This window comes from Streptomyces longispororuber, from assembly GCF_014656095.1.
Lineage (GTDB): Bacteria > Actinomycetota > Actinomycetes > Streptomycetales > Streptomycetaceae > Streptomyces > Streptomyces longispororuber.
Map to the genome: position 1 here is coordinate 1 of NZ_BNBT01000013.1, position 54,905 is coordinate 54,905.

Sequence of the window (54,905 nt, forward strand, 5' to 3'; positions counted from 1 at the left end):
CGGGCTGCGCGCGCTCGGCGCGGCCCGGCGCAGCCTGCGCAGCCAGCTCTTCGCCTCCGCCTGCTACGTCGGCGGCGGGCTCGGCGGCGAGGCCCTCGCCGGCACCGCCGGCTCGGCCTGGGGCGTCGCCGCCGCGACCGCCTGCGGCTCCGCCGTGTGGTGGCTGCACCTGCGGTCGGCCCTGCGCGAGCACCACCAGAACACCCTTCCCGAAGTGAGGACGTCATGACTGCCCCCCCGGAGAGATCCACGGCTGAGCATCGGCCTGCCCGTGTACAACGGCGAGGAGTACCTCGCGGAGTCGCTCGACGCCCTGCTCGGCCAGACGTACGAGGACTTCGAGCTGGTCATCACCGACAACGCCTCGACCGACGGCACGCAGGACATCTGCCGCGCGTACGCCGCGCGGGACTCACGCATCCGCTACCTCCGGCTGCCCCGCAACATCGGTGCCGCGCCGAACCACAACTACGTGTTCACCCGGTGCCGCGGCGAGCTGTTCAAGTGGGCCTCGCACGACGACCTGTACGCCAGGGACCTGCTGCGGCGCTGCGTGGAGGCGCTGGACGAACATCCCGACGTGATCCTCGCGCACGCCGACCAGGCGGTCGTCGACGGCGACGGCAAGGTGAAGGTGCCCTACGCGTACACGCTCGCCACCGACTCGCCGCGCGCGCCGGAGCGCTTCCGCAGCCTGCTCTTCGAGCCCGGCGGCGACGACTTCTACGGGGTGATGCGGGCCGACGTGCTGCGCCGGGTGAAGCCGCACGACAGCTACCACCACGCGGACCGTACGTTCGTCGCCGAGATCGCCCTGCACGGGCGCTTCCACCAGGTGCCGGAGCTGCTGTACTTCCGCCGCGACCACCCGACCCGCGCCGAGCGGGCGAACCCCTGCAAGCGGTCCCGGTGCGTCAACCTGGACCCGCGCCGGGCGGGCCCGCTGCACCCGACGCCCCGGCTCCTCGCCGAGTACGTCTGGGGCTTCGTCGCGGCGATCCGGCGGGCGCCGCTGTCCTCGGCCGACCGGCGTGCGTGCTACCGCCACCTGGCCGTGTGGCTGGCCAGCCGGACCAGGCCGGGCGCCGGTGAGCGGGTCGAGGACCGCGCCCCGGTCGACCCGGACCGGCTCACCGTCTCCGTCGACGCGCTCGTGGCCGGGCGCGCGGAGCGGCAGGGGTGACCGCCGCCCGCGTCGGGGTGTTCGGCCTGCTCGGCTCCGGCAACCTCGGCAACGACGGCTCGCTCGAAGCCGTGCTCGGCCATCTGCGCGCCGCGCACCCGGAGGCGGTCGTGGACGCGCTGTGCGGCGGCCCGGAGACCGTCACGGCCCGGTACGGGATCCCCGCGACCCGGCTGCACTGGTACCGCGGGGAGTACCGGACCGCGTCCCGTGCGGGCGCGGTCGCGGGCAAGGGCCTCGGCAAACTCGTCGACGTCGTCCGCACCGCCGCCTGGGTGCGCCGGCACGACGTGGTGATCGTCCCCGGCATGGGCGTCCTGGAGGCCACGCTGCCGCTGCGGCCCTGGGGCTTCCCGTACGCGCTGTTCCTGCTCTGCGCGGGCGGCCGGCTGTTCGGCACCAGGGTCGCGCTGGTCGGCGTCGGCGCGGACACGATCCGCGACCGGCCGACCCGCGCCCTGGTGCGCCGGGCGGCGAAGCTGGCCGCGTACCGGTCCTACCGGGACACCCTGTCCCGCGACGCGATGCGGGCCATGGGCGTGGACACCACGCGCGACGAGGTCTACCCGGACCTCGCCTTCGCCCTGCCGACGCCGCCCGCGGCCCCTGCCCCGGGCACGGTCTGCGTCGGTGTCATGGACTTCCACGGGAGCAACGACGACCGGGGCAGGGCCGACGAGATCCACCGCCGCTACCTCGACGGGACGACCCGGTTCGTGCGGGCGCTGGCCGCGGAGGGCCGGCGGGTCCGGCTGCTGACCGGCGACCGGTGCGACGCGCCGGTGGTCGCCGCGATCCTCGACGCGGTCGGCTCGCCGCTGGTCACCGCCGCCGAGGCCGCCTCGCTGACCGACCTCATGCGGGAGGCGGCGGCCGCCGACGCCGTGGTGGCCACCCGGTACCACAACCTCGTCTGCGCGCTGAAGGCCGGTACGCCGACGCTCGCCCTCAGCTACGCGGCCAAGAGCGACGCGCTCATGGAGCGCATGGGCCTCGGCGCGTACCGCCACCCGGCCCGCGAGGTCGACGCCGACCGGCTGCTGGCCCAGTTCCGCGCCCTGGAGCGGGAGTCGGCGGAGCTGCGGCGGATCCTCGCCGAGCGGAACCGGGCCGCCGCCCGGCGCCTGGAGGAGCAGTTCACCGCCCTGACCACGGCCCTGTTCCCGGGCGCCGACCACACCCACGTCCTGAGGGAGGCCTCATGAAGGCGACCGAGGTCCCGGCGATCGCCGGGGCGTACCTGTTCGAGCCGACGCCCCACGCCGACGAGCGCGGCTTCTTCTGCCGCACCTTCGACGCCGACGTGGTCCGCTCGGTGGGCCTCGACCCGGGCGCCTTCCTCCAGGACAGCGTGTCCCGCTCGGCCCGGGGCGTGGTGCGCGGCCTGCACCTGCGCTCCGGCGCGGGCGAGGCCAAGCTGGTGCGGTGCTCGTACGGCAGGATCTTCGACATCGTCGTGGACCTGCGCCCCAACTCGCCGACCTACCGCGAGCGGGCCTTCTTCGAGCTGTCCGGCGACACCCAGGCGACCGTGTACGTCCCGGCGGGGTGCGCGCACGGCTTCCAGGCGCTGACCGGGTCCGCCGACACCTCGTACCGGATCGACCGCCCGCACGATCCGGCCGAGGACGTGACGATCGCCTTCGACGACCCGGAGCTCGCCATTCCGTGGCCGCTGCCGGTCACCCTCATGTCCCGGCGGGACCGGGAGGCGCCGGGCCTCGCCGAGGTCCTGAAGGTCTTGGAGCACGGCGAGAAGCACGGAGAGAAGTGAGGCCCGCGTGGACACCCACCGCCCCGTACAGACCCACCGCCCCGTAGGCCGGGACCCTCATCACACCGAGCGCGCCGAGGTGAACGCGGGGCCCGCCGAGCCGGAACCGGAGGCGCGGCCCGAGGAGTTCGACCTGCCCCGGTCGCGGCGGGCGAACGAGCGGCTGCACGCGCTGGTCCCCGGGGGCGCGCACACCTACGCCAAGGGCGACGACCAGTACCCCGAGGGCCTGGCCCCGGTCATCAGCCACGGCCGCGGCGCCCACGTGTGGGACGTCGACGGCAACCGCTACGTCGAGTACGGCTCCGGGCTGCGGTCGGTCAGCCTCGGCCACGCCCACCCGCGCGTGACGGAGGCGGTGCGGCGGGAGCTCGACCGCGGCAGCAACTTCGTCCGCCCGTCCGTCCTGGAGGTCGAGGCCGCCGAGCGCTTCCTGGCCACGGTGCCGACCGCCGAGATGGTGAAGTTCGCGAAGAACGGCTCCGACGCCACCACCGCCGCGGTGCGCCTCGCCCGCGCCGCCACCGGGCGGCCGCGGGTGGCCCTCTGCGCGGACCACCCGTTCTTCTCCGTCGACGACTGGTTCATCGGCACCACGCCGATGTCCGCGGGCGTCCCTGCGGCGACCACCGATCTCACCGTGGCCTTTCCCTACGGGGACCTGGCCGCCACGGAGGAGATGCTCGCCCGCCACCGGGACGGGATCGCCTGCCTGATCCTGGAACCCGCCACCCACACCGAGCCCCCGCCCGGCTACCTGGCGGGCCTGCGCGAGCTGGCCGACCGGTACGGCTGCGTCCTGGTCTTCGACGAGATGATCACCGGCTTCCGCTGGTCCGAGGCGGGCGCGCAGGGCCTGTACGGCGTCGTCCCCGACCTCTCCACGTTCGGCAAGGCCCTCGGCAACGGCTTCGCCGTCTCCGCCCTCGCCGGGCGCCGCGCGCTGATGGAGCGGGGCGGGCTTCGCCACTCCGGCGACCGGGTGTTCCTGCTGTCCACCACGCACGGCGCGGAGACGCACTCCCTGGCCGCCGCGATGGCCGTGCAGACCACCTACGTCGAGGAGGGCGTCACCGCCCGTCTGCACGCCCTGGGCGAGCGGTTGGCCGCCGGTGTCCGCGAGGCCGCGGCGAGCGCGGGCGTCGGCGACCACGTCGTCGTCCGGGGCCGGGCCAGCAACCTGGTGTTCGCCACCCTCGACGAGGGCGGGCGGCCGTCGCAGGAGTACCGCACCCTGTTCCTGCGCCGGCTCCTCGCGGGCGGGGTGCTCGCGCCGTCGTTCGTGGTGAGCGCCGCGCTGAGCGACGCCGACATCGCGCACACCGTCGACGTGGTGGCCCAGGCGTGCGCGGTGTACCGCAAGGCGCTGGACGCCGGTGACCCCACGCCCTGGCTGGGCGGGCGACCGGTGCAGCCGGTCTTCCGCCGCCGGGCGTGACGGCACGTCAGCGCGGCGCCCCCCGGCCGGTGCCGGGCGTCCGGGTGGCCGCTCGGTCGACCAGCCACGCGGTCGCCGGTACCACCGCCAGCGCGGCGCACCAGCCGCCGAGGACGTCGGTCGGGTAGTGCGCGCCCAGGGCGACCTGCGCCCACCCCATGGCGACCCCGGCCGCCGATGCCGCGGCGAGCACCAGCGCCGCCCCGGCCGCCCTGCCGACGCCGGGCCGGCCGGCCGCGAGCAGCGCCACCACGAGGGCGAGCGCGGTGAGGAAGGCGGTGTGGCCGCTCGGGTAGGACAGGTTGCCTTCGCCGTGGATGGTGCGCCCCACCAGCGGCTTGAGCAGCGTCACCGCCGCCACGGCCGCGCCGGGGGCGGCCACGGCGAACACCGCCGCGCGGGGCCGCCGCAGCAGCAGGCAGCCCGTCACGGCGGCCACGACCAGCGTCGCCGCTCCGGCGGGCTCGCCCAGGAAGTCCGTGGCCAGGGCGACGCGCCGCCACGGCGGCCGCACGCTGTCGGCCGTCGGGTCGACGAACCACCGGTCCACCGTGCCGGGCTCGCCGTGGCCGGCGTACAGGACACCGATCACGACGACCGCCAGCGCGGCGAGCACCGCCACCAGGCCCAGCCAGGCGCGCAGCGGGGGCGGCAGCACCGCGGCCTCTGACCGGCCGCTCACCGGCCCACCGCGCCCGTCCGCCCCACGTCGGCCCGCCGCGACCGGCGGGCGGCTCCGGCTCTCCGGCCCCGGGCTGTCCGGCTCCTGGCCCTCCGGTCCCTGACTCTCCGGTCCCTCGCTCTCCGGCTCCTGGCTTCGCGGCCCCTGGCTCTCCGGCTGTCGGCTCCCCGGCTCCCGACTTCGCGGGCCCTGACTTCGCCGCCGATCCTGGCTCCGTACGATCCGGTGGGGTCGCGCCCCAGCGGCCGTCCACGCCCCGGTCCCCACACCCAGCCCCCGTCGCCTCCGGCACGGCTCACACGGCCCCGCATCACACGGCCCCACACGCACAACCCGGCCCCCGCGCACGGGCCGGGGCCACCGGGACCGGCCCTCCGCCCGTCACCCTAGCCAACGCCCCGCCGCGGCACACCGCCACCGGGCAACCGCCGTACGCGGGGCGGGCGTTCGCGCGGTCAGGTGGTGGGCAGCTTCACGTGGTCGCCGTACCAGGAGCCCGGGGGCCGTTCCCAGGACCTCAGCGGGGCGTGGAGGCCGCCCTCGGGCTTGCCGAGCAGGGTGAGGAGCGCCGCCACGCCGTCGTTCTCGCCCTTGAAGAGGGCGATGTCCTGGCGGCCGTCCCCGTTGTAGTCGCCGGAGACGGCGTGGCTGTGCCGGAAGGTCCAGGTGCCCTGGGGCGACTTCCACGCCACGGTCGGGACCTCGAAGCCGCCCTGCCCGGTCGGTGCGAAGCGCCACAGGGAGACCGACCCGTCGGGGTAGCCGTAGAGCGCGCCCAGTTCGTCGCGGCCGTCGCCGTCGTAGTCGCCCGCCGTGAGCTTCGTCTGGCTGCCCCACCAGTTGCCCGGCGGGCGGGACCAGGAGGTGACCGGGGCGGAGAAGCCGTCGCCCGCCGTGCCGAGCAGCGTGGAGAACGTCACCGCGCCGTCGCGGGTGCCCTGGAAGAGCAGGACGTCGGACCGGCCGTCGCCGTCGTAGTCGCCCGAGACGAAGTGGCTCTCGTCGAAGTGCCACGTGCCCGGCGGTGCGCTCCACCGGACGGTCGGCGTCCCGAAGCCGCCCTGTGCGGTGGTCTCGAAGCGCCACAGGGACACCGAGCCGTCGGAGTAGCCGTAGAACGCGGCCAGTTCGTCGCGGCCGTCGCCGTCGTAGTCCCCCGCCGTGAGCTTCGTCCGGCTGCCCCACCAGTTGCCCGGCGGGCGTTCCCAGGACTTCACCGGCGCCGCGTACCCGCCGTCCTTCGTGCCCAGGAGGGTGAGCAGCGCGGCGCTGCCGTCCGGGGCGCCCTTGAAGAGCACGGCGTCGCGGTGGCCGTCCCCGTTGAAGTCGCCCGCGGTGAAGCCGCTCTCGTCGGCGTGCCAGGTCCCCGGGGCCGAGCTGTACGGGGTGCTGGGCACCTCGAAGCCGCCGGCCTGGTTCGTCGGGAACCTGAAGAGCACCGTCCCCCGGTCGTCGTACGCGTACAGGGCGCTCAGGTCGTCCCACCGGATCTCGTTGCCGACGCGGTCGGGGCGCTGCTGGAAGGCGATGCCCTTCTGCTGCGCACAGGCGGCCAGGACGATCGGGGCGCCGCTGCGGGTGGCGGAGTTCTCCACTTCCAGACAGGGGGTCGCCGGCGCCAGGGTGGTGCGGATCCAGGCGTACTCCTCCCTGCTGTCGAGCAGGAGGTCGACCCCGGGGTGACCGGCGCAGCCCCACTGCTCGACGCGCGGCCCCGCGGGCCTGCCGGGCACCGTCCGCGTCTCCACCGCCAGGCACTTGCCGCTGTGCGCGTTCACCAGCAGGACCGCGCCCCCGCCCGCGGAGGAGGCGCGCACCAGCCAGCGGGCGCCCGGCTGGCCCGCGCAGTCGGCCTGCCGTACGGGGGCTCCGTCGGCCGTGGAGGAGTCCGCGACCTCCACGCACCGTCCGGTGTGGGCGTTGAGGATGTTGACCGGCGTGTCGACACCCGCGGGACCGGCCGCGAGGACCCTCCCCCGGGGGCCGGCCGCCGTGGCCGGGCCCTTCGTGTCGGCCGCTGTGGCCAGGCCCGCCGTACCGATGGCCGTGATTGGACTCGCCGTACCGACGGCCGTGGCAGGACCCGCCGTACCGGCCGCCGCGCCGGACGGCGACAGGACGGCGAGCACCGGCAGCAAGCACAGGGCCAGCACGGCACACCGGCGCCGGGCGCGACCGGCCCTGAAGTCGGGGCCGGGGCCGGGGCCGGGCGCGAAGCTGCGTCCATGGCCGGGGCCGAAGTCAGGTGCGGAGTCGGAGCCGGGTCCGGAGCCGTTTCCGGAGCGGCCGGTCGTCCGTGTGCCCGCCGCCGTCGGCGTTCTTCGTCCTCCGCCACCCATGCCGCCCGCCCTCTCGCTCCGCTGCGTCCGCGCCCCGGGCGTCCCGGGCGTCCCGGTGCGCCCGCACACCTTGAGGGCCGACCCTGACACCGCTCACTGACGTGCCGCTGATACGACTCCGGCGGCACGGGACCGCGTTGCCCTGGCGGCCCGCCGTCCCGCCGTACGCGGTGCCGCCGGTGTCCGGCGGCGCCGGGTCAGCTCACCACCGTGAGCTCGTGCGGCAGGCGGTGCAGCACCTCGTGGCCGTCCTCCGTCACCACCACCAGGTCCTCGATCATGATGGCTCCGGTGTCGGAGGCGTACGCGGGCGTCTCGACCGCCAGGACCATCCCGGGCCGCAGCGGCCGGTCCTCCTCCGCGCTGAGGTACGGCGGCTCCTCGTGGAAGGTGTCGATGCCGACGGAGTGGCCGTAGTGGCCGCGGGTGAAGGACGGATAGCCGCCGGAGCGGATGTGCCGTTCGGCCGCGTGGAACACCTCCCGCGCCGGCGTACCGGGGCGCACGGCCGCGCACGCCTTCTCGTGCGCGCCGAGGAGGACGTCGTACAGGCGCCGCGCCGCGGGGCGGACGGTGCGGTAGGCGAAGGTCCGGCCGCCGTCGCCGCGGTAGCCGTCCACGGTGACGCCGCAGTCGAATTTGATCAGGCTGCCGTCCGAGAGACCGGCTCCGCCCCCGGTGTCCGGGCCGATCGCGGGCAGGACCCACGCGTCCGTGCAGCCCGCGTAACGCGCGTCGGCCACGGCCGCGTCGAGCACACCCTGCCGGTACCGCAGGCCCATGTCGCCCGCGGTGAGGCCCGGGCGCAGGTCCGCGACGGCGTGCCGCATGCCCGCCTCGGACAGCTCCGTGGCCCGCCGCAGCCGCTCGATCTCGAAGTCGTACTTCACGCTGCGCAGCTCGTAGAGGTCGTCCGTCATGTCCGCCCAGGTCACGTCGGCGGCGAAGGCGGCGACGCGGCGCACGGTGTCGTGCAGGACGTGGCGCAGGTCCGTGCCGATCCGGCCCGCCAGCAGGCCGCGGTCGGCGAGCACGGAGCGCAGGACCGCGTCCTGCTCGGCGGTGTCGTACAGCGCCGGGCGGCCGCCGGGGGCCGCGGGACGGGTGAGGTCGGCCGCGTCGCGCAGCTCGGCCCACCCCCGGAACGCCCTGACGTCCGCGAAGCCCGAGTCCTCGCGGGCCCGCGCCGCTTCGAAGTCGCTGACCACCAGCGCCGGCAACTGCGCGGGGTCGGCCGGCACGACGGCGAGGACGGTGCCCAGCATCCGCCACCACTCCATCAGGAAGAAGCTGGGGAAGCCGGTCACGTAGAAGACGTTCGACGGCGTGTAGGCGAGGTAGGCGTCCAGGCCCCGGTCCCGCAGCCGGGCACGGATGGCGTCGATGATCTGGGTGCGCATGCGTCGTCCTGGGGGTGGCGGTGCGACGGCCGCGCGAGCGGCTGCCGATGGTGCGCCCACCGTGCTGCACCTTGGGCGATATGTCCACTATCGCGGCCTTGTTCCGCTGCCGCCGCTGCCCCGGGCGCGGCGGCAGGGACGGCGTCCCCGCGACCGCCGCGCCCCACCGCCCGGCCCCGGCCCGCGCGTCAACCGGTCGGGCGCGTCAACCGCTCAGGCGGTCGGACGGGTTGCCCGGTCAGGTGCGCCACGACCATACGCATCGCCCGGCGCAGGGCCGGGCGGGTCTCCTCGGGCGCGTCGAGGGTCTCGAAGCCGTGGTGCCCGTTCGGGACGTCGACCAGGTCCAGGCGTGCTCCGCAGTCCTTGGCCGCGGCCACGAACGCCTCGACGGTGGCGGCGATCTCGGGTGTCTCCCGCCCCGCGCGCAGCAGGACCAGGGGCAGGGCGCCCGCCCGCGCGACCGCCCGCACCGGGTTGAACCGGCTGTCGGCCATGCCCCAGTTGGGCAGGGGCTCCAGGATCGGGTAGGAGGCGGCCAGGCAGCGCAGCCAGGGCGGGGGCTCCGCCAGCCAGTGCGCGGCGAGCGGGCCGCCGCCGGAGAAGAACCACAGGGCGACGCGGTCGGCGTCCACCCGCGGGTCGGCCCGCACCCGCTCCACCGCGGCGGCGACGTCGGCGGCGGCGCGCTCGTAGTCCCCGATGTCGTGCAGCCGGTGGTCGAGGGTCGCGCCGACCACGCCCTCGGCGGCCGCCAGCCGGGCGTACCCCACCAGGGTCGGCCACTCGCGCGGCGTCGGCCGGGCCCCGGCGGGCACCGGGCCGCCGTGCACGACGACCACGGCCGGGCGCGGGCCCTCGGCATCGGGCACGTACAGGTCGACGTCTCCCCTGCGGTCCCGGGGCAGGGCGGGGACGTCGAGCGGGAACGGGCGCAGATGGGCGGGCGGCGTCCCGGCGGCTCCGGCCGGGCGCAGGCGGCGCCCCTCGCCGGCCGCGGCCCGCAGCAGGACGTCGGCCAGGTCGGCGGGGCGGGACAGCATCGGCCAGTGCCCGGTGGGCAGTTCGAAGAAGGTGACCCGCGGGTCGGCCAGGGCCGCCGCCATCGGGGCGCCCAGGTCGACAAGCCGCTGCACCAGGTCCACGCCGACGCCGTTGCGGGTGCACAGCACCCCGGTGGTGGGCACCGCGGCGGCCGCTCCGGTGAGCCGCAGCGGCTGGAGCAGGGTGTCCAGCGGCTGCGGTGCGGCCAGGGCCGTGAGCCGGTCGAGCGCCGCGCCGGGGACGTCGGCGGTACTGCCCCAGCGCTGCCACCCGTCCCGGCCCGGCGGCGCCAACGCGCCGCCGCGCTCACCGGCTTCGGCCCGCTCGGCCAGCTCCGCGCGCAGTGCCTGGTCCGGTACGGCCGCCAGGGCCGGGACGCCGTTCTGCGGCATCCCGCAGTCGAGGTACACGACGCGCGCGACGCGCCCCGGCCGCCGGTCGGCGGCGGCGAGCGCCGGGTGGATGCCGTAGTCGTGACCGACGAGCACGATGTCCCGCCCGGACGCCGCCGCACCATCCACCGCATCCTCGGGGCCCACCGGGTCCACCGGGCCCACCGGGCCCACCTGGTCCACCGCGTCGATCACCGCGAGCACGTCCGCGATGTGCGTCTCCAGGCCGACCGGTCCCGACGCGGCGGGCCGGTCAGCGTCGAGCCCGGTGAGCGGGACCGGGCGCGCCTCGGCGCCCGCCGCGGTCAGCCGCTCGGCGGTCTCCCGCCACACATGGGCGCCGGTGAACACGCCCGCCACCATGATGAAAACGGTCATGGCCTTCTCCTCCGGTTCGTCACCCGGCGTCACGCCGGTCGCGTACGCCGTGCTCGGCGGACCGGGGCGTACGCCCGGCCCGCGTGCGCCGGTACCGTAGGAACTCCCCTGGCGGGAGGTTCAAGGGAGGTTCCGCTGTCGTCGCCCGAGGTGCTCTGGAGCATCGGTGAACTCGCCGAACGCGCGGGTGCCACCGTGAAGACCGTCCGCTTCTACTCCGACCGGGGCCTGCTGCCCGCGGCCTCCCGCAGCGGCGGCGGGCACCGCAGGTACGGCCCCGAGGCGCTGGAGCGGCTGCGGCTGATCCGCTCCCTGCGCACCCTCGGCCTGCCGCTGCCCGGGATAGGCCGGGTCCTCGACGACGAGGGCGCGGCGGGCCGGGTCCTCGAGGACGCCGTCGCGGACCGCCTGCGCGAACTGGGCGCCGAGCTGCGGGCGTTGCGCTGGCGCGAGGCGGCGCTGCGGCTGGTGCGGGAGTGCCCGCCCGGGGAGCAGGCGGACCTGTTGCGGCTGATCGGCGCGGTGAGCATCCCGCCGAACACGGCGCCGCTGGCCCGGTTCTGGCGTGCCTGGCTGCCACCGCTGATGCCGGCCCGGGCGCTGTCGGCGTTCCTGGAGTTGGCCGTTCCGCAGCCGCCGGACGAGCCGGAGCCGGCGCAGGTGCTGGCCTTCGCCCGGCTGCACGCCATGACGACGGCCCCCTGCCCGGACGGCCGCCGCCCGCAGCCCGAGGTGCACCGCGCGGCCGGGGCCCGCGAGGTGGCCGCGCTGTACGCGGGCCTCGCCGAGGCGTACGAGCTCGCGGGCCCGCTGCTGCGCCGGGCGCGGGACCCGTACCCGGGCGAGGCGCTGGACGCGTACGTGGCGGCGTACGCGGGCGCGTACGGCAGCCGGGACACCCGCGGGTTCCGCCGCCTGCTGGCCGCGCGGCTCGCGGCCGAGCCCCGCCTGGACCGGTACTGGGAGCTGACGGCCGTGGTGCTCACCCCGCCGGGCGGCAGCCCGGTGCCCACCCCCGGCTCCACGGACGACTGGCTGCGCGCGGCGCTGGAGCGGGACAACGCGGGAGCGGCGTAGACGCCAGGCCGCGCAAACCCCGGAGTGGCGCAGATGCCAGGCCAGGCAACGCCCGAAGCAGCGCAGATGCCGTGCCACGCACCCAAGTTGCGCCGCCTCTTGTCAATTTTCCTCCCCGGCGTTATATAAGAAAGCGAGGTTGACGCATCCCGGCATCCCGATGCGAAGGGAGTGGTGAACGATGCTGATGCGTACGGACCCCTTCCGTGAGCTGGACCGCCTCACCCAGCAGCTCCTGGGCACGCACACCCGGCCGGTGGCCATGCCGCTGGACGCCTTCCGCGACGGCGACACCTTCGTCGTCGAACTGGACCTCCCCGGCGTCGACCCCGAGTCGATCGACCTCGACGTCGCGCGCAACGTGCTGACCGTCAGGGCCGAACGCCGCCCCAGCGTGGGCGAGGGCGTGGACGTCGTGGTGGCCGAGCGGCCCACCGGAACCTTCAGCCGCCAGCTCTTCCTCGGCGAGACCCTGGACACCGAGCGCATCGACGCCTCCTACGACGCCGGCGTGCTGCGCCTGACCGTCCCGGTCGCCGAGCAGGCCAAGCCCCGCAAGATCTCGATCAGCGGCGGGGGCACCCGCAAGCAGATCAGCGGCTGACCGAGAGGTGGCCGGCGGGCGGGGCACGGCGCGCCGCCCGCCGGCCGAACGCCGCCACCGGACCGGAAGGACGCTCATGCGCATGAACTGGGACGCGTTCCTGGCAGCGGTCCGGGAGCGCGGCGAGTACCCCGCACGGGAGGAAGCCGAGCGGGCGGCCCGCGTCGTCCTCGGATTGCTGGGCGCGCACCTGGTGGGAGACGTACGGGCCGAGCTGGCCGCCCGGCTGCCCGACACCTTGGCCCTGGTGCTGCTCAACCCGCTCCAGGCCCACGAACCGCTGTCGCCCGAGCGGTTCGTGCGCGCCACGTCGGCCTGGATCGAAGGCGCCTCCGAACGGACGGCGACGTGGGACGTCGGCGCCGTGCTCAGCGTCGTGTCGGACCTCGCGGGCGAGGAGCTGATGAACCGCATCCTGCTCCAGCTCCCACCCGGCTACGACCTCCTCTTCGGCACCCCGCAGCGCCCCGGATGAGCGGCCCCGCGCCGGTGGCTCCCCCTGCCCGCGAGGCGGAAGCGGCCCCTCACCGCACCGGGAGCGGGCCTTCGCGTCCGGCGTCCGTCCGCGGACCGAAGAGGCGCCGCTCCGCCTCGGAGATCCGGAGGTCGTTGATGCTGGCCTCCCTGCGGCGCATCAGGCCGTCCTCGGCGAACTCCCACAGCTCGTTGCCGTAGGCGCGCCACCACTGTCCGCCCGCGTCGCGGAACTCGTACTGGAACCGTACGGCGATCCGGTCGCCGTGGAAGGCCCAGAGGTCCTTGCGGAGCGCGTAGTCCAGCTCCCGGTCCCACTTGTCGCGGAGGAAGGACACGATCGCGTCCCGGCCCGTGAGGAAGCGGTCGCGGTTGCGCCACACGGAGTCCTCGGTGTAGGCGAGCGCCACGCGTTCGGGGTCGCGGGTGTTCCAGGCGTCCTCGGCCGCCTGGACCTTGCGGAGTGCGGCCTCCTCGTCGAACGGCGGGAACGGGGGACGTGGTGCCATGTCCGGCTCCTTCTCTGGGCGTCGCGACCGGACCGTACGCGAGGGAGAATGATGATTCTCCGTCCGGTGTGCCCACCGTAGAGAATGATGGTTCTCCCCGGTAGGGGAAGTGGTGCGGATCACCCCGCCGGGACGGCGATACGCTGCGCTCGCTCCGCTCTTCGCTCATTCGCTCTTTGCTCTTCGCACCAGGAGGCCCCGGCCGATGGACAGCACGGTCGCCAGGGAACGCGCGCTGGACGCGGCCGAGCGGCTCTTCTACAGCCGCAGCGTGCACGCGGTCGGCATGGCCGACGTCCGCGACGCCTCGGGGGTCTCGCTCAAGCGCCTCTACCAGCTCTTCCCTGCGAAGGAGCAGCTCGTCGAGGCGTACCTGGAGCGGCGCGACAGGCGGTGGCGGCAGCGCCTGGCCGCGTACGCCGACCGGTACGCGGAGCCCGAGCGGCGGGTCGTCGCGGTGTTCGACTGGCTGGGCGAGTGGTTCGCCGAGCCGGAGTTCCACGGCTGCGCGTGGATCAACGCGTACGGGGAGCTGGGCGCCACGTCGGAGCTCGTCGCCCGGCAGGTCCGCCGCCACAAGGCGGCGTTCAAGGAGTACCTCACCGGGCTCGTGCGGGAGGCCGGCCTGGAGCGGGAGCTGGCCGAGGAGCTGTTCCTGCTCGCGGAGGGCGCGATGGTGACCGCGGGCATCACGCGCTCACCGGAACCGGCGGCGCACGCCCGCCGGGCCGCGGTGCGGGCGATCGAGGCCGGGCGGGCGTCGGCGCGGGCCGCGGCGGGCCGGGGGTGACCGGGCGGGCGCCGGGCCCGCCCGGCCGGGGGCGCCGGGGTCACGCGCCCGTGTCGAGCACCCCAATCAGGTGCGTGGCGGTGGTGGCCATGGCCTGGCGGCCCACGGTCAGATAGCTGCGCGTGTCCACCGCCTCCGGGTGGTCGGCGAGGTAGGCCCGGATCGCGTTGGTCATGGCGAGGTTGAGCGCCGTGCCGATGTTGACCTTGGCGATGCCGCCCGCGACGGCCCGGGCCAGTTCGTCGTCCGGGACGCCGGAGGAGCCGTGCAGCACGAGCGGGACCCGCAGCGCCCGGCGGAGGCGGGCGAGCAGGCCGTGGTCGAGACAGGCCGTCCGCGAGGTCATGGCGTGCACGCTGCCGATGGCGACGGCCAGCGCGTCGACGCCGGACTCGGCGGTGAACTCGCACGCCTCCAGCGGCCCGGTGCGCGCGCCGGGCGCGTGCGCGTCCAGCGGCGGCTTGCCGTCCTTCCCGCCGACCTGCCCCAGCTCCGCCTCCACCCAGAGGCCCTGGCTGTGCGCCCAGTCGGCGGCGGCCCGGGTCGCGATGAGGTTCTGCCGGTAGGGCAGGTGCGAGGCGTCGTACATCACGGAGCTGAACCCGGCGTCGGCCGCCTGCCGGAGCAGGGCGTCCTGGGTGACGTGGTCGAGGTGCAGGGCGACCGGCACGGCCGCGGCCTCCGCGAGGGCGACCGCGGCGCGGGCCAGGGGCAGGATGCGCCCGTAGCGGTACTTGACGGCGTTCTCGCTGACCTGGAGCACGACCGGGGAGGCGGCGGCCTCGGCCCCGGCGACCACGGCCTCCGCGTGCTCCAGCGTGATGATGTTGAAGGCCGCGACGGCGCGGCGCTTGGCGGCGGCCTCGGCGACGAGGACGCCGGTCTGTGCCAGCGGCATCAGGTTCCCCCGTCCCGGTCAGCGGGCGTCGAGGATGACGGAGCGGCGCAGATGGCGCGGCCGGTCGGGGTCGAGACCCCGCGCCGCGGCGACCGCGAGCGCCAGGCGCTGGACGCGCACGAGTTCGGCCAGCGGGTCGAGGGCGCCCTCGACCCACAGCGCGCCGGTCGCCCGGACCTCCTCGGCGAGCCCCTCCGGTGCCCGGCCGAACATCCAGGTCGCGGTCGTGTCGGTGGAGACGCTGATGGGCCCGTGCCGGTACTCCATGGCGGGGTACGCCTCGGTCCAGGACAGCGACGCCTCGCGCATCTTCAGCGCGGCCTCCTGGGCGAGCCCGGCGGTCCAGCCGCGGCCCAGGAAGGTGAACTGGGTGCACTCCACGAGCCCCGCGGGCAGCGGCTCGGCGAGCGCGGTCCTCGCGTCGGCGACGGCCTGGTCGGGGTGGAGGCCGAGGTGGGCGCGGAGCAGGGTCAGCGCCGTGGTGGCGAAGCGGGTCTGGACGACCGACTCCTCGTCGGCGAAGTCGAGCACCACGAGGTCGTCCACCACCTCCCGCACGGGGGTGCCCGGGTCCGCCGTGACCGCGGTGGTGCGGACCCGGCCGCGGAGCCCGGCCAGCAGGTCGAGCACCTCGGTCGTGGTGCCGGAGCGGGTGAGGGCGACGACCCGGTCGTAGCGGCGCGCCGGGGGGAACTCCGAGGCGGCGAAGGCGTCGGTCTCCCCGAGGCCCGCGCCCTCGCGGAGCGCGGCGACGGCCTGCGCCATGAAGAAGGAGGTCCCGCAGCCGACCACGGCGACGCGCTCGCCGCGGTCCGGCAGCGCGGCGCCGTGGCGCGCCGCGAGACCGGCGGCGCGGGTCCAGCACGCGGGCTGGCTGCTCAGTTCGTTCCCGGCATGGCTCATGACGGCTCCCACCCTGATGAGTCCTGACAAGTCCTGGCGATTACCGAGGGGTTCTCGGGGTTTCCGGGGTGATGCGGGGGTCCTGGCGGTTCCGGACAGGTTCCGGACAGGTTCCGGGGCACCACGGGGTCCGGTCCGGAGCCCCCGTGGTGCTCATTTCTGCAATATATGGCCGTGTTACGAGCACAATCAAGCACGCACGGGGTGGGCTAGGGTCGTCACGGACAGTGCGTGGGAACCGAGTGGAGGTGCGGATGTCGCGCGACGCCCGCTGGCAGGAGCTGCTCGAACTGCTCGTGGACCGGGGCCGCCTGGACGTCGAGGAGGCGGCGACGGCGCTCGGCGTCTCAACCGCGACCATCCGCCGCGACTTCGACCAGCTCGCCGAGCAGCAGATGCTGGTGCGCACCCGGGGCGGCGCGGTCGTCCACGGCGTCTCCTACGAGCTGCCGCTGCGCTACAAGACCGCTCGGCAGGCCTCCGAGAAGCAGCGGATCGCGAAGGCGGTGGCGGACCTGATCGCCCCGGGCGAGGTGCTCGGCCTGACCGGCGGCACGACCACCACGGAGGTTGCCCGGGCGCTCGCGGTGCGGACCGGACTGGCCGGCGGGTCCCCGGCCCTGACGATCGTCACCAACGCGCTGAACATCGCCAACGAGCTGGCCGTGCGGCCGCAGTTCAAGATCGTGGTCACCGGTGGGGTGGCCCGCCCGCAGTCGTACGAACTCACGGGCCCGCTCGCCGGCGGGGTGCTCGGCCAGATCTCGCTGGACGTGGCGGTGCTCGGGGTCGGCGCCTTCGACGTGGCGTACGGGGCGACCGCCCACGACGAGGACGAGGCGGCCGTCAACCGGCTGCTGTGCGAGCGGGCCACGCGGGTCGTGGTCGCGGCCGACGCGACGAAGCTCGGCCGGCGCGCGTTCGCGCGCATCTGCGCGGCGGAGCAGGTGGACACCCTGGTGACGGACACGGCCGTCACCGAGGAGACGGCCGCGCGGTTCACCGAGGCAGGGGTGTCGGTGCTGGCGGTCTGACGCCTCCGGCCCGACGGCCGGAGGGGTGCGCCGCGTACGGCCTGTCGAGACCCGTCGGGCCGGGGCTGTGCTCCGCGTCGAGCAGGCGCGGTGCGGCGCGTCGGGCCGGGGCGGTGCGCCGCGACCGGGCCGACGAATCGGGGCGGTGCGCCGCGGCCGGGCCGTCGAGCAGGAGCCGTGCGCCGCGTGCGGCCCGTCGGGCCCGGGCAGTGCGCCGCGTTCGGCCCGTCGGGCCGGTGCGACGTGCCGCCGGTGCCGGTTCCCCGAGCAGTTCCGGACTCGGCAGGGAGAACCCGCGTGCACCGTCATGACATCCGCCTCACCGGCTTCTGGCAGGCCCCGCTGCCGCCGGACGCCCTCTACGCGACCCTCGCCGACGTGGAGGCCTATCCGCTGTGGTGGCCCGCGTTCCGCTCCGTCCGGCGCACCGGGGAGCGGGAGTGCGAGGCCGTCATCAGGTCCGCGCTCCCCTACGCGCTGGCGGTCCGGCTGACGGCGGTCGTCGAGGACCCGGACCGGCGCGTCCTGGAGGCGGCGCTGGACGGGGACCTCGCCGGCAGCGTCCGCTGGGCCGTGCGCCCGGACCGGCAGCGCGGCTGCGTCGCCTCCCTCACCCAGTACGTGACCGTCCGCAAGGCGGCACTCAGGCGCTGGATGCCGCTGGCCCGGCCGCTGTTCCGGGTCAATCACGCGCTGGCCCTGCGGAGCGGGGAGCGCGCTCTGCGGGCGGGGGCGGCGCCACGGCGGTGACGCCCGCCCCCGGCGCGGCGCCCTCCAGGCCGCCCGACACCGGCGCCGCGCCGAGTCCGTGCTCTCCGTCGGTGTGGCGCAGCACCCACGCGTCGAGGTCCCGTGCCGCCGCGTGCGGCGCCTCCAGCGCGTGGGCCCGCCACCAGCTCCCCCGGGCCGCGCCGGGGCGGCGCAGTTCGGTCCGCAGGCGGGCCTCTGCCGTCGCGAAGAGGTCGCGCGCGACGTCGCCCGGTACGCCGAGCGCGGCGCCGACCCGCTGCCAGTCGGCGCCGCCCATCCGCTCGTACACGACCGCGGCTTCGAGCAGGCGCCGGGCGGCGGCCAGCACGTCGGCGGCGTCGGCCAGGGTCGCGCCCGGGGAGACGGGGCCCCCGTCGGCGCGCAGTGCGCCGCGGGCGACGGGCACGGCGGCACGCGCGAGTTCGGAGACCTCGTACGCCGCGTGGGCCAGGACCAGCCGGGCACGGGCCGCGTCGGGGTAGGCAGAGGCGTCAGCCTCCCCGGCATCGTCCGGGCACGCGCGATCGCCCGGGCATGCGGGGCCGCCCGGGCACGCGGGGCCGCCCGGGCACGCGGGGCCGCCCGGGCACGCGGGGCCGCACGGGCACGCGGGGCCGTCCGGGCACGCAGGGGCGTCCGTGCGCCCGGGGCCGGTCTCGCTCATGTCGTCCACCTCAGCCCCGCAGGAAGGACAGGGCCGTCATGGTCGCGGCGGTGGTCAGGACGGTCCCGCGCAGCAGCCGGGCGGACAGGCGGCGGGCGAGGTGGGCGCCGGTGAAGCCGCCCGCCACCGCGCCGCAGAGCAGGGCGACGAGGAGCCACGGGGTGTCCAGCGCGTCGGAGGCGACGAGGAACAGCAGGGCGGCGGTGGAGTTGACGGCCACTATCTGGACGGTGCGCAGCGGGTTGCTGACCGCAGGATCGATCCCGAGGCCGCCGCACCACAGGGCCATCATCATGATGCCTACGGCTCCGCCGAAGTATCCGCCGTACAGGGCGAGCAGGAACTGGCCGACGAGGGCGGCCGTGGGGCTGAGGCGCGCCGCGTGCCCGGGGCCGCCGTCCACCGCCCGCGCGAGGCGGCGCCCGCAGGCGAGGACCAGGGTGGCGAAGGCGAGGAGCCACGGGACCGCCGCGTCGAAGGACGCCGCGGGCAGCGCGAGGAGCAGGCCCGCGCCGAGCCCGCCGCCCACCGCGCTGACCGCCGTCAGGGCGGCCGTCGGCACCGGCCCGACCGGCCTGACCTCGCGGCGGTACACCCACGCGCTGACGGCGGCGCCGGGCAGCAGCGCCACGGTGGACGACGCGTTCGCCGTCACCGGCGCCACCCCGGCCGCGACGAGCGCGGGCAGCGCCACGAACGTGCCGCCCCCGCCGAGGGCGTTCAGCACCCCGGCGACGGCACCGGCCGACAGGACCCACAGCAACGCGGACACCCCCCGAGGATCACGCGTGCGGCACCGGCTCCACAATGCGGAATCCGCGCAGCCTGCCTAAGGCTGTGCCATAGGCTCACGGACATGCGGTACGACCTGGACGACCTGCGGCTCTTCCTGGACATCGTGGCGGAGGGCTCGATCACGGCCGGGGCCCGCCGGATGCGTCTCAGCCTGCCGTCGGCGAGCGCCCGGGTGCGCTCGCTGGAGCGGCAGGCAGGCGTGGCGCTGCTCGTCCGGGGGCGGCGAGGGGTGCGGCCCACCCCGGCGGGGACGGCGCTCGCCCGGCACGCGCGCGACGTGCTCGCCCACACCGCCCGGCTGGAGAGCGCGGTGGCGAGCTACACCCGGTCCCCCGGCGCGCCCCTGACGCTGCTGAGCGGCGGGTCCGCGATGCACGAACTGGTGCCGCGGGCCCTGGTGACGTTCCTGCGCGCGCATCCGGACGTCGACGTCACGGTCCGCGAGAGCCGGACCCCCGACACCGTGCGGGCGCTCGCCGACGGCGAGGCGGACCTGGGCGTCGTCGTCGACGCCGAGGCCCGGGACTGCGGCCTGGCCCTGGAGCCCCTCGGCGACGACTCCCTGGTGGTGATCGGCCAGGCGGGTGGGCTCCTCGCCGGGCGGACCGCGCTGGTGTACAGCGAGGTCGCCGAGCATCCGCTCGTGCGGCTCGACGCCGGGTCGTCGCTGCGCCGCTGGATCGAGGAGCACCTCGGCCCGCACGCGCCCGTGGTCCGCCACCGCACCAGCGTCGCGGGGCTGACCACGGTCGTCTCCCTGGTGGCCGCGGGTGTGGGCCTCGCCGTCGTGCCGCGCCGCGCGGTGGGCGCCCACCAGCGGCTGGACGTGTGCGCGCTGCGGGACACCTGGGCGCGCCGCCGGCTCCTGCTGGCGTGGGGGACGGGCGGCGCGGCCTCGGCGCCCGCCGCCTCGGCCCTCGCGGAGCACCTGCGGCGGGAGGCGCTGCCGCCCTCCCCGGCGGAGCCGAGTACCTGACGGCGGGCGTCCGGGCGGCAATCGGCTGACGTTCACCCGATCGGCGCACGCCGAAACGATGCGCCAGGTGAGTCGCGCCGGGCTCCGGCATCCGCCGCGCCGCCCGTGGGGAGCCTCGGGCCGACGACCGGCGACCGGCGGGTCCCGCGTGGCCCCCGGCTCTCCCTACCTCTGACCTAGGAGTTCTGTGGTGCGCATCCGTCGTAAGGTCATCGGCGCCCTCGGTTCGGCCGCGCTCGCGCTGACGTCACTGGGAGCGGTGACCGCCGCCGCGACCCCGGCCGCCGCCTATCCGTGCGGCTTCTACGAGACCCAGTCCGACGCCTACTACAACCACTGCACGTCGGACGGCTCCCGCGTGGTGATCCAGGTGCGGGTCGCGCTGGCGCCCGACTACGAGAAGTGCGTCGGCCCCGGCAGGACCTGGCTGGGCTCCGCCGGCAAGGTCCAGGGCGCCCACTACGTGGGCCGCACCTGCTGAACGGCCGCCGCGCGGCGACGGGCAGGACGCTTCCCTGGGGCGCCCCGCCCGTCGCCCGTGCGCACCACCCGTCGCCGCGCCGGGTCCGGCCCTCACCCCCAGAGCGCCGCGGCGAGGGCCGCGCCGGCGACGGCGGCGCCGAGGCCCGCCAGGACACCGGCCACGACGTTGGCCGCGGCGTGGAAGCGGGCACCGGTTTCCGCCAGCCGCAGCGTTTCGTACGAGAACGTGGAGTACGTGGTCAACGCCCCGCACAGGCCCGTGCCGACGAGGAGCTGCGCGGAGTGGGACGCGGCGCCGTGGACGACCGCCCCGGTCAGGACGCCCAGGACCAGGCAGCCGACGACGTTGACGGTGAAGGTGCCCCACGGGAAGGCACCGTCGTGCCGGGACCGGACGGCGCGGTCGGTCAGGTGGCGCAGCGGTGCGCCGACGGCACCGCCGGCCAGGACGAGCAGCCAGTTCATCGCCGCCCCCGCAGGGCGCGGCGGGTCGTCGCGGCCGCCGTCCACACGGCCGCGAGCGCGGCGAGCGGTGTCAGGGCCAGACAGGCCAGGCCGGTGCCGGCGCGGTCGTCCTCGATCAGGCGCTGGACGTCGACGGCGTACGTGGAGAACGTGGTGAAGCCGCCGAGGACGCCGGTGCCGAAGAACGGCCGCACCAGCCGGTGCGGGGCCCACAGGTCGGTGACGAGCACCATGAACGCGCCCATCACCGCGCAGCCGACCGCGTTCACCAGGAGCGTGGTCCAGGGGAAGGCTCCCGCCGCGGTGGGCCACAGCAGGGCGGCGCCGTACCGGGCGGCGGCGCCCGCCGCCCCGCCCGCCGCCACGGCGGCCACCACCGGCGCCTCCCGGCGGGCGGCGTCCCGGCGCCGGACGGCCGGGGCACCGCCGCCGAACGCCGACGCGCCGCCGCCGGGGCCGGTGTCCGGGCCGCGGTCCGGGTCCAGGCCCAGGTTCGGGTCCCGGTCGACGGGTTCGGTGGTGGCGCGGTCGTCGCGCGGTGCTGTCATCGGATACGTGTCTCCCACTCGTGGCCGCCCGGAGTGTGCGGGCGCACGTCCTGACGAGCAGGGACCGTTGGCGGCGCCGTCGCCGCGGTGCGGTACGGCGGGCCCCACCGCCGTACGACCGCCGCGCGGGCCGCGGCCGTGCCGTCCAGCGTAGCCGCGGGCCACCACTCCGACGAATGAATGATCACATCTTCCGCGCGGTCCCGCCGTTACGCACGGCGTGATCAAGCACACCATCGCCGCCGCCGTCCTGGCCGGCCTCGCGCTGACAGTCCTCGGAGGCACGGCGAACGCCGCGCCCTCTCCCGCCATGCCCCTCACGGCCGCCGCCCCCGCCTCTCCGTCCGTTCGGGGAGGCGAGGACGACCAGGGCGGACGCGACGACGACCGCCGCAAGGCCGGGAAGCGGCAGCAGCACGACGACCGGGCGAACACCGCGAGGCGGTACGAGCGCGACAACGACTAGACGACCGGGCGAACGGACGACCAAGGGAATAGAAGCCTGACGGCAGCGGCCCGCCGACGACAGCGGCGGGCCGCTTTCACGTGGCCGGACCGGGAGGTGAGGTGCCGCGCGGCGTTTCCGCCGGGCTGCCGGGGGCACCCGCGTGCGCACACGGGAAGGATCACGTGCGACCGGGCCGGGGGACGGAAGGGCGGGGTGGTCATGGGCGGCAGGCTACGGGGAGGCGCGCACTTCGGGCGCGGGCCCGCGACCCGCGCCCGAAGCTCCTCGCACCCCGTGGCTTCCCAGCCACCTCCACGGGTCCCCCACCGGGCCCCCGGCAAACCCGCACCCGCCGGACACGTCTCACCCGGGCCCCTCCCCCACCGGCGTACCGGCGCAGCGGAGCACGTACCGCCGTACGGACGCACCACAGCACCGAAGCACCGCAACACCGAAGCGACAGAGCAGAACACTCACCGAAGCACCTACCGAAGCAGTCACCGAAGCACCGAAGAGATGAGGCGTTCCCATGGCCACGGTCGCATCCGCCGTCCTCGTGCTCGACAGCGGCGAGCCCGAGCAACTCGCCCTGTTCTACGGCGCGTTGCTGGGCGGCGAGGTGGAGTACAACCCCAAGGCCGACCGGTTCGAGGTCACGGCGGCGTCGGGGGCGCGGCTGGGGTTCCGCCGCGACACGGGGTTCGCCCCGCCGAGCTGGCCCCGTCCGGACGACTCCCAGCAGACGCATCTGGAACTGCTCGTCCCCGACGGCGACCTGGACGCCGCGGAGCGCGCGGCCGTCACGCACGGCGCCCGGCCGGTGGACACCCAGCACGGCGGCAACCCCGACCTGCGCCTGTACTGCGACCCGGCCGGGCACACCTTCACGCTGCGCGCGGGGTGACGGCGCCCCGGCCGGGGCCCTTCAGTCCTCGGGCACGCCCCACAGGGGGTCCGGCGCCCGCGGCGGCGCGGGGTCCGCGATGTCGAGCGCGACCTTCGTCCAGCCCGGCTCGCGCCGGTCGAGGTTCCCGTACGCCGCGACGGCGTCATCCGTCACGGCCCAGTGGCTGAGGACCGGCGGGGGGTCGAGGGCGCCGGAGGCGACGAGGTCGACCAGGCGCGGCAGATAGCGGCGGTGGTGGCAGGTGCCCATGCGCAGGGTCAGGTTCTTCCGCACGGCCCGGCCGAGCGGGAAGCGGTCCGCGTGCGGCGGGTAGGTGCCGAGGATGCCGACGCTCCCGGCCCTGGCGGCCATCTCGACGGCCCAGCGGACGGCGAGGCCCGGGGCGTCGCCGGGCGTCCAGGTGCCCCGCGCGTCGGGGCTCCGGACGGAGGCCGCGCGGTCGCGCGCGGCGGTGTACGCCTCCTCGTGGCCCGCCCGTTCCCCGGCCGCGGCCACCGCGTCGGCGGCCGGGCCGAGGACGGGCCGCTCGGCGTCGACGCCGACCGCCTCGATGACGCGGTCCACCCCGGCGCCGCCGGTCATCTCGCGCACCTTCTCCACCGGGTCCTCGGAGTTGAAGTCGACCGTCTCGGCGTGCTGGGCGCGGGCGAGGGCGAGCCGGTCGGTGAGCCCGTCGACCACGACGACCCGGCCCGCGCCGTGGTGGCGGGCGGCGGCGACGGCGCACAGGCCGACGGGGCCCGCGCCGAGGATCGCCACGGTGTCGCCGCCGCTCACCCCGGCGAGCCGCGCGCCGAACCAGGCCGCCGGGAGGGCGTCCGCCAGCAGCACGGCCCGCCCGTCGTCGACGGAGTCGGGCAGCGCCACGAGCCCGGTGTGCGCGAACGGCACCCGCGCGTACTCGGCCTGGAGCCCGTCGAGGCCGCCCGCGCCCCCGGGGCCGCCGAGGAGCACCGTCCCGCCGCGGGAACCCGCCGGGTCGGCGTCGTCGCACTGCGCGTACAGGCCCGCCCGGCAGGTGGGGCACGTGCCGCACGCGACCGTGGGGGAGATCACCACGCGGTCGCCGGGCCGGAAGTTGCGGACGCCGGAACCGGTCTCCTCGACCACGCCGACCGCCTCGTGCCCGAGCACTTGCCCCGCCCGCGGACCGGGCAGTGTGCCGCGGACCAGGTGCAGGTCGGTGCCGCTGATCGCGGCCGTGGTGATGCGGACGACGGCGTCGTGGGGGTCTTGGACCTTGGGCTCGGGCACGTCCTCCACCCGGATGTCGCCGACGCCGTGCCGGACGACGGCCTTCACCGGTCCTCCGCCTGGAACATCCAGTGGTGCTTCTCCAGCGCGCCCGTCATGGAGATGAGCAGGTCCTGGGTGACGGGGTCGACCTCCTTCGTGGTGGTGATCCGCTCGCGGAGCCGGTCGATCACCGCGCCCAGCGCCTCGGTGAGCAGCCTTACGGCGTCGCTGTCGCGCAGCCAGCCCTCCTCGACGGCGGGCAGCAGCGCGTTCGCGGCGACGGTCTCGGACCGGCCGTCGGGCGGCACCCCGATGGCGGCGGCGCGCTCGGCGACCGTGTCGGCGTACGCGCGGGCGGTGGCGACGACCTCGTCGAGGTGGAGGTGGACGGTGCGGAACCGGGGGCCCACGACGTTCCAGTGCGCCTGTTTGGCCAGCAGGGACAGGCCGAGCAGGTCCACCAGCGTGTGCTGGAGCGCCTCGCCGGTGGCGTTGCGCGCCAGGTCGGACAGCGTGTTCCGGACGACGGTCATACCGCTTCTCCTCCTTGGGACGGGGTGCGCCGCGGGCGGCGGACTGCCCGGGTGCCCTGGGGCCGCGGACAGGAAACGGCGGACGTCGTTCCGGTGCGGGGCGCGGCGGGGAGCTGCCCGCGGCGCGTGAGGCGCGGGGCGCGGCGGGGAGGTGCCCACGGCGCGTGGGGCGCGGGGCGCGGCGGGGAGGTGCCCACGGCGCGTGGGGCGCGGGGCCGGGCGGGAGGTTTCCGCGGGTGGTACCGCGTGAGGTGCGGAGCGCGGGGTACCCGGCAGCGCATGACTGCATCGAACGGGCTGACCGTAGCTGACGCATCGTCCGACGTATCCGTCCTCGCCGGCTCCGTGCCCCTGGGCGGTCTCGCGCCCTTCCTCATCGGCCTGGTCGTCGCGGTGGCGCTGACGTGGGCCGTGTGGCTCGGCATCCGGGTACGCAGAAGGGAACCGGCCCGCCCCCGCCCCGAGGAGCAGCCGCGGCTGCCGGAAGGGGGGCCGGTCCACGAGGTGCGCGAGCGGCGCGAGCCGGACGAGGTGCCGCGCAGCGACGAGCGCCTGACCCCGCACCAGCTCAAGGGCCAGGGCACCGTGGGCAGCAAGCGCAGTGACGACCAGGAGCCGGACCGCTGGAGCTCCGGTTCCAGCGGCGCCTTCGGCAGCGGCGGCCCCGGCAACCAGACCTGACGGGCCGGTGCCGGGGCAGGCCCCGGCACCGGCCCGGCGCGCCGCCCCGCGGGCTGCCGCGTGCAACCTCCTCGCAACGTCAGGCGGTGTGGACTGGCGCGGCCGCGCCATCACGGCGCGGCACCCGCGAACCCGGAGGAGGCCGACCCGCCATGGCTGACACCCCGCGCGTGGAGCTGACGCCCGCAGCCGCCGACCTGGTGCGGCGGCTGCGGGCGGCCCACGGTCCGCTGATGTTCCACCAGTCCGGCGGCTGCTGCGACGGCAGCGCGCCCATGTGCTACCCCGACGGCGAGTTCCGCACGGGTGACTCCGACGTCCTGCTCGCGTCGCTGGCCGTGGACGGCGTGGCCGAGCCGGTACGGTTCTGGATGTCCAGGAGCCAGTACGCGGTGTGGAGCCACACCCGGCTCATCGTCGACGTCGTCGAGGGACGCGGCAGCGGCTTCTCGCTGGAGGCCCCCGAAGGCGTCCGCTTCCTCATCCGTTCACGGCTCGTGGGGACGTAGGCCACCGTCGTCGTCACCGTCGTCTGGTGGACTCCCTTCCCTGCTGGGACATTTGGACGGACCGGGCGACCCGAGGGGGATCCGTGACACGACACGGGCACGGCGGCAGACGACCCATGGCGACGCGGTGCAGAGCGGTGCGCGGCACCCTCGCCGCGCTCACGGCACTCGGCACCCTGGCCGGTGCCGCCCTCCTGGGGGCGGCACCGGCCAGCGGCGTTTCCGGGGCCGCGCGGGCGGCCGTCGAGATCGCGCCGGGCGTGGAGTACCGGCAGTACGACATCCCGGCCGCGCGGGGCACCGCGCACGCGCACGTCCTGGACGTGGACCTGCGCGAACCCGGCGTCGGCGTGGGCCTGCTGTACCCGGGCGCGGTCGGCGCGCGCGAGGCCGTGTCGGCGATGGCCGGACGGGAGGGCGCGGTCGCCGGGGTCAACGGGGACTTCTTCAACATCACGGAGACGCAGCACCCCGGGGTGGAGGCGACCGGCGCCCCCGTCGGCCCGGCCATCGCCGCCGGGCACCCCCTCAAGGCGGCCGTGCCGAACGGCCAGCGCTTCGGCCCCGCCCTGCCGCCCGGCACCACCACCGAGGACGTCATCGGCGTGGGCACCGACCGCCGGGCCCGCCTGGACCGCCTGCGGCTCGACGGCGGCGTGCGCACCCCGGAAGGCCGGGTGCCGCTCGGCGGGCTCAACCAGTACGCGCTGCCGGAGGGTTCGGTGGGCGCGTTCACCAGCGACTGGGGAGTCACCTCCCGGGTGCGCGCCACCTGCGGCACCGACACCGACCGGGGCGCGCCGTGCAGCACGGACACGTACGAGGTGACGGTGCGGCGCGGGCAGGTGGTCGAGGTGGCCGAGGCACCGGGCCGGGGCGCCATCGCCCCGGGCACGACGGTCCTCGTGGGCCGGGAGGCGGGCGCGCGGCAGTTGCGCGAGCTGGCGCCGGGCGACGCGGTGCGGGTCCACCACCGGCTGGTGCCCTCGGTGTCGCGCGTGCCCTACCGCTTCGCCGTCGGCGGGTACCCGCTGCTGCGCGGCGGTGCGCCGCTGCCGGGCCTGGACGACCGGGCCTCGGCGGTGCGCACCGCCGCCGGCATCGGTGACGGCGGGAGGCGCCTCGTGCTGCTCGCGCTCGACGGCGCCCCCGAGTTCCGCACCGGGCTGACCATCGCCGAAGTCGCCGCCGCGCTGCGGGAACTGGGCGTGGAGGACGGCTTCAGCCTGGACGGCGGGGGGTCGAGCACCCTGGCCGCGCGGGCACCGGACGCCGCCGAGGTGACGGTGCGCAACCACCCGAGCGGCGGCGCGGAACGCCCGATGCCGAACGGGATCGGCGTCTTCTCGCGCGGCTAGGGCCCGGTCGCGGGCGGGGTGTCGCGCACGGCGACGAGCCCGTTGAAGACGCCCACGTAGGCGGTGCCGTCGGGGCCGAGGGTCACCGGCGCCCAGTTGTTGTCGTAGGCGGGCCCGGTCCCGGCGAGCCGCTTGAAGCGGGTCCGCCCGGTGTGGAAGTCGACGGCCGTGAGGTACCAGGCGTCGACGCCGAGGCGGTTCGGCTCCTTGGTGTACAGGTAGAGGAGACCGTTCGCGGTGGACAGCTTGGGCACGGTGGACGGGGAGCGCTCCCGGCTCTCCCAGACGGTGTCGCAGCCGCTGCCGTCCGGGCGGACGTCGATCCGCGTGACACCGCCGACGACGCTGCGGCCGAGGGTCAGGGAGGTGACGTTCTCGTAGCCGTAGTTGTTCTCCACGACGAGGCTGTTGCCGTAGCTGACCAGGGAGTTGTCGGTGGTGGACGCGCCCTCGCCGAAGACGGGGACCGCGCAGACCAGGCGGCGGTCGTCGGGGACGCCGGGGTCGCGCCGGTACACGAGGACGTTCATCCGGCCGTCGGCGTTGTCGGTGATGGCGACGTACTTCTCGTCCGTGCCGAACAGGTCGGGCGTGGTGCCGGAACCCTGGTTCACGGAGCCGGGTTTGGTGCCCGTGCCCCGGTCGTAGGGCTGCCGCCACAGGACCTTGGGGGTGCCGTCGGCGGCGGCCTCGAAGGCGTACAGGGCGTGGTCGGAGACGAGGGAGACGCCGTCCTCGGCGACGGAGAACGAGTTCTGGATCTCCTCGCCGCGCAGCCGCAGGGACCGTACGGCGCCGGTGTCCGGGTCGACGGTGCCGACGCGGCCCTGCCGGGTCACCCACCACAGGCGGCCGTCCCAGTCCGGCATGACGGAGGTGACCGGGTCGCACGCGCCGCTCGGGAAGAGGTTCGTCCAACTCACGCAGTCGTGCGGGACGTGCGCCGTCAGGTCCCAGTCGGCGTCGACGACGAACCGCCGGCCACCGTCCGCGGTGCGTTCGTGCGCGAGGCGGACGATGTGCTGGCGGGAGTCGGCGAGCACGAGCCGGTCCTCGTGGTCGAGGAAGGAGTAGGCGCCGCCGGACGTGTCCTTGAAGATCTTGGAGAAGTCGAGCCGGGTGATCGCCTCGACGGTGGAGGGGCGCTGCGGCAGCTTGTACGTGGCCAGGGTGCGCAGGGTCCGCGGCGCGAGCAGCTTGACCTCGAAGCCGGAGAACGTGCCGCACACGGTGACGAGGCGCCCGGCGCGGTCGAAGGTGACGGTGGCGCACTCCCCGCCGAGCGCCGCCATCTTCGCGCTGGTGACCTCCGGCGCGTGGCCGAGGGGGCCGGACCACGGGTACGTGCCGCTGCCCGCGGCGTCGGCGTGCATGCCGCTGCGGCCGTTGGGCGCGAGGTGGGGGTGCTGGGGCGGCGGGTCGCCGGGGACGGGGCGGGGCGTGGCGGGCGCCCCGGTGTAGGGGGCGACGAGCCGGTGGCCGGGCGCGTTCGGGATCTCGTCGGCGACCGCGGCCGGGGCGGGGGCCGAGGCGGCGAGGGCCAGGGCGAGGACGGGGGCGAGCACCGGGGCGAGGGGCGCGAGCGTACGGGGCAGACGCGGCATGCGCCGACGCTAGGACCGCACCCGTGAAGTGTCCATGCACATCCGGGTGTTGTTCACACGGCCGTGACGGCTGCGGCGGCCGCGGCGGCCGTCCGGCGGGGAGCGCCGGGCCGCGCGGCGGCGGTCACGGGCGCCCGGCGGCGACGGCCGCCGCCGGGGCGCGGTGAGGGCCGCCGCCGGGACGGGTGTCAGGGCCGGATGCCGCTGACGATGTCGGCCGTCGCCGTCAGGCCGTCGTGAATGGTGGGGGCCACGCTCGTCCCCGCCAGGTAGAAGCCGAGCAGGCAGCACACAAGGGCGTGCGAGACCTTCAACCGGCCGGTACGCAGCAGGACCGCCGCGAGAATCAGGAGCAGCAGCCCCATGGAAATCGAAATGGCCATCACGGACCTCCTCCGCCACGTCCGCCGCGGCTTTCGGCGGCAAGTGTCGCGTAGCGGAGGTTTTGTCCGGGTGACCGGCGTGTCCGCCGGACGAGTGGTCCTGCCCGCGTCGGGCGCGCCGGGCCGGCCGGAGGGGGCGGCTACCGGCCGCGCGCGTCGAGGTAGGCCTGGAGGCCCGCCAGGTCATCGGTGTTGAGGTGATCGACACCGGCGGCGAGCAGCTCGTCCCACACCGCCTCGCGGGCCGGTCCCGGCGCGTCGGGGGTGGCCCAGAAGCGGACGCGCTGCCCGCGCCGGTGCGCGGCGGAGACGATGCCGCGCAGCTTGTCGCGCTCGGCGGGCGGGATGGGGCCGACGCCGCGCCAGGTGAAGTGCAGCGACCAGTTGTCGCTGACGAGCGGCATGAAGGAGGCGCGCGCCGGACCGCCGAGGTCGGCGAGGCGGCCGTCGTAGAAGGCGCGCCGCACCTTCTGGGCCTCGAGCACGGGGCGGGCCGCTCGGTCGCCGGATATCACGGCGGTGACGGCGGAGCGGACGACCTTGCCGTACGCGTACGTGGTGAACAGGCGGCGGTAGGGGCGCAGTCGGCGGTCCAGTTCGCGGTAGGTGGCGGCGCCCTCGGTCTTGAGGTCGATCAGGAGCTGGAACTGACCGTGCCAGCGCCGGTACACCGAGCCGTGGTGGGCGCGGACGCGGGCCGCGAGCGGGTCGAGGTAGAGCGCCTCCAGGGTGCGGGCGGGGTCGAGGTCCTCGGGGTCGTGGGCCACGAGGAGCTGCCCGTTCACGAGGAACACGTCGGCCTCGACGCTGGTGAAGCGGTGGTCCAGGGCGTCGAGGAGGGGGCGGGCGTGCTCGTAGTCGTTGTGCGCGTGGGCCCGCGCGAGGGGGCGGAGGCGGCGGCCCGCAGCGCGCACGGCCCCCGCTGCGCCTGCGGGGGCCGTGCTCGGGGCGGGGACGTCGGCCGCGTGGGCGAGGCCGGGGGCGGCGACGGCGGTGGCGACCGCGGCGCCGAGGGTCGTCAGGGCTCTGCGGCGGGTGACGAGGGCCATGGGGTACCTCCCAGGAGGGGCGGGGACGGGGAACGGCCGAAGCCTCAGTGAGTATGAGCCTCCGGCGTGGCCGGAAAACCAGCGTGGCCTGGGAGTTGGCGCGACCGACGCCTCGCGTTCACCGCGCGGCGCGGCCCCCCGGGCGGCGGGTCACCTCCGGGTTGGCGCAGTGGGCCGGTGGTGCGCCGCGCAGGTGGCGGCCGACGTCCGCCCCGACGATGCGCGCGGCTTTGCTCCCGGGGGTAGAGGTCGAGCCCGGCGCCCGCCGGGGTGGCCGCTGTCCAGGGCGTCGCAGAGCGCGTCGTAGCCGAGGAGCGCGCCACGGGCGCAGTGGACGAGGACGGAGCCGCACGGCATGCGCGCGAGTGCGGCCGCGCCGATCATGCCGGTGGTCTCCTCGGTCACCCGCGCGTGCGGGGAGACGACGAGCGAGCGGGACAGGAGGGCGGGGCGCGGCCACCGACAACACCGGCTTCAGCTCCAGTGCCCATGTGGTGCTGATCGGGCTGCTGGTGGCTGCTGCTCGTGATCATCGGCGAAGCCGCCCGCCCCGTGTCCCCCGTGGGCGGACGGCTCGCGTCCGGTGTCCAGAGATCGAAGTCGGTGCAGGCGACATGGTGCTCTACCCCTGAGCTACGCCGGCCGAAGCCGGCGACGGGACTCGAACCCGCGACCGCCCGTATCTGAAACGAAGTAGCCCGCTCCTGCGCACCTGGACGCCTCCACCGTAGCGGGCACCGCTCGCGGCGGCACGCGGTTTTTCTCGCGCGGCCTCAGGTCGTGCGGTCCGCGGCGGCGTCCCCGCTCAGCTCGTCCCAGTGCACCGTCCGGTCGCACCACCGCTCCAGGAGCACCTTGTCGTGGCCCACGGCGAGGAGGCCGGCGCCGGTGCGGGCGCGGTAGCCCTCGACGGCGGCGACCAGCGCGGCCGTCGTGGACGCGTCCAGCATCGCCGTCATCTCGTCGCAGATCAGCCAGCGCGGGTCCAGGACCAGCGCGCGGGCGAGGCAGGCGCGTTGGAGCTGGCCGTCGCTGACCTCGTGCGGGCGGCGGGCGAGGAGGTCGTCGCCCAGGCCGACGGTGCGGGCGAGGTCCGCCACGCGGCCCGGCACCTCGGCGGCGCGGCCGGTGGCCCGCAGGGGCTCCGCGATGAGCTGGGTGAGGGTCAGGCGCGGGTCGGCGGAGAGCCTGGGCTGCTGGAAGACCACGCCGAATGCGGTGCGCTGGGCGCGCGGCGCGCGGTGGCGCCAGCCGCGGGCGACTTCGCCGTCGATGACGACCTGGCCCCGGTCGGGCCGGTGCAGCAGCGCCGCGACGCGCGCGAGCGTCGACTTGCCGCAGCCGCTGGGGCCGAGCAGGCCGACGGCCTCGCCGGGCGCGACGGTGAGGTGTACGTCGCGGACGACGGGGTCGCGGCGGTCGTATCCGGCGGTCACGGAGCGCAGTTCAAGCACGGGGGGCCTCCAGCGCGACGGTGCGCGGATGGGTGTGCGGGTGGTGGCAGGCGACGCCCTGGCTCTCCACACGCCCGTCGTCCACACGCCTGTCCTCCACGCCCCGGTCCCCCGCACCGTCGGGCCCAGCGCCATCGCGCCCGGCGCCATCGGGCCCAGCGCCATCGCGCCCGGCGCCGTCGCGCCCCGCACCCCCGCCCCCGCCCGCCAGTACGGGCAGCGCCGTGCACGCCTCGTCCGCCCGGACGCAGCGCGGGGCGAACGCGCACCCGTCCGGCAGGGCCGACAGCTCGGGCGGCATGCCGGGGATGGGGGTGAACTCCCGCTCGGGCAGGGCGTTGAGGAGGCCGCGGGCGTACGGGTGGCGGGGGCCCGGGTCGCCGAAGAAGGACTCGGCGTCGGCGATCTCGACGATGCGGCTCGCGTACATCACGGCGACGCGGTCCGCGACGCGCCGGGCCGCGGCCAGGTCGTGGGTGATCAGCAGCAGCGCGCGGTCGTCGCCGACGTGGCGGCGCAGCTCGTCGACGGTGCGGTCGACGAGTTCGCGGTCGAGGCCGGTGGTGGGTTCGTCGGCCAGGAGCAGCGGCGCGTCGCCGACGAGGGCGAGCGCGGTGGCGGCGCGCTGGGCGAGGCCGCCGGACAGCTCGTGCGGGTGGCGGTCGAGGTGGCCGCGGGGGAAGGAGGCCCGGTCGGCCGCCGCCTCCGCGGCCTCGCGCAGCTCGGGGCGGCGGACGCCGGTGAGCTCCCGGAGGGTCTCCTCCAGTTGGGAGCGGACGGTGCGTACGGGGGTGAGGTGCGCGGCCGGGCTCTGCGGCACCAGGCCGACGCGCCGTCCGCGCACGGTGCGGGCGAGGGTGCGCTCGTCGGCGGTGAGCAGGTCGAGGTCGCCGAGGAGCGCGGACCCGGCGGTCTCGGCGTTCGCCGGGAGCAGGCCGAGCAGGGCGGAGGCGAGCACGGACTTGCCGCAGCCGCTCTCGCCGACGAGGGCGAGGCACTCCCCCGCCGCGAGGTCGAAGCGGGCGTCGGTCACGGCGGACACGTACGCGCCGCCGCGCATGCGGAAGCGTACGGACAGGCCCTGGACCGACAGGACGGGTGCGGGCGCGGGTGCGGGCGCGGTCACAGCATCAGCTCCGATCGGCGGCGCGGGTTGATGCGCTCGCGCCAGGCGCCCGCGAGGCCCGCGATCGCCAGGGTGGGCACGATGATGAACAGGCCGGGGAACAGCGTCGGCCACCAGTCGCCCGCGAGCAGCGAGCTGCGGGCGCCCTGCACGAGGGTGCCGAGGCTCGCCTGGTGCGTGGGCAGGCCGAGGCCGAGGAAGGACAGCGCCGACTCGTGCCAGATGGCGTGCGGCACCATCAGGACGGCGGCGAGGCCCGCTTGGGGCAGCACGCCGGGCAGCAGGTGGCGCACGGTCACGCGCCAGCGGGAGGCGCCGCCGGAGATGGCGGCGTCGACGTACGGCCGGGAGCGCAGGGACAGGACCTCGGCGCGGACGATGCGGGCCGTGGACAGCCAGTGCGTGAGCCCGACGGAGATCACCACGGGCCAGACGCCGGGCCGGAACATCGCCACGATGAAGATGCCGAGCAGCAGGTGCGGGACCGAGGCGAAGACGTCGACGAGGCGCATCACGATCCGGTCGACCCAGCCGCCGCAGGCGGCGGCGAGGGCGCCCACGGCGGTGCCGACGACGGTGGCGACCACGGCGGCGACGATGCCGACGAGCAGCGAGACGCGCAGCCCGTACACGCAGCGGACGAGCAGGTCGCGGCCCACGTCGTCGGTGCCGAAGGGGTGCTCCCACGACGGCGGCAGGAGCTTGTCGGCGAGGTGGACGGCCTGTTCGTCGAGGTTGACGACCGGCGGCACGACGAGGACGGCGAGCACGACGGCGGTGACGATCGCGGCGGAGCTCCACACCCGCCACGCGCGCGTGGTGGCCGTCGCCCCGCCCGCGCCGCGGGCCGAGGCCGGTCGCCAGGTGGTCTCAGCCATCGAATCCCACCCTCGGGTCGGCGAGCCCGTACAGCAGGTCCGCGAGCAGGTTGCCGAGCAGGACGGCGGCCGTCGCGAGCGCGGTGAGCGCGGCGAGCAGCGGGAAGTCCACGGAGGTGGCGGCGCCCACGGTGGCGGCGGCGATGCCGGGCCAACTGAAGACGGTCTCCACGAGGAGCGCGCCGGTGATCAGTTCGGGCACGCGGGAGCCGATGAGCGTGAGCACGGGCAGCATGCCGGAGCGGAAGGCGTGGTGCAGCAGCACGGTGCGTTCGGCGAGGCCGCGGGCGCGGGCGCCGCGCACGGGGTCGTCGCCGAGCGCGTCGCCGACGCCCTGGCGGACGTACAGGACGAACCACGGGAGCTGGGAGACGGCGAGGACGGCGGCGGGCAGCGCCAGGTGGCTGGTGACCTGGCCGAACGTCACGGTCGTGCTGGCGGTGTCGGTGAGGCCGCCGGCGGGCAGCACGTCGAGCTTGAGGGCGAACAGCCACATGGCGAGCAGCCCGAGCCAGAACGGCGGGGCGGCTTCGAGGGTGTAGGCGAGCGAGGTGACGCACCGGTCGAGCCAGCCGCCGGGGCGGCGCGCGGCGAGCACGCCGAGGGCGCTGCCCAGCAGGATCGCGACGACGAACGCGGTGGCGGCGAGCAGCACCGACCAGCCGACGCGCTCGCCGATGGCGTCGGCGACGGGCTGGCGCAGCGTGCTGGAGTCGCCGAGGTCGCCCTGGAGGGCGGAGGTGAGCCAGTCCCACCAGCGGCCGACGAGGGGCTTGTCGACGCCGAGGTTGGCGCGCAGTTGGTCGAGGTTCTCCTGGGACGCGGTGAGCCCGGCCGTGCCCGCGTAGGCCTTGACCGGGTCGAAGGGCGAGGCGTCGGCGACGGCGAAGACGCCGAAGGTCACCAGGAGCAGCACCGGGACGGCGAACACGGCCCGCCGTCCCACGAGCCGGGCCATGGGCCCCCAGGGGACCCGGCGGGTCCCCTGGGGGCGCCGTGTGTCGGGCGCGGACGTCACTTCTTCGGCTGCCAGTCCTCGACGTTCCACCACGGGCCGGAGGCCAGGCCGTGGTCGTGCGGCTCGACCTGGGTGGACAGGTCGCCGAAGGCCTTGTCGACGACGTACAGGTGGTCGATGTGGGTGAGGAAGGTGTAGCCGGGGTTCTTCACCAGCTCGCGCTGGATGGTGTCGTACGCGGCCTGGCGCTTCGCGTGGTCGCCGCTCTTGCGGGCGTCCTCCAGGGCCTTGTCGACCGTGGGGTTGTCGTAGTGCGCCATGTTGTTGAAGCCGTCCCCGGCGAGGGAGGACTTCAGGAGCGTGTACTGGTCGAAGTCGGGGTCGGCCGGGGAGCCGCCGCCCGCGAGGACGGCGTCCTTGGGCATGCGCGGCTCGATGACCTCCCAGGTGCCGGACTGCACCTCGATCTTGATGCCGAGCTTCTTGGCGTCGGAGGCGTAGGCGAGGGCGTGCTCCTGGCGGAGCTTGTCGCCGGTGAGGTACCAGAGCGGGAAGGACGCCTTGACGCCGTCCTTCTCGCGGATGCCGTCCTTGCCGGGCTTCCAGCCCGCGTCGTCGAGGATCTTCTTCGCCTTGGCGGCGTCGAAGGTGCGCTCGGTGCCCTGGGTGAACCAGGGGCTGTCCGTCGGGACGGGGCCGTAGGCCTCCTTGCCCGCGCCTTCGAGGATCGAGTCGACCATGGTCTTGCGGTCGACGCCGATGTCGAGGGCGCGCCGGACGGCGGTGTCGCCCGCGACCTTGTTGCCGGTCGGCAGCGTCACGACGCGGTAGTCGAAGGTCTTGGCGGCGTACGTCCTCTTGTCGCCGTCGCCCTTGAAGGTCTTGGCGAGGTTGGGCGGCAGGATGGCGCCGTCGAGGTCGCCGGTGCGCAGCCGGGTGGCGCGCACGTCGTCGTCCTTGATGATCGCCATGGTGAAGTTCTTGATCTTCGGCGCGCCGCCCCAGTAGTCGGGGTTGGCCTTGAAGACGAGCTTCTCGCCCTTGGACCACTTCACCAGCTCGTACGGGCCGGTGCCGATCGGCTTGGTGGAGAAGTCGCCCTTGTTCACGTCCTGCTCGCCCGCGACGTGCTCGGGCGCGATGGGCAGGACGGTGCGCTCGGCGAACGGCGCGTAGGGGTACTTGAGGTGGAAGACGACGGTGTCGTCGCCCTTGGCCTCGACGCTCTTGAGGGCGTCCAGCTCGGTCTTGGAGGCGTTGTTCGTCTTCTTGTCGAGGATGGTCTCGTACGTGAAGACGACGTCCTTGGCGGTGAACGGCTTGCCGTCGCTGAACTTCACGCCCTTGCGCAGTTCATAGGTGTAGGTCCTGCCGCCGTCGCCGACCTTCGGCAGCTCCGCGGCGAGCGCGGGCTTCAGCTTCATGTCCGCGTCGTGCGTGAGCAGCCCGTCGAAGATCTTGGAGTTGCCGTCCTTGCCGTAGCCGAGGAGCGGGCTGAGGGTCTCCGGCTCGTAGGCGATGCCGACGACGGCCGAATCCTTGGCGCCGTCGGCACCCTTGCCGTCGTCCGGCGCCGAACAGGCCGACGCGGCGACCGCCAGGGCGGCGGACGCCGCGACCGCGCCCGTGGTCCGTATGGATCGGGCCCTCATGCTCCACACCCCTACTGAAGATCAATCCTTCTTGCGAACGACTCGCAATTATGCCTCACGGTCGGGGGGTGTCAGCCTCGGGTCCCGTACGGTGACCGGTTCCGGCCCAGGTCAGGGCGCAACCGGAGCGGGAAGGTCCACAAAGGCGGCCAGGGCCTCGCGGTGCCGGCCCGCGGTACCGAAGGCGATCGCGTCCGCCTTGGCCCGCTTCAGGTACAGATGGACGGGGTGCTCCCAGGTCATGCCGATGCCGCCGTGCAACTGGAGCGCCTCCTCGGCGGCGCGGACGGCCACGGGCCCGGCGTAGGCCTGGGCGAGCGCGGCCGCGAGGTCCGGCTCGTCCCCGCCGGCGGCGAGCGCGGCCGCGGCGTGCCGGGCCGCGGCACGGGTGTGGACGACGTCGAGCCAGAGCCGCGCGAGGCGGTGCTTGAGCGCCTGGAAGGAGCCGACGGGCCGGTTGAACTGGTGCCGCTCCGTGGTGTACCGGACGGTTTCCGCCAGGCACCACTCGGCGAGGCCGAGCTGCTCGGAGGTGAGGAGCCCGGCGCCGGAGCGCAGGCCGCTGCGGACGGCCGCCGCCGCTGCCCCGGCGTCCTCGGCAAGGGGCCGCGCGACGGCCCCGCGGAGGGTGACCGCGGCGAGCGGGCGGGTGCGGTCGAGGGAGGTCTGCGGGGTCACCGTGACACCGTCCTGGGCGGCCTCGACGGCGTACAGGCCCCCGTCGGCGGGGACCAGCAGCACGTCGGCGGCTTCCGCGTCGGCGACGCCCGTCACCGTGCCGTGCAGGGCGCCGCCCTCGTGGCGTACGGGGTTGCCGTGCGGCGCCTCGTCGCGGGGGCTCACGGGGGCGTCGCGTGCCGCCTCGTCACGGGGGCACGCGGGAACATCGTGCGCCGCCTCGGCCCGGCGGTGTACGGGAGCCGCGTCCGGGGCCGTGGCCAGACCCACCGCGAGGACGCCGATCGTGCGGCCCGACGCCAAGGCGGCGAGGAGTTCGGCCGCCGTGTCGCCCGCGCAGGCGAGGAGCGTCTCGGTGGCGACCACGGCGCTCGTCACATAGGGCACCGGCGCCACCGCGCGGCCCAGCTCCTCCAGGATCACGGCGGCCTCGCGGTGGGTGGCGCCCTGGCCGCCGCGCCCCTCGGGGACGAGCAGGCCCGCGAGGCCCATGCCCTCGGTCAGGGCCTTCCACAGCTCGCGGTCGTGCGGCTGGGGGGACTCGGTGCGGGCGAGGACGGCGGCGGCGTCGCACCGGTCGGCGAGCAGGCCGCGGACGGCCGCGCGCAGCGCCTCCTCGTCCTCGGTGTACAGCAGGTCTCCGGTGTACAGCAGGTCGCTCGGCGCGTTCATCGGCTCAGGTCCTTCCAGGCGACGTCCTTGTCGGTGCGCGGCTCCGGCGGCAGGCCGAGGACGCGCTCGGCGACGATGTTCAGCAGGACCTCGCTCGTCCCGCCCTCGATGCTGTTGCCCTTGGCGCGCAGATAGCGGTAGCCCGCCTCGCGCCCGGTGAAGTCGACGTGCTCCGGGCGCCGCAGGGTCCAGTCGTCGTACAGCAGCCCCTCCTCGCCGAGGAGTTCCACCTCCAGGCCGCTGATCTCCTGGTTGAGGCGGGCGAAGGTGAGCTTCATGCCGGAGCCCTCGGGTCCGGGCTGGCCCGCGACGAGCTGCTGGCGCAGGCGTTCGCCGGTGAGCCGGGCGACCTCGGCCTCGACCCAGAGGGTGAGCAGGCGCTGGTGCAGGTCGTGGGTGCGCAGCTCGGGGCGCTCGCGCCAGGCCCGGGCGACGGGCTCGATCATGCCGCCCTCGCGCGGCAGGCGCAGGCCGCCGATGGCGACGCGCTCGTTCATGAGGGTGGTCTGCGCGACGCGCCAGCCGTCGCCGACCTCCCCGAGCCGGTGGGCGTCGGGGACGCGCACGTCGGTGAGGAACACCTCGTTGAACTCCGCCTCGCCGGTGATCTGCCGCAGCGGCCGCACCTCGACGCCCGGGTCGGTCATGTCGCAGACGAAGTACGTGATGCCGCGGTGCTTGGGCAGGTCCGGGTCGGTGCGGGCGATGAGGATGGCCCAGCGGGCGAGGTGGGCGCTGGAGGTCCACACCTTCTGCCCGTTGACCACCCAGCCGTCGCCGTCGCGCACGGCGCGGGTGCCGAGCGCGGCGAGGTCGGAGCCCGCGCCGGGCTCGCTGAAGAGCTGGCACCAGACCTCCTCGCCGACCCACAGGGGCTTGAGGAAGCGCCGCTTCTGCTCGTCGGTGCCGAACTGGAGGATCGTCGGCGCGGCCATGCCGAGGCCGATGCCGATGCGGCGGGGGTCGTTGTCGGGGGCGCCCGCGGCCTGGAGTTCGTCGTCCACGACGGCCTGGAGGGAGCGGGGCGCGCCGAGGCCGCCGAGGCCTTCGGGGTAGTGCACCCAGGCGAGCCCGGCGTCGAACCGGGCGCCGAGGAAGTCCGCCCGGCCGGTGGTCGCGGGCGGGTGGGCGGCGAGGAACTCCTGGGTGCGGCGGCGGAGTTCGGCGGCGTCGGGTGCGGTGGGGGTCACGCGGCGGCTCCCTCGGTGCGCGGGGGCAGGACGACCACCCGGCCGGTGGTGAGGCCGTCGGCGACGCGCTGTACGGCGGCGGCCGCGCCGGCGAGCGGCACCCGCTCGCTGACCAGCGGCTTGACGGCGCCCTTGGCGGCCAGGTCGGTGAGGTGGCGGTGGCAGTCGAGGATCGCGCGCGGGTCCTTGGCCGCGTACAGGCCCCAGTGCAGGCCGAGGATCGCGTAGTTCTTCACCAGGGCGTGATTGAGGGCGGGTGTCGGGACGGTGCCGCTCGCGAAGCCGACGACGAGGATGCGGCCCTCGAAGGCCACGCACTTCGCGGACTGGGCGTACGCCGCGCCGCCGACGGGGTCGTAGACGACGTCGGCGCCGCGGCCGCCGGTGGCGTCCTTCACCGCCTCGACGACGTCGTCCGCGCGCCGGTCCACGACCAGGTCGCAGCCGAGCTCGCGGGCGGTCCGCGCCTTGTCCGGGCCGCCGACGACGCCGATGACGCGGGCGCCCGCGGCCTTGCCGAGCTGGACGGCCGCGCTGCCGACGCCGCCCGCGGCCGCGTGCACGAGCAGCGTCTCGCCCGCCTGGAGCCGGGCCCGCCGGTGCAGGCCGAACCAGCCGGTCTGGTAGCCGATGTGCAGGGCGGCGGCCTCGGCGTCGTCGAGGGCGTCCGGCGCGGGCAGCAGGGCGGCGGCGTCCGCGAGCGCGTACTCGGCGAAGCCGCCGTGCGGCAGGGCGGGGTTGGCGATGACGCGCCGCCCGTCGGGGGTCTCGCCGCAGATCTCCACGCCGGGCGTGAACGGCAGCTGCGGGGTGATCTGGTACTGCCCCCGGCAGAGCAGCGCGTCGGGGAAGTTGACGTTCGCGGCGCGGACCTTGAGCAGCACCTGGCCGTCGCCGGGCACCGGGATGTCCGCCTCGGCCAGCCGCATCACCTCGCCCGGCTCGCCGTTACGGGGTACGTGCCATGCGTGCATGCGGGGCCTCCACGGGGCGGTAGCGGACCGTACCCGCGCATACTAAGCGGTCGCTTGCCTCAGCGGAACAGGGTCAGCCGTCAGCCGCTCCCCCGGACCGGGCCTTGGGCTTGGCCCGGACGTGCATGCGTTCGCCCTGCGGCCCGAACAGGCTCAGGAACTCGGCCGGGCCCTCGCCGGTGGCGCCGAACCAGTGCGGCACCCGGGTGTCGAACTCGGCCGCCTCCCCCGCGGTCAGCACCACGTCGTGCTCGCCGAGGATCAGGCGCAGCCGCCCGGACAGCACGTACAGCCACTCGTACCCCTCGTGCGTCTTCGGGTCGGGCTCCACGGTCCGGGCGGGTTCGATGACCTTGTACGCCTGGAGCCCGCCGGGCTGGCGGGTCAGGGGCACCATCGTGCGGCCGTGGCGGACGATGGGCTTGGCCCGGACGCGGGGGTCGCCGACGGGCGGGGCGCCGACGAGTTCGTCCAGCGGGACCTGGTGGGCGCGGGCGATGGGCAGCAGCAGCTCCAGGCTCGGCCTGCGCCCGCCCGACTCCAGGCGCGAGAGCGTGCTGACGGAGATGCCGGTGGCGGCGGACAGCTCCGCGAGCGTCGCGCCGCGCTCCTTGCGGATCCTGCGCAGGCGCGGCCCGACGGCGGTGAGGACCTTGTCGGTCTCACCGCCGTCACCCTCGTGCGCCTGACCGCCCGGCACCTGACCGCCCTGCGTCTGGCTGCCCTGCGTCTGACTGCCCGGTGCCGGACTCGCGGACGCCTGACCGCCCTGCGCCCGGCTCGTGGGCGGCTGGCCGCTCCGCCCCTGACCCTCGTGCGTGTGTCTCTCTGCGGATCCCATGCGCTCATTGCAGAATCAGCAACGCGGTATGTCAAACCCGCATCAGCGGTACGTCAGACCCGCGTCACCGGGCGAAGACCTCGAAGGCCACCGCGGGGACCCCGCCGAAGCGCGGCGCGAGCTGCTCGGCGAAGCCCGCGAGGACCGAGCGGCAGTACGCCTCCGGGTCCTCGTCCGTGAGGGCCTCCAGATAGGCGCGGTGCTCCAGCAGGGACCGGACGGAACGCTCCAGGCCCGGCCGGGCGTCCACCGCGTGCGTCGGCCGGTCCGTGCCGGCCACGGCGACCCAGCGCACCCCGTTCCACGGCTCCAGGCCCTGCTCGGCGAGGTCGGGGAAGATCCAGCGGTTGCCCGCGTCGGCGACCGCGTCCATGGTGGCGCGGCCGACGGCGACGTGGTCCGGGGTGTTCCAGGCGGCGCCGCCGCCCCAGGTGTCCTGGTGGTTGAGCGTGACGACCAGCTCGGGCCGGTGCCTGCGGATCGCGGCGGCGATGTCGCGGCGCAGCGCCGTGCCGTACTCGATCACGCCGTCGGCGTGGTCGAGGAACTCGACGGTGTCCACGCCGACGACGGCCGCGCTCGCGCGCTGCTCCCGCTCGCGCAGCGGCCCGGCCTCGGCGGGCGCCAGGGTGTCGATGCCCGCCTCGCCCCGGGTCGCGAGGAGGTACGCCACCTCGCGCCCGGCGTCCGTCCAGGAGGCGATCGCCCCGGAGCAGCCGTACTCCAGGTCGTCGGGGTGGGCGACGACGGCGAGGGCCCGCCGCCAGTCCTCGGGCATGGGGGCCAACTGGCCAGGGGCGGGTGCGCTGTCGGTCTGCGGCTCGGTCATGAGCGCAGCCTATCCAGCGGCCGCGCGCGTCCGGCCGGGGTCAGATCTCGCCCCGGACGAGGCCGAGGAGCCGGTCGAGGACCCGGGGGCCGCTCACGCGCAGTCCGTCGTGCTCGTACTCGTCCGTGACCCAGGTGCGCAGGCCGCGGATCGCCCGCGCGGTGCGCAGGGAGTCGGCGGTGTCGACGTACAGGTCGTCGTGGTAGACGGCGGCGGCCGCCGGCACCTCGTTGGCGGCCAGGCGTTCGGCGTCGTACAGCGGGGCCCAGTCGGTGCGCGCGGCGAGCAGCTCGGCGGTCTCGCGCAGCGGCCGCAGCGCCGGGTCGCAGTCGAACATCCAGCGCTGGACGGCCTCCCCGGTGAACAGGACGGGTTCGCCGCCCGCGAGGCTCTTGGCCGCGTCGAACCGGGGGAACTCGGCCCGCACCCGCTCGGCGGACCAGGCGGTGGGCCGCCCGCCCTGGGCGTAGCAGGCCTCGTGCAGGACGGCGTACAAGGGGTGCGCCGCGTACGACAGGAGGGCCTGGACCTGCTCCTGGAAGGCGTCCGAGAGGGCGGGTCCCGCGCTGGTGCGGACGAAGGCGTCCTCCAGGAGGTAGTGCAGGCGGTGGCTGCCGTCGCCGGTGCCGAGCAGGATGCCGAGGGACTGGAAGGCCTCGGCGGTGAGGCGGTAGCCGCCGTTGAGGACCGGCTCGTGCTCGGCGGCGTACTCGGCGATCCGCCGGGCGCGCTCGACGTCGCCCGGGTAACGGGCGTAGTGGGCCAGGGACTTGCGCTCCATGCGCGGGTAGGCGGCGCGGTAGACGTCGTCCGCGTGGCCGTCCAGCGTCGGCAGGCCGCCGGTGATCAGCGCGGCGTCCAGGCCCTCGGGCGCGGCGGAGAGGTAGTGGACGGCGCAGAAGCCGCCGAAGCTCTGGCCGAGGACGGTCCAGGGGGCGCCGCCGGTGACCTCGCGGCGGATCGCCTCGCAGTCCCGCACGATCGCGTCGGCGCGGAAGTGCCGCAGGTAGTCGGCCTGTTCGCGGGGGCCGCCGCGCAGCGGCAGCGTCTGGCGGTTGGCGGGCGCCGAGGCGCCGGTGCCGCGCTGGTCGAGGAGCAGCACGCGGTAGTCGCGCAGGGCCCGCCCGAGCCAGGCCTGGGCGCCCGCGAACCGGTGCGCGCCGAAGCCGGGGCCGCCCTGGAGGTACACCAGCCAGGGCAGCCGCGCGTCCTGCCGGGAGGCGGCCACGCACTCCCGGGCGAACAGCTCGATCCGCTCCCCCGCCGGGTCGCCGTGGTCGAGCGGCACCTGGAAGCGGCGGTCGGTGAGCACGACCCCGGGCTGGCGGTACTGACGGTACGTCACGGTCAAGGCGACTCCTACGGCACGGCTGCGGCACGGCTGCGGCGGGGCCGCAGCAGGTCATGGGCCGCCCGGGTGCGCGGGCGGGCCGGTCGGGCGAGAGGCTCCCCCAGGGCGCCCCCGCCAGATTACGCTGCCCATACATCCGATGATCGACGAGGAGGCACGCGCCATGCGTATCGCTCTCTTCCTGACCTGCGTCAACGACACGCTGTACCCGAACACCGGCCGTGCCACCGTGAAGCTCCTGACCAGGCTGGGCGTCGACGTGGACTTCCCGGAGGCGCAGACCTGCTGCGGCCAGGCGCACTACAACACCGGCTACCGCCATCAGGCCGAGCCGCTCGCCCGGCACTTCTCCGATGTCTTCCGGGGCTACGAGGCGATCGTGACGCCCTCCGGATCGTGCGGCGCGATGGTGCGCGAGCTCTACCCGCGCCTCGGTGAGCGGGCCCGGGCCGAAGGCCGCGGCGGCGGGCTCGCGGCGGCCCTGGCGCCCGTGGTGCCGCGGACGTACGAGCTGACCGAGTTCCTCGTGGACGTCCTCGGCGTCACCGACGTCGGCGCGTACTACCCGCACACGGTGACGTACCACCCGACCTGCCACGGCCTGCGCTCGCTCGGCCTCGGCGAGCGGCCCCTGCGGCTGCTGCGGGCCGTGCGCGGTCTCGAACTCGTGGAGCTGCCGGGCGCCGAGGAGTGCTGCGGCTTCGGCGGCACCTTCGCGGTGAAGAACCCGGACGTCTCGGCGGCGATGGGCGCCGACAAGGTACGCCACGCCCAGTCCACCGGCGCCGAGGTGCTGTGCGCGGCGGACAACTCCTGCCTGATGCACCTCGGCGGCACGATGGCGCGGCTGCGGACGGACATGCGGCCGGTGCACATCGCGGAGATCCTGGCCGGCACGGAGGAGGAGGTCCTGGCATGAGCGGCACCTTCCTGGGCATGCCGGCGTTCCCGGAGGCCGCCCGCGCCGCCGTGCGCGACGCCACCCTGCGCGCCAACCTCCGCCACGCCACGCACACCATCCGCGACAAGCGCGCCCGCGCCGTCGCCGAGCTGGACGACTGGGCGGAGCTGCGCGAGGCGGGCAAGCGCATCAAGGACCACACGCTGCGCCACCTGGACCACTATCTGCTGCGTCTGGAGGAGGCGGTCACGGCGGCGGGCGGCACCGTGCACTGGGCGGCCGACGCCGACGAGGCCAACCGCGTGGTGACCCGCCTGGTCCAGGAGACCGGCGAGCGGGAGGTCGTCAAGGTCAAGTCCATGGCCACGCAGGAGATCGGCCTCAACGAAGCCCTGGAGGCCGCGGGCATCCGCGCCTACGAGACCGACCTCGCCGAGCTGATCGTGCAGCTCGGCCGGGACCGGCCCTCGCACATCCTGGTGCCCGCCATCCACCGCAACCGCGGCGAGATCCGGGACGTCTTCCGCACCGAGATGGGGCGCTGGGGCCGCCCCGCCCCGGACGGGCTCACCGACAGCCCCGCCGAACTCGCCGAGGCCGCGCGGCTGCACCTGCGGGAGAAGTTCCTGCGCGCCAAGGTCGGCATCTCGGGCGCCAACTTCATGGTCGCCGAGACCGGCACGCTCGTCGTCGTCGAGTCCGAGGGCAACGGCCGCATGTGCCTGACGCTGCCGGAGACCCTCATCTCCGTCGTCGGCATCGAGAAGGTCGTGCCCACGTGGCGGGACCTGGAGGTGTTCCTCCAGACCCTCCCCCGCTCCGCCACGGCCGAGCGCATGAACCCGTACACGTCGATGTGGACCGGTACGAGCGGCGGCCCGCGCGGGGAGGGCGACGGGCCGCGCGCCTTCCACCTGGTGCTGCTCGACAACGGCCGCACCGACACCCTCGCCGACGACGTCGGCCGCCAGGTGCTGCGCTGCATCCGCTGCTCGGCGTGCCTCAACGTGTGCCCGGTGTACGAGCGGGCGGGCGGGCACGCCTACGGCTCGGTGTACCCGGGGCCCATCGGCGCCGTCCTCGGCCCGCAGCTCCGCGGCACACAGAGCGCGCTGGACGCCTCGCTGCCCTACGCGTCCTCGCTGTGCGGCGCGTGCTACGACGTGTGCCCGGTCGCCATCGACATCCCGGAAGTGCTGGTGCACCTGCGGGAGCGGGTCGTCGAGGGCGGCGAGGTGACCCGGCGGGGCGTACGGGTCCGGCTGAGGCCCGCCCGGGGGCACGCGGCCGAGCGGGCGGCGATGCGGGCCGCGCGGTGGGTGTTCGGGCGCCCGGGGGCGCTGCGCGCGGGCCAGCGCCTGGCGTCCCGCACCCGGGGCGTCCATCCGCGCGCCCTGCCCGGGCCCGGCAGGGCGTGGAGCGCGAGCCGGGACCTGCCGGAGGTGCCCGCCGAGCCGTTCCGGGACTGGTGGCGCCGTACGCGTACGGAGGCCGCGCGGACGGGGACTGCGCCCACGGAGGCAGGAAAGGCGGTGCGCGGTGAGTGACAGGGACGTGGTCCTCGGGCGGATCGGGCGGGCCCTCGGGCCACGCCCGCGGGACCCGGACGTGACGTACGAGGACGCCGTCGCCCGTGCCTACCGGCGCGGCCCCGGCGACGGTGCGCGGGAGCGGGACTCCGGCGTGCTCGACCTGCTCGCCGAGAACCTGGCCGACTACCGGGCCGTCGTGCACCGCGCGGACGGCGACGGCCTCGCGGACCTGCTGGCCCGGCTGCTCGCCGCGCGCGGCGCGCGCAGGGTGCTCGTGCCGCCGGGCCTGCCGCCCACCTGGCTGGCCGAAGCCGCCGTCGAGCAGGTCCCCGACCGGGCGGCCGACACCGCGTACGACCTCGACCGCGTCGACAGCGTGGTGACGGGCTGCGCGGTCGCGATCGCCGGTACGGGCACGCTCGTCCTGGACGGCTCGCCCGACCAGGGCCGCCGCCGGGTCACCCTGGTCCCCGATCACCACGTGTGCGTCGTCCGGGTCCCGGACCAGGTCGTCGCGTCCGTGCCCGAGGCGCTCGGGCGGCTCGACCCGCGCCGCCCGCTGACCTGGATCTCCGGGCCGTCCGCGACCAGTGACATCGAACTGGACCGGGTCGAGGGCGTGCACGGGCCCCGCACCCTGGAGGTGGTGCTGGTGAGCGGGGTGTGACGGGCGCGGTTAGCGTGAGGGAATGATCCGGTTCGAGCACGTGACCAAGCGCTACCCGGACGGGACGACGGCCGTGGACGACCTCTCCTTCGAGGTCGCCGAGGGCGAGCTGGTCACGCTCGTGGGCCCGTCCGGCTGCGGCAAGACGACCACGATGATGATGGTCAACCGGCTCGTCGAGCCCACGTCGGGCCGCGTCCTCGTGGACGGCGCGGACGTCGCCGGCGTCGACCCCGTGCGGCTGCGCCGCCGCATCGGCTACGTCATCCAGCAGGTCGGCCTCTTCCCGCACCGCACGGTCCTGGACAACGCGGCGACGGTGCCCGCGCTGGTCGGCTGGAAGCGGGCCAGGGCGCGGGCCCGCGCCGCCGAGCTCCTGGACCTGGTGGGCCTCGACCCGAAGACGTACGGCTCGCGCTACCCGGAGCAGCTCTCCGGCGGGCAGCGCCAGCGCGTCGGCGTGGCCCGGGCGCTGGCCGCCGACCCGCCGGTGCTGCTGATGGACGAGCCGTTCGGCGCCGTCGACCCGGTGGTGCGGGAGCGGCTGCAGAACGAGTTCCTGCGGCTCCAGCGGACCGTGCGCAAGACCGTCCTGATGGTCACGCACGACATCGAGGAGGCCGTGCGGCTAGGGGACCGGGTCGCGGTGTACGGGCAGGGCCGCATCGAGCAGTTCGACACGCCGGGCGCGGTCCTCGGGGCGCCCGCGACCCCCTACGTCGCCGAGTTCGTGGGCGCCGACCGGGGCCTGAAGCGGCTGTCGGTGACCGCGATCGAGGCGGACGACCTGGAGCAGCCGCCGCTGGCCCGCCTGGACGAGCCCGCCGGCCGGGCGGCGGCCCGGCTGCGGGCCGAGGGCGCGCGCTGGGCGGTGGTCCTGGACGCGGGCGGCGATCTGCACGGCTGGGTCGGCGTCGACGAGGTGACGCCCGCCGGGGAGGGCGCCACGGTCGGCGACCTGGCCCACCGCATGAACGCCTGGCTGCCCGTGGGGGCCTCCCTGAAGCAGGCGTTCGGCGTGATGCTCCAGCACGACGCGGGGTGGGTCGCCGTGGTGGACGGGGCCCGCTTCGTGGGGGTCCTGACCCCGGCGAAGTTGCACGAGGCGCTGCGGCGGTCGGTGGACGCGGAGGCCCAAGGGGTGGGCAGGGACGAGGTGGAGTTCTCCTCCGTCTCCGACGCGTAGCGCTGCGCCGGCTGAGCGGGGGTGGGGCGGGGGTGTCCCCCCGGCCCTTTCCCCCCTTTTTGGTGGGTGCCCCTTGCTGCCCGTTTTTGTTCTGTGTGTTTGTTGTGGCTGGGCGCGCAGTTCCCCGCGCCCCTTTGGGGGCGCTTTCAGAGGCGGCGGGTTAGGAGGTAGGAGCGGGGGGTGGGGGCCTCTTGGGGGTGGGGGGGTCGTTCCAGGCGGGCTTCCAGGGTGAAGCCCGCTTCCGTCAGGAGGTCGGCCACGGCGTCGGTGGACAGGAAGTGGAAGTCGAGGTTCACGTCGTGGCCCCACCAGTCGTCCAGGTGGCGGATCTCGGTGCCCCGGTGGAAGGAGACGAGCAGCAGGCCGGAGGGGCGCAGGACGCGGTGGGCCTCGGTGAAGGCGGGCAGCAGTTCGTCGGGGGCGAGGTGGATGATCGTGTAGAGGGCGACGGCCGCGGCGAACTCGCCGTCCTCGGCGGGCAGGTCGAGCAGGTCGCCCTGGCGGAACTCCACCGCCGGGTGGCGGCGGCGGGCCTCGGCGACCATGCCCGGGGACAGGTCGACGCCGACGGTCCGGGCGCCCAGGGCGGTGAGGTGGGCGGCCACGTGGCCGGGGCCGCAGCCGAGGTCGGCGATCGGGCCGTCCAGGCCGGTCTGCTCCACCAGGGCGGCAAGGAGCGCACGGTCGAGGGGCTTGGCGTCGAGTTCGTCGTGCAGCCGGGTCGCGTACTCCTCGGCGACGGTGTCGTAGCTGCGCCGGACGGCGTCGTGGTTCCGGTGATCGGCCATGCGGGTCAGCATGGCAGTTGCGGCGGCGGGCTCCTACAGCAGCCCCTTGTCCTTGAGGTATGCCTTCGCCACGTCCTCCGGGAGGCGCCGCCAACTGTCGACCCGGCGGTTCATGTCCGCCAAGTCCCCCGTGGTGAGCACGGTGTTGAGGCGGCCGAGGGCACGGGCGACGCGGTCGCCGCCCGCACGGGAGCGGTTGACCACGGGCACCACGGCGTCGGCGTTCTGCAGGCGCTTGTCGTCGGCGAGCAGCACGAGGCCGAACGCGTCGAGGGTGGCGTCCGTGGACGTGGTGAGGACCATCTGGTCCCGGCCGCTCTGCACCGCCTTCTTGGCCTGGGTGGTGCCGACGCCCTTCGGGTCGACGGCGGTCACGTCGATGCCGTACACCTTCTTGAGCCCGGGGGCGCAGTACGGCCGCCGTACGCACTCGTCGCCCGCGGCGAGCCGCACCTTCAGGCCCGAGGCGCCCAGGTCGGTGAGGGTCTTCAGACGGTGTTCGCGCGCGTACGAGGCGGCGACCGCGAACGCGTTCTGGTCGACGGCCCTGCCGGGGTCGAGGACGGCCAGGCCGCGCGGCGCGGCGAGCGCGCGCAGGGCCCGCATGGTCCTGCCGAGGTCGGGGGAGCCGACGGGCTCGGCGTCCGCGCCGTGGGCCTTGGCGTTCAGCCAGTCGGCGAACGTCGCCGCGTACTCGGGCACGACGTCGATCTGCCCGGCCTCCAGGGCGGGTTCGTACAGCTCCCGGTTGGCGACGGACAGGAACTCCGTGTCGTACCCGGCGTCCTCCAGGAGCAGCGCGTACATGTGCGCGAGCAGGTCGCTCTCGGTGAAGCCCGCCGAGCCGACGACGAGGTGGTCGCTGTCGCCCGGCGGCCCGGTGACGTCACCGCGGTCCTCCAGGGCGGGGCCCGTGGCGCACCCGGCGGTGAGCAGGGCGGCCAGGGCGAGGGCGGCGCCGGCCAGGCGGGGGCGCCACGTCATCGCGCCCTGCCCCGGCGCCGGGCCCGGCCGGGCGCGAGCCGCTCGGCCGCCTCGAAGAGGCCCTCGACGACGAGGGCGAACGCGGCGACGAGCACCGCCCCGGCGACGACCTGCGGGGTGCTGGCGAGGTTGAAGCCCGCGGTGATGATCCGGCCGAGGCCGCCGCCGCCCGCGAGGGCCGCGAGGGTGGCGGTGGCGACGAGCTGGACGGCGGCGACGCGCACCCCGCTCATGATCAGCGGCAGCGCGAGCGGCGCCTCGACCCGCCACAGGAGCTGCCACCCGGTCATGCCCATGCCGCGGGCGGCCTGGACGACGCCGCGGTCGACCCCGCGCATGCCGACGTAGGCGTTGGTCAGCAGCGGCGGCACGGCGAAGAGGACCAGGGCGACGACGGTGGGCCCCTGCTCCCAGCGGCCGACCGGCGTGAGCAGCAGCAGGACGAGGACCGCGAAGGTCGGCACGGCCCGCCCGGCGTTGGAGAGGTTGACGGCGAGGGCCCCGCCCTTGCCGAGGTGGCCGAGGACGAGCGCGACGGGCAGCGCGACCAGGCAGCTCAGCAGCAGGCACACCACGGTCAGCACGAGGTGCTGGGCGAGCCGGTGCCCGATGCCGTCCTCACCCGCCCAGTGCGCGGGGTCGCCGAGCCAGGCCCAGGCGTCGCCGAGGGTCGTCACGCGCGCGCCGCCCTCGTCCAGGGCGTGAGCAGCCGCTGGACGCCGAGCAGCAGCACGTCGGCGGCCACGGCGATGACCACGCACAGCACGGAGGCGGTGAGGACCTGCGCCTTGAAGTAGGTGTTCATGCCCGCGTAGATGAGGTTGCCGAGGCCCCCGAAGCCGACGATCGCGCCGACGGTGACGAGCGAGACGGCGGAGACGGTGGCGATGCGCAGGCCCGCCATGGCGGCGGGCAGCGCGAGCGGCAGTTCGACGGCCAGGAGCAGCCGGAAAGGCCCGTAGCCCATGCCGCGGGCGGCCTGGCGGGTCTCCTCGGGCACGGCGCGCAGCCCGGCGAGGATGTTGCGCACGAGCAGGGTGAGGGAGTAGAGCACGAGCCCGGCGACGACGAGCGACGCGGACAGGCCGTACACGGGCAGCAGCAGCGAGAACATCGCGAGGGACGGGATCGTGTACAGGACGGTGGTCAGGCCGAGGACGGGTCCCGCCGCGAGCCGCCAGCGGCGGGCCACGAGGGCCAGCGGCAGCGCGACGGCCAGCGCGGTCAGGACGGAGACGGCGGTGAGCTCCAGGTGCTGGAGGACGGCGTCGAGCAGGATGTGGCGGCGGGTGCTCAGGTACGTGCCGCAGATCCACTCGTTGCGGGCCAGGCAGTCGTCCGGGGGCGTCACCCGTCCATTCCACCGGCGGGCGGACGGGACGGCGCGTGGTGTTGGCCCGTACGGGGGCCGCCACGGGGGCGCCCGCCCGGGGTGGACGGGTTCTGCCAGGTGGGGCGGGGAGGCCCGGCGGGGCCGTGGGGGCAGACGGACGGCCGGGGGGCCGCGCCCCCCCACTCCGCCAGGCCGGAGGCGCTGGGCCGGGCGCCCGCAGCCCCTCCCCGCTCCGGCAGGCCGGGCGTCCGCGGCCCCATCCCACTCCGCTCGGGCGGAGGCGCTGGGCCGGGCGTCGGCAACTCCGCTCGGGCGGAGGCGCTGGGCCGGGCGTCGGCAACTCCGCCCCACCCCGGCAGGCCGGGCACCCGCGGCCGCCCCACCCCGGCAGGCCAGGCGTCCACCGCACCCTCCCGCCCCGGCCGACCGGCCGCTCGGCACCCGCCCCCACCAGCGCCGATCCCCGCGGCCAGGTGGCTCGCCGACCGGGCCCCGGCGCCCTCGGCGGCACCGCCTTCGGCGGGACGTGCTCCGCCGCCCGGGGGAGTACGCGTACGCCGCGGCGCGCCGAGGCGGTGGACGCCCGGGGGTGCCGGAGGGCGCAAGTCACCTCTCGGCCAGGGCAATTAAGGCCATACCGACGCAACGGGACTCCTTGACACCCCGGATTGGTATAGGCCAACATCCGGCTCGGTCGCCCGCTTCGCCGCGGTCCACCGATGCCGACCGCACTGCCCGCCGCGCGCCCCTGTGGAGGTCCCCATGGCAAGCACCAGTCACCCGCACCTCACCCGTCTTGCCAACGCCGTCCTCCAGCCCGGTTTCGTGGGCACGACCGCGCCGGACTGGGTGCGGCGCAGGATCGCCGACGGGCTGGCCTCCGTGGTGTTGTTCGGGCGCAACATCGAGAGCCCGGAGCAGGTCGCCGCGCTCACCGCCGCGCTGCGCGCCGAGAACCCCGACCTGATCGTGGCCATCGACGAGGAGGCGGGCGACGTGACCCGCATCGCCGCGCGCACCGGCGCCTCCTGGCCGGGCAACCTCGCCCTCGGCGCCATCGACGACGTTGAGCTGACCGAGCGCGTGGCCCGCGACATCGGCCGCAGACTGCGCGAGATCGGGGTGTCGCTGGACTTCGCGCCGAGCGCGGACGTGAACTCCAATCCGATGAACCCCGTCATCGGCGTCCGGTCCTTCGGCGCCGGCACGGACGTCGTCTCCCGGCACACCGCCGCCTGGATCCGCGGCCTGCAGTCCGCCGGGGTCGCGGCCTGCGCCAAGCACTTCCCCGGCCACGGCGACACCAACGTCGACTCCCACCACGGCCTGCCGCGGTTCACCGCCGACGCGGACGACATCGCCCGCACGGCGCTGCCCCCGTTCACCGCCGCGATGGAGGCGGGCGTCCGCGCCGTCATGACCGCGCACATGCTCGTGCCCGCGTACGACACCGAGCTGCCCGCGACGCTGAGCCCGGCGATCCTCGGCGGCGTGCTGCGCGGGCAGCTCGGCTTCGGGGGCCTGGTCGTCACCGACGGCATCGAGATGGGCGCCGTGTCCGGCCCGTACGGCATCGCGGGGGCCACCGTCCGGGCGGTCGCCGCGGGCGTGGACGCGGTGTGCGTGGGCGGCGAGAACGCCGAGCAGGCCACGGCGGACGAGCTGCGGGACGCCCTCGTGCGGGCGGTGCTCGACGGCACCCTGCCCGAGGAGCGGCTGACCGAGGCGGCGGAGCGGGTACGGGAGTTCGCCGCCTGGTCGGCCGGGCTCGGCCGGGACGCGGCCCCCGCGCCGGACGCCTCCGACATCGGCCTGGTCGCCGCGCGCCGCGCGGTCCGCGTGCACAGCGGGTCCGGCGCCAAGCTGCCCCTGACCGCCGACCCGCACGTCGTCGAGCTGTCCCCGACGATGAGCCTCGCCGTCGACGGCGCCACGCCGTGGGGCGTGGCCGAGCCGCTGCGCGCGCTGCGCCCCGGCACCACCTCCGTGCGCGTCTGCGAAGCCGAACTCGCCGGCGAGGCGGACCTCCTGGACCGGGTCGCCCTCGCGCCCGCGACCGGGCGGGAGCTGGTCGTCGTCGTCCGGGACGCGGCCCGCCACCCCTGGATGTCCCGCGCGCTCACGGGCCTGGTGTCCCGCCGCCCCGACGCCCTCGTCGTCGAGATGGGCGTGCCCGCGGGCGACCGGGTCGGCGCCGTCCACCTGACGACGTACGGCGCCACCCGCGTGTCCGGCATCGCGGTGGCGGAGGTGCTGGCGGGGGCCGCCTGACCCCCAGCTCGCCCGTGACGGAGAGACCCGCGCCGCGGGCGGAGTACGGTCGAGCGGTCAGGTCCGACGGGCCGACACGGCGAAGGCCGTCCGGGAGGCCGAACGGCCCCGTCGCCCCGCCGTGCGGCGGTCTTCAGCCACCGCGTCGCCCCCCTCCGCGACGCGACGGCCGGCGGGGCGTGGCCTGCTGCGCACATGGACGGACACCGTCACGGCGCGTGCGGCAGGCCTCAGCGGACGGTGCCCGCCGGGGCCGCGGGCGGAGCCCGACACTCACCTCCGCACGCCGCTCACCAGGGGTTATGCTCCTTTCGGGCAGCGTACGCGGGCCTGCGGGCACGCCAACACTCCTCGTGGGGACGGGGCTTGACTCCGCCGTTGGCCTGGTCCATCTTTGTAGCAACCCGAGACTGGTCTAGTCCTTTTTGCGGCCACCCGTGAGGGCCGCCGCCCCGCACCAGCCACCACCGTGTGGCCCGAACCCACCCCGGGGGCGCGTCGCGCCCGGCCTCTCCTCGCGGTCCGGTGAACGCCGCAGTTCCCGGCCCGCGCCGGCGGCAGCGCCTCCGCCGTTCCCGACCCGCCTCCGCCCCGAGGCTCCCCCCCACGCGCGGAACCGCGGCGCCGCGGTCGCTCCTGCCCATGTCACCCGCACCCACGTCCAGGAGTACGAGCATGCCCGCATCCGACGCCTACCTCCACCGCGCCGCCTCCGCGACCCCGTACTTCAGCGCCGACGGCGAGACCTACCTCGCCCCGACACCGCTCAAGGACATCCGCAAGTCCCTCCCGCTGCGGGTGCTCTCCGAGGAGGACCACACCTTCTGGCAGACGTACGGCTACGTGGTGGTGAAGGAGGCGATACCCGCCGACGCCGCGCGGCGGCTGCTCGACTTCACCTGGGAGTTCCAGGGCCTCGACCGCGAGCGGCCCGAAACCTGGTACGAGGAGCGGGAGTTCCGCACCGACCTGGAGCGGGACCTGTACGTCTACGGCTTCGTGGAGGCGTACCACCACCAGCTCATCTGGGACAGCCGGCAGACCCAGCGCGTCTACGACGCGTTCGTGGACGTGTGGGACTGCGAGGAGCTGTGGGTCACCCTCGACCGGCTCAACCTCAACCCGCCCAACGTCAGGAACCGCTCCCGCTCGCTCATCGAGCCCACCGACACGGGCTTCGACATCGAGCTGCACTGGGACGTCGACTCCACGCTCAGCGTGCTGCCGCAGCGCGTCCAGGGCATCATCGCGCTGCACGACACCCGTCCCGAGCTCGGCGGCTTCCAGTGCTCGCCGGAGCTGTTCCGCCAGTTCGACCGGTGGAGGCTCGACCAGCCCGCCGACCGCGACCCGGTGCGGCCCGGCGCCGACCGGGAGCGGTTCCCCGTGGTCCGGCCCGAACTCTCGGCGGGCGACCTGCTGATCTGGAACGGCATGCTCGCGCACGGCGTGGCGCCCAACACCTCGGCGGACGGCGTCCGGGCGGTGCAGTACCTGTCGATGATGCCCGCCCTGGAGGAGCACCACGCCCTGCGCAAGTCCCGGATCGAGTCCTGGCGGCACCTGTCCACGCCGGACTGGAACGTCACGCTGGTCGGCGACGCCCGCAAGCACGAGTCCGAGCGCTACGGCACCGCCACGCTCAACGAACTGGGCGAGAGGCTGCTCGGCCTGACGTCCTGGTACGCCGACGACGCCCGGTGAAGCGGAGAGCCGCCATGCGCAAGATCTGCCTCACCCTGCCCACGAACCGGGCGTGCGCCCCGATGGTCACGGCCCTGGGCGCGGAAGCCGCCTACGCCGCCGCGCACTTCGACGTCGAGGTGCACCTGCTGGTCCTCGACTCCTCCACCCCGGACGCCTTCGCCGCCCACGCCCGCGCCGCGCGGGCCCTAACGGAGGTGCCGGGCGTCGTCGTCCACCACCTCGACGAGGCCGCCCAGCGCGCCTTCCTGCGCCAGGTCGTCGAGCGCTCCGGCCTGACCGGGGCCGAGCGGCTCCTCGACCTGATGCTGCCCGCCGGCCTGTCGTACGGCGCGTGCACCAACCGCGCCTTCCTCATCGCGGCCGCCCTCGGCTGCGCGTCCGTGCACCGCCGGGACTCCGACAGCAGCTACCAGGTCCTGGACGGCGAGAGCGTCTTCCCCGTCCACCACGAGCTGACGTCGCTCGGCAGGCGGGCGGGCGACGCGGCCCCCGGCGTGACCGAGACGGCGCTCGACCCGGCGCACGCGGACAAGCCGGTGGTCCTCGTGGGCAGCTCCTTCATCGGCGAACTCTCCGTCGACATCGGCGAGATCCTCGCCCTGGACCCCGCCGTGTACCACGACGT

General features: G+C 75.5%; 56 protein-coding genes and 1 pseudogene (1 of these 57 running past the window's edge). 25 read left to right on the plus strand and 32 right to left on the minus strand.

The window, feature by feature from the left end; translation table 11 throughout:
* From IE330_RS06815 to IE330_RS06835, 5 genes and pseudogenes are all read left to right on the plus strand, one after another.
* A pseudogene (locus tag IE330_RS06815) lies at nucleotides 1–229 on the plus strand (hypothetical protein); the annotation flags it as partial.
* Nucleotides 230–1,183: a glycosyltransferase family 2 protein gene (locus IE330_RS06820; RefSeq protein WP_190135034.1), complete on the plus strand. Its 954-nt coding sequence runs from the start codon at nucleotides 230–232 to the stop codon at nucleotides 1,181–1,183. It begins immediately after the preceding pseudogene.
* Nucleotides 1,180–2,388, plus strand: coding sequence for a polysaccharide pyruvyl transferase family protein (locus IE330_RS06825; protein WP_190134951.1), 1,209 nt, complete (start codon nucleotides 1,180–1,182; stop codon nucleotides 2,386–2,388). Before IE330_RS06820 ends, IE330_RS06825 begins: the two co-directional genes overlap by 4 nt.
* Nucleotides 2,385–2,957, plus strand: a complete 573-nt coding sequence (locus tag IE330_RS06830) for a dTDP-4-dehydrorhamnose 3,5-epimerase family protein (protein WP_190134952.1) — start codon at nucleotides 2,385–2,387, stop codon at nucleotides 2,955–2,957. The genes IE330_RS06825 and IE330_RS06830 overlap by 4 nt, the downstream gene beginning before the upstream one ends.
* A 79-nt stretch (nucleotides 2,958–3,036) precedes the next feature.
* Complete coding sequence (locus IE330_RS06835) at nucleotides 3,037–4,395, plus strand: glutamate-1-semialdehyde 2,1-aminomutase (protein WP_190135035.1); 1,359 nt, start codon at nucleotides 3,037–3,039, stop codon at nucleotides 4,393–4,395.
* A 7-nt stretch (nucleotides 4,396–4,402) separates the two neighbouring features.
* Here IE330_RS06835 and IE330_RS06840 read toward each other — a convergent pair whose 3' ends face one another.
* The 4 genes from IE330_RS06840 to IE330_RS06855 form a co-directional block, all read right to left on the minus strand.
* A complete protein-coding gene (locus IE330_RS06840) occupies nucleotides 4,403–5,077 on the minus strand; it encodes a phosphatase PAP2 family protein (protein ID WP_190134953.1) in 675 nt (224 codons plus the stop codon).
* Nucleotides 5,078–5,532: 455 nt separating this feature from the next.
* Nucleotides 5,533–7,230: an FG-GAP-like repeat-containing protein gene (locus tag IE330_RS06845; protein WP_190134954.1), complete on the minus strand. Its 1,698-nt coding sequence runs from the start codon at nucleotides 7,228–7,230 to the stop codon at nucleotides 5,533–5,535.
* A gap of 383 nt (nucleotides 7,231–7,613) precedes the next feature.
* A complete protein-coding gene (locus IE330_RS06850) occupies nucleotides 7,614–8,816 on the minus strand; it encodes a M24 family metallopeptidase (RefSeq protein ID WP_190134955.1) in 1,203 nt (400 codons plus the stop codon).
* A gap of 188 nt (nucleotides 8,817–9,004) precedes the next feature.
* Entirely contained in the window at nucleotides 9,005–10,630 is a 1,626-nt protein-coding gene (locus IE330_RS06855) for an alpha/beta hydrolase (RefSeq protein ID WP_190134956.1), read from the minus strand.
* Between the two features lie 150 nt (nucleotides 10,631–10,780).
* Here IE330_RS06855 and IE330_RS06860 point away from each other — a divergent pair, with 150 nt between their 5' ends.
* From IE330_RS06860 to IE330_RS06870, 3 genes are all read left to right on the plus strand, one after another.
* The gene (locus IE330_RS06860) at nucleotides 10,781–11,707 is read left to right on the plus strand and encodes a helix-turn-helix domain-containing protein (protein WP_229925446.1); all 927 of its coding nucleotides are present in this window, start codon (nucleotides 10,781–10,783) and stop codon (nucleotides 11,705–11,707) included.
* 181 nt (nucleotides 11,708–11,888) lie between these two features.
* Nucleotides 11,889–12,311 carry an Hsp20/alpha crystallin family protein gene (locus IE330_RS06865; protein WP_190134958.1) on the plus strand — a complete coding sequence of 141 codons (423 nt, stop codon included), beginning with the start codon at nucleotides 11,889–11,891 and terminating at the stop codon, nucleotides 12,309–12,311.
* Nucleotides 12,312–12,387: 76 nt separating this feature from the next.
* Entirely contained in the window at nucleotides 12,388–12,786 is a 399-nt protein-coding gene (locus IE330_RS06870) for a DUF2267 domain-containing protein (protein ID WP_190134959.1), read from the plus strand.
* 49 nt (nucleotides 12,787–12,835) lie between these two features.
* Here IE330_RS06870 and IE330_RS06875 read toward each other — a convergent pair whose 3' ends face one another.
* A complete protein-coding gene (locus IE330_RS06875) occupies nucleotides 12,836–13,294 on the minus strand; it encodes a nuclear transport factor 2 family protein (RefSeq protein WP_190134960.1) in 459 nt (152 codons plus the stop codon).
* Between the two features lie 205 nt (nucleotides 13,295–13,499).
* Here IE330_RS06875 and IE330_RS06880 point away from each other — a divergent pair, with 205 nt between their 5' ends.
* Nucleotides 13,500–14,084: a TetR/AcrR family transcriptional regulator gene (locus IE330_RS06880; RefSeq protein ID WP_190134961.1), complete on the plus strand. Its 585-nt coding sequence runs from the start codon at nucleotides 13,500–13,502 to the stop codon at nucleotides 14,082–14,084.
* A 40-nt stretch (nucleotides 14,085–14,124) separates the two neighbouring features.
* Here IE330_RS06880 and IE330_RS06885 read toward each other — a convergent pair whose 3' ends face one another.
* Entirely contained in the window at nucleotides 14,125–14,982 is an 858-nt protein-coding gene (locus tag IE330_RS06885) for a ketose-bisphosphate aldolase (RefSeq protein WP_190134962.1), read from the minus strand.
* An 18-nt stretch (nucleotides 14,983–15,000) separates the two neighbouring features.
* Nucleotides 15,001–15,885: an SIS domain-containing protein gene (locus tag IE330_RS06890; RefSeq protein WP_190134963.1), complete on the minus strand. Its 885-nt coding sequence runs from the start codon at nucleotides 15,883–15,885 to the stop codon at nucleotides 15,001–15,003.
* A gap of 254 nt (nucleotides 15,886–16,139) precedes the next feature.
* Here IE330_RS06890 and IE330_RS06895 point away from each other — a divergent pair, with 254 nt between their 5' ends.
* Complete coding sequence (locus IE330_RS06895) at nucleotides 16,140–16,919, plus strand: DeoR/GlpR family DNA-binding transcription regulator (RefSeq protein WP_190134964.1); 780 nt, start codon at nucleotides 16,140–16,142, stop codon at nucleotides 16,917–16,919.
* A 297-nt stretch (nucleotides 16,920–17,216) separates the two neighbouring features.
* Nucleotides 17,217–17,669 (plus strand): SRPBCC family protein, encoded by a 453-nt coding sequence (locus tag IE330_RS06900; protein WP_190134965.1) that lies wholly within the window; start codon nucleotides 17,217–17,219, stop codon nucleotides 17,667–17,669.
* Here the strand turns inward: IE330_RS06900 and IE330_RS06905 are convergent.
* Both IE330_RS06905 and IE330_RS06910 read right to left on the minus strand, forming a co-directional pair.
* Entirely contained in the window at nucleotides 17,602–18,333 is a 732-nt protein-coding gene (locus IE330_RS06905) for a hypothetical protein (protein WP_190134966.1), read from the minus strand. The genes IE330_RS06900 and IE330_RS06905 overlap by 68 nt on opposite strands.
* 10 nt (nucleotides 18,334–18,343) lie before the next feature.
* Entirely contained in the window at nucleotides 18,344–19,105 is a 762-nt protein-coding gene (locus IE330_RS06910) for a sulfite exporter TauE/SafE family protein (RefSeq protein ID WP_190134967.1), read from the minus strand.
* Between the two features lie 84 nt (nucleotides 19,106–19,189).
* Between IE330_RS06910 and IE330_RS06915 the strand changes: the two genes are divergently transcribed.
* Both IE330_RS06915 and IE330_RS06920 read left to right on the plus strand, forming a co-directional pair.
* Complete coding sequence (locus IE330_RS06915; protein WP_190134968.1) at nucleotides 19,190–20,104, plus strand: LysR family transcriptional regulator; 915 nt, start codon at nucleotides 19,190–19,192, stop codon at nucleotides 20,102–20,104.
* A 190-nt stretch (nucleotides 20,105–20,294) separates the two neighbouring features.
* Nucleotides 20,295–20,585: a DUF6355 family natural product biosynthesis protein gene (locus IE330_RS06920; protein ID WP_190134969.1), complete on the plus strand. Its 291-nt coding sequence runs from the start codon at nucleotides 20,295–20,297 to the stop codon at nucleotides 20,583–20,585.
* Nucleotides 20,586–20,677: 92 nt separating this feature from the next.
* Here the strand turns inward: IE330_RS06920 and crcB are convergent, their stop codons facing one another.
* The gene (crcB, locus tag IE330_RS06925) at nucleotides 20,678–21,052 is read right to left on the minus strand and encodes a fluoride efflux transporter CrcB (protein WP_190134970.1); all 375 of its coding nucleotides are present in this window, start codon (nucleotides 21,050–21,052) and stop codon (nucleotides 20,678–20,680) included.
* Nucleotides 21,049–21,600: a fluoride efflux transporter FluC gene (locus IE330_RS06930; protein WP_190134971.1), complete on the minus strand. Its 552-nt coding sequence runs from the start codon at nucleotides 21,598–21,600 to the stop codon at nucleotides 21,049–21,051. The genes crcB and IE330_RS06930 overlap by 4 nt, the downstream gene beginning before the upstream one ends.
* A 220-nt stretch (nucleotides 21,601–21,820) precedes the next feature.
* On the opposite strand from IE330_RS06930, the gene IE330_RS06935 reads away from it, so the two are divergent.
* Nucleotides 21,821–22,066, plus strand: coding sequence for a hypothetical protein (locus IE330_RS06935; RefSeq protein WP_190134972.1), 246 nt, complete (start codon nucleotides 21,821–21,823; stop codon nucleotides 22,064–22,066).
* A 511-nt stretch (nucleotides 22,067–22,577) separates the two neighbouring features.
* Nucleotides 22,578–22,952, plus strand: a complete 375-nt coding sequence (locus IE330_RS06940; protein ID WP_190134973.1) for a VOC family protein — start codon at nucleotides 22,578–22,580, stop codon at nucleotides 22,950–22,952.
* 21 nt (nucleotides 22,953–22,973) lie between these two features.
* Here IE330_RS06940 and IE330_RS06945 read toward each other — a convergent pair whose 3' ends face one another.
* Both IE330_RS06945 and IE330_RS06950 read right to left on the minus strand, forming a co-directional pair.
* Nucleotides 22,974–24,257 carry an alcohol dehydrogenase catalytic domain-containing protein gene (locus IE330_RS06945; RefSeq protein ID WP_190134974.1) on the minus strand — a complete coding sequence of 428 codons (1,284 nt, stop codon included), beginning with the start codon at nucleotides 24,255–24,257 and terminating at the stop codon, nucleotides 22,974–22,976.
* A complete protein-coding gene (locus tag IE330_RS06950) occupies nucleotides 24,254–24,724 on the minus strand; it encodes a Dps family protein (protein WP_190134975.1) in 471 nt (156 codons plus the stop codon). The genes IE330_RS06945 and IE330_RS06950 overlap by 4 nt, the downstream gene beginning before the upstream one ends.
* Nucleotides 24,725–25,003: 279 nt before the next feature.
* Between IE330_RS06950 and IE330_RS06955 the strand changes: the two genes are divergently transcribed.
* The 3 genes from IE330_RS06955 (at nucleotide 25,004) to IE330_RS06965 (ending at nucleotide 27,272) form a co-directional block, all read left to right on the plus strand.
* On the plus strand, nucleotides 25,004–25,405 hold the full coding sequence (locus IE330_RS06955; RefSeq protein ID WP_229925447.1) for a DUF6479 family protein: 402 nt from the start codon (nucleotides 25,004–25,006) through the stop codon (nucleotides 25,403–25,405).
* Nucleotides 25,406–25,557: 152 nt separating this feature from the next.
* Nucleotides 25,558–25,914 carry a DUF779 domain-containing protein gene (locus IE330_RS06960; protein ID WP_190134976.1) on the plus strand — a complete coding sequence of 119 codons (357 nt, stop codon included), beginning with the start codon at nucleotides 25,558–25,560 and terminating at the stop codon, nucleotides 25,912–25,914.
* Nucleotides 25,915–26,030: 116 nt separating this feature from the next.
* A complete protein-coding gene (locus tag IE330_RS06965; protein ID WP_190134977.1) occupies nucleotides 26,031–27,272 on the plus strand; it encodes a phosphodiester glycosidase family protein in 1,242 nt (413 codons plus the stop codon).
* Here IE330_RS06965 and IE330_RS06970 read toward each other — a convergent pair.
* The 15 genes from IE330_RS06970 to IE330_RS07040 all read right to left on the minus strand — a co-directional run bounded on the left by IE330_RS06970 (nucleotide 27,269) and on the right by IE330_RS07040 (nucleotide 42,905).
* The gene (locus IE330_RS06970; RefSeq protein WP_190134978.1) at nucleotides 27,269–28,876 is read right to left on the minus strand and encodes a hypothetical protein; all 1,608 of its coding nucleotides are present in this window, start codon (nucleotides 28,874–28,876) and stop codon (nucleotides 27,269–27,271) included. The two genes, IE330_RS06965 and IE330_RS06970, sit on opposite strands and share 4 nt — an antisense overlap.
* 188 nt (nucleotides 28,877–29,064) lie before the next feature.
* Entirely contained in the window at nucleotides 29,065–29,259 is a 195-nt protein-coding gene (locus tag IE330_RS06975) for a hypothetical protein (RefSeq protein WP_190134979.1), read from the minus strand.
* Nucleotides 29,260–29,399: 140 nt separating this feature from the next.
* Nucleotides 29,400–30,308 (minus strand): phosphatidylinositol-specific phospholipase C/glycerophosphodiester phosphodiesterase family protein, encoded by a 909-nt coding sequence (locus IE330_RS06980; RefSeq protein WP_190134980.1) that lies wholly within the window; start codon nucleotides 30,306–30,308, stop codon nucleotides 29,400–29,402.
* 150 nt (nucleotides 30,309–30,458) lie between these two features.
* Nucleotides 30,459–30,713, minus strand: coding sequence for an NAD(P)-dependent oxidoreductase (locus IE330_RS06985; protein WP_229925449.1), 255 nt, complete (start codon nucleotides 30,711–30,713; stop codon nucleotides 30,459–30,461).
* 368 nt (nucleotides 30,714–31,081) lie between these two features.
* Nucleotides 31,082–31,762 carry an ABC transporter ATP-binding protein gene (locus IE330_RS06990; protein ID WP_190134981.1) on the minus strand — a complete coding sequence of 227 codons (681 nt, stop codon included), beginning with the start codon at nucleotides 31,760–31,762 and terminating at the stop codon, nucleotides 31,082–31,084.
* A complete protein-coding gene (locus tag IE330_RS06995; RefSeq protein ID WP_373314584.1) occupies nucleotides 31,755–32,888 on the minus strand; it encodes an ABC transporter ATP-binding protein in 1,134 nt (377 codons plus the stop codon). The genes IE330_RS06990 and IE330_RS06995 overlap by 8 nt, the downstream gene beginning before the upstream one ends.
* The gene (locus tag IE330_RS07000; protein ID WP_190134982.1) at nucleotides 32,885–33,766 is read right to left on the minus strand and encodes an ABC transporter permease; all 882 of its coding nucleotides are present in this window, start codon (nucleotides 33,764–33,766) and stop codon (nucleotides 32,885–32,887) included. Before IE330_RS07000 ends, IE330_RS06995 begins: the two co-directional genes overlap by 4 nt.
* Entirely contained in the window at nucleotides 33,759–34,724 is a 966-nt protein-coding gene (locus tag IE330_RS07005; RefSeq protein ID WP_190134983.1) for an ABC transporter permease, read from the minus strand. Before IE330_RS07005 ends, IE330_RS07000 begins: the two co-directional genes overlap by 8 nt.
* Before the next feature lie 56 nt (nucleotides 34,725–34,780).
* Complete coding sequence (locus tag IE330_RS07010) at nucleotides 34,781–36,376, minus strand: ABC transporter substrate-binding protein (RefSeq protein WP_190134984.1); 1,596 nt, start codon at nucleotides 36,374–36,376, stop codon at nucleotides 34,781–34,783.
* A gap of 111 nt (nucleotides 36,377–36,487) precedes the next feature.
* Nucleotides 36,488–37,726, minus strand: coding sequence for an acyl-CoA dehydrogenase family protein (locus IE330_RS07015; protein ID WP_190134985.1), 1,239 nt, complete (start codon nucleotides 37,724–37,726; stop codon nucleotides 36,488–36,490).
* Complete coding sequence (locus tag IE330_RS07020) at nucleotides 37,723–38,916, minus strand: acyl-CoA dehydrogenase family protein (RefSeq protein WP_190134986.1); 1,194 nt, start codon at nucleotides 38,914–38,916, stop codon at nucleotides 37,723–37,725. The genes IE330_RS07015 and IE330_RS07020 overlap by 4 nt, the downstream gene beginning before the upstream one ends.
* A complete protein-coding gene (locus IE330_RS07025; protein WP_190134987.1) occupies nucleotides 38,913–39,890 on the minus strand; it encodes an NADPH:quinone oxidoreductase family protein in 978 nt (325 codons plus the stop codon). The genes IE330_RS07020 and IE330_RS07025 overlap by 4 nt, the downstream gene beginning before the upstream one ends.
* A 73-nt stretch (nucleotides 39,891–39,963) precedes the next feature.
* Entirely contained in the window at nucleotides 39,964–40,590 is a 627-nt protein-coding gene (locus IE330_RS07030) for a helix-turn-helix domain-containing protein (protein ID WP_190134988.1), read from the minus strand.
* A gap of 205 nt (nucleotides 40,591–40,795) precedes the next feature.
* Nucleotides 40,796–41,560: a PIG-L deacetylase family protein gene (locus IE330_RS07035; RefSeq protein WP_190134989.1), complete on the minus strand. Its 765-nt coding sequence runs from the start codon at nucleotides 41,558–41,560 to the stop codon at nucleotides 40,796–40,798.
* Between the two features lie 40 nt (nucleotides 41,561–41,600).
* A complete protein-coding gene (locus IE330_RS07040; protein ID WP_373314585.1) occupies nucleotides 41,601–42,905 on the minus strand; it encodes an alpha/beta fold hydrolase in 1,305 nt (434 codons plus the stop codon).
* Nucleotides 42,906–43,074: 169 nt separating this feature from the next.
* Here IE330_RS07040 and IE330_RS07045 point away from each other — a divergent pair, with 169 nt between their 5' ends.
* From IE330_RS07045 to IE330_RS07060, 4 genes are read left to right on the plus strand one after another with little or no spacing between them, the layout of a single operon-like run.
* Nucleotides 43,075–43,830: a (Fe-S)-binding protein gene (locus IE330_RS07045; protein WP_190134991.1), complete on the plus strand. Its 756-nt coding sequence runs from the start codon at nucleotides 43,075–43,077 to the stop codon at nucleotides 43,828–43,830.
* The gene (locus IE330_RS07050; protein ID WP_190134992.1) at nucleotides 43,827–45,359 is read left to right on the plus strand and encodes a LutB/LldF family L-lactate oxidation iron-sulfur protein; all 1,533 of its coding nucleotides are present in this window, start codon (nucleotides 43,827–43,829) and stop codon (nucleotides 45,357–45,359) included. The genes IE330_RS07045 and IE330_RS07050 overlap by 4 nt, the downstream gene beginning before the upstream one ends.
* The gene (locus IE330_RS07055) at nucleotides 45,352–46,011 is read left to right on the plus strand and encodes a LutC/YkgG family protein (protein ID WP_190134993.1); all 660 of its coding nucleotides are present in this window, start codon (nucleotides 45,352–45,354) and stop codon (nucleotides 46,009–46,011) included. The genes IE330_RS07050 and IE330_RS07055 overlap by 8 nt, the downstream gene beginning before the upstream one ends.
* A gap of 22 nt (nucleotides 46,012–46,033) precedes the next feature.
* Nucleotides 46,034–47,197: a betaine/proline/choline family ABC transporter ATP-binding protein gene (locus tag IE330_RS07060; protein ID WP_190134994.1), complete on the plus strand. Its 1,164-nt coding sequence runs from the start codon at nucleotides 46,034–46,036 to the stop codon at nucleotides 47,195–47,197.
* A 146-nt stretch (nucleotides 47,198–47,343) separates the two neighbouring features.
* Here IE330_RS07060 and IE330_RS07065 read toward each other — a convergent pair whose 3' ends face one another.
* From IE330_RS07065 to IE330_RS07080, 4 genes are read right to left on the minus strand one after another with little or no spacing between them, the layout of a single operon-like run.
* Entirely contained in the window at nucleotides 47,344–47,985 is a 642-nt protein-coding gene (locus IE330_RS07065) for a class I SAM-dependent DNA methyltransferase (protein WP_190134995.1), read from the minus strand.
* A gap of 33 nt (nucleotides 47,986–48,018) precedes the next feature.
* A complete protein-coding gene (locus IE330_RS07070; protein ID WP_190134996.1) occupies nucleotides 48,019–48,969 on the minus strand; it encodes an ABC transporter substrate-binding protein in 951 nt (316 codons plus the stop codon).
* On the minus strand, nucleotides 48,966–49,646 hold the full coding sequence (locus IE330_RS07075; protein ID WP_190134997.1) for an ABC transporter permease: 681 nt from the start codon (nucleotides 49,644–49,646) through the stop codon (nucleotides 48,966–48,968). Before IE330_RS07075 ends, IE330_RS07070 begins: the two co-directional genes overlap by 4 nt.
* Complete coding sequence (locus IE330_RS07080; RefSeq protein WP_190134998.1) at nucleotides 49,643–50,320, minus strand: ABC transporter permease; 678 nt, start codon at nucleotides 50,318–50,320, stop codon at nucleotides 49,643–49,645. Before IE330_RS07080 ends, IE330_RS07075 begins: the two co-directional genes overlap by 4 nt.
* Nucleotides 50,321–51,064: 744 nt before the next feature.
* Between IE330_RS07080 and IE330_RS07085 the strand changes: the two genes are divergently transcribed.
* From IE330_RS07085 to IE330_RS07095, 3 genes are all read left to right on the plus strand, one after another.
* Nucleotides 51,065–52,573, plus strand: coding sequence for a glycoside hydrolase family 3 protein (locus IE330_RS07085; RefSeq protein ID WP_190134999.1), 1,509 nt, complete (start codon nucleotides 51,065–51,067; stop codon nucleotides 52,571–52,573).
* A gap of 675 nt (nucleotides 52,574–53,248) precedes the next feature.
* The gene (locus tag IE330_RS07090; RefSeq protein WP_190135000.1) at nucleotides 53,249–54,277 is read left to right on the plus strand and encodes a phytanoyl-CoA dioxygenase family protein; all 1,029 of its coding nucleotides are present in this window, start codon (nucleotides 53,249–53,251) and stop codon (nucleotides 54,275–54,277) included.
* A gap of 14 nt (nucleotides 54,278–54,291) precedes the next feature.
* Nucleotides 54,292–54,905, plus strand: partial view of a DUF6271 family protein gene (locus tag IE330_RS07095; RefSeq protein WP_190135001.1) — the start only. Its footprint extends 718 nt past the window's final position; the window shows 614 of its 1,332 coding nt (coding positions 1–614); its start codon is at nucleotides 54,292–54,294; its stop codon lies beyond the right edge, outside the window.

Coding starts and splice junctions, on each gene's coding strand:
- IE330_RS06885 (WP_190134962.1), bottom strand. CDS start 14,982: ATGCCGCTGGCACAGACCGGCGTCCTCGTCGCCGAGGCCGCCGCCAAG.
- IE330_RS06975 (WP_190134979.1), bottom strand. CDS start 29,259: ATGGCCATTTCGATTTCCATGGGGCTGCTGCTCCTGATTCTCGCGGCG.
- IE330_RS06895 (WP_190134964.1), top strand. CDS start 16,140: ATGTCGCGCGACGCCCGCTGGCAGGAGCTGCTCGAACTGCTCGTGGAC.
- IE330_RS06915 (WP_190134968.1), top strand. CDS start 19,190: ATGCGGTACGACCTGGACGACCTGCGGCTCTTCCTGGACATCGTGGCG.
- IE330_RS06930 (WP_190134971.1), bottom strand. CDS start 21,600: ATGACAGCACCGCGCGACGACCGCGCCACCACCGAACCCGTCGACCGG.
- IE330_RS06970 (WP_190134978.1), bottom strand. CDS start 28,876: ATGCCGCGTCTGCCCCGTACGCTCGCGCCCCTCGCCCCGGTGCTCGCC.
- IE330_RS06880 (WP_190134961.1), top strand. CDS start 13,500: ATGGACAGCACGGTCGCCAGGGAACGCGCGCTGGACGCGGCCGAGCGG.
- IE330_RS06830 (WP_190134952.1), top strand. CDS start 2,385: ATGAAGGCGACCGAGGTCCCGGCGATCGCCGGGGCGTACCTGTTCGAG.
- IE330_RS06950 (WP_190134975.1), bottom strand. CDS start 24,724: ATGACCGTCGTCCGGAACACGCTGTCCGACCTGGCGCGCAACGCCACC.
- IE330_RS07070 (WP_190134996.1), bottom strand. CDS start 48,969: ATGACGTGGCGCCCCCGCCTGGCCGGCGCCGCCCTCGCCCTGGCCGCC.
- IE330_RS07035 (WP_190134989.1), bottom strand. CDS start 41,560: ATGACCGAGCCGCAGACCGACAGCGCACCCGCCCCTGGCCAGTTGGCC.
- IE330_RS06965 (WP_190134977.1), top strand. CDS start 26,031: ATGGCGACGCGGTGCAGAGCGGTGCGCGGCACCCTCGCCGCGCTCACG.
- IE330_RS07060 (WP_190134994.1), top strand. CDS start 46,034: ATGATCCGGTTCGAGCACGTGACCAAGCGCTACCCGGACGGGACGACG.
- IE330_RS06870 (WP_190134959.1), top strand. CDS start 12,388: ATGCGCATGAACTGGGACGCGTTCCTGGCAGCGGTCCGGGAGCGCGGC.
- IE330_RS07015 (WP_190134985.1), bottom strand. CDS start 37,726: ATGAACGCGCCGAGCGACCTGCTGTACACCGGAGACCTGCTGTACACC.
- IE330_RS07000 (WP_190134982.1), bottom strand. CDS start 33,766: ATGGCTGAGACCACCTGGCGACCGGCCTCGGCCCGCGGCGCGGGCGGG.
- IE330_RS07090 (WP_190135000.1), top strand. CDS start 53,249: ATGCCCGCATCCGACGCCTACCTCCACCGCGCCGCCTCCGCGACCCCG.
- IE330_RS06855 (WP_190134956.1), bottom strand. CDS start 10,630: ATGACCGTTTTCATCATGGTGGCGGGCGTGTTCACCGGCGCCCATGTG.
- IE330_RS07085 (WP_190134999.1), top strand. CDS start 51,065: ATGGCAAGCACCAGTCACCCGCACCTCACCCGTCTTGCCAACGCCGTC.
- IE330_RS06905 (WP_190134966.1), bottom strand. CDS start 18,333: ATGAGCGAGACCGGCCCCGGGCGCACGGACGCCCCTGCGTGCCCGGAC.
- IE330_RS07005 (WP_190134983.1), bottom strand. CDS start 34,724: ATGGCCCGGCTCGTGGGACGGCGGGCCGTGTTCGCCGTCCCGGTGCTG.
- IE330_RS06850 (WP_190134955.1), bottom strand. CDS start 8,816: ATGCGCACCCAGATCATCGACGCCATCCGTGCCCGGCTGCGGGACCGG.
- IE330_RS07045 (WP_190134991.1), top strand. CDS start 43,075: ATGCGTATCGCTCTCTTCCTGACCTGCGTCAACGACACGCTGTACCCG.
- IE330_RS07010 (WP_190134984.1), bottom strand. CDS start 36,376: ATGAGGGCCCGATCCATACGGACCACGGGCGCGGTCGCGGCGTCCGCC.
- IE330_RS06960 (WP_190134976.1), top strand. CDS start 25,558: ATGGCTGACACCCCGCGCGTGGAGCTGACGCCCGCAGCCGCCGACCTG.
- IE330_RS07025 (WP_190134987.1), bottom strand. CDS start 39,890: ATGCACGCATGGCACGTACCCCGTAACGGCGAGCCGGGCGAGGTGATG.
- IE330_RS06980 (WP_190134980.1), bottom strand. CDS start 30,308: ATGGCCCTCGTCACCCGCCGCAGAGCCCTGACGACCCTCGGCGCCGCG.
- IE330_RS06865 (WP_190134958.1), top strand. CDS start 11,889: ATGCTGATGCGTACGGACCCCTTCCGTGAGCTGGACCGCCTCACCCAG.
- IE330_RS06955 (WP_229925447.1), top strand. CDS start 25,004: ATGACTGCATCGAACGGGCTGACCGTAGCTGACGCATCGTCCGACGTA.
- IE330_RS06875 (WP_190134960.1), bottom strand. CDS start 13,294: ATGGCACCACGTCCCCCGTTCCCGCCGTTCGACGAGGAGGCCGCACTC.
- IE330_RS07050 (WP_190134992.1), top strand. CDS start 43,827: ATGAGCGGCACCTTCCTGGGCATGCCGGCGTTCCCGGAGGCCGCCCGC.
- IE330_RS06940 (WP_190134973.1), top strand. CDS start 22,578: ATGGCCACGGTCGCATCCGCCGTCCTCGTGCTCGACAGCGGCGAGCCC.
- crcB (WP_190134970.1), bottom strand. CDS start 21,052: ATGAACTGGCTGCTCGTCCTGGCCGGCGGTGCCGTCGGCGCACCGCTG.
- IE330_RS07065 (WP_190134995.1), bottom strand. CDS start 47,985: ATGGCCGATCACCGGAACCACGACGCCGTCCGGCGCAGCTACGACACC.
- IE330_RS06890 (WP_190134963.1), bottom strand. CDS start 15,885: ATGAGCCATGCCGGGAACGAACTGAGCAGCCAGCCCGCGTGCTGGACC.